A 56,974-nucleotide genomic window follows, 5' to 3' on the forward strand; every position below is an offset into this window, starting at 1 on the left:
ATGACTGATTTTAATTTTTTTAAGGCGGATAGAGTTTACAACGAATTATTTTATCAATTTCCAAAAGTCTTTATTGTTTCTGACGAATACAAAAAAATGAAAGATTCAACTAAGATTGCCTATATGCTTTTAAAAGCAAGATTAGAGATCGCAATCAGCAAACGGCAAATCGATGAAGAAGGTAATGTTTATTTTACTTATACGACAAATGAACTATGTAGCGTATTAAACTGCCAAAAACAAAAAGCGATAGCAATCAAAAAAGAGTTGGAATCCTTTGGTTTATTATTACAAAAGCAGATGGGATTTAACAAACAGTTAGGGAAAAATAATCCTAATAGACTATATCTAGCAGAATTAAAAGTCTCAGAAAATGATATCTACTTACTCGAAAAATTTGATAGAGAGAATAGGGAAAATGTTGATAAATCAGAGGGTATGAAAATCATACCCACCCTCGACGAAAAATCAGACGCTGAATCCCTTGGGGCTCAAGAGGGTATGAAAATCATACCGTGCCAAAACGTTGATAAATCAGAGGGTATGAAAATCATACCAGAACTTAATAATAATATATTAGACACTAATAGACACAATATAGACACTGAAAAAGACCGCCTACAAGATCAATTGTTGTTAGACAATTTTGAGACAATTATGACAAACGACAGCATTGCTACGTTTGTCCCTGAACGAGTATTAAATTTGATAAAAACATTTTCTTCAAGTTACAGTGAAGCTCAAAAAACCGTCCAGACTATTCATAATGCAAAGAAAAAAGCTGAAATAGAAAGTGGTATTTCGATAGTTTTTGAAGAACTCGATAGTTATTATGTCAATGCAGAACAAGAATTATACACGACACTGTTAAAAGCCTATCAAAAATTAAAAACCGAAAAAGTCGAAAATATCCAGAACCTGATTTTTGTCTATGTAAAAAATTGGTTTATCGAAAAACCAATAGCTGCTAAAGTATCAAGTGAAAAACGTTTGAATTCTGAAAGCTCCCCAAGCACTATTACGAAAGACTGGTTAGAGTGAAACTTTACTGACAAAGTGATTGTTGCTTCATGGAGTAACATTAAAGTTAAAAATTTTTTATTATTCTAATTATATTACGAATATTACAAAATAATAGCTATTTTAATAGAATTTATAAGTTAAAATATTATGATAAAAATCACAAACGTAGCCTTTTACGTCATAAGTGTTAAAAGAAATAATTAATTTCAAATATAAAAAAGGGAACGTATGTTTGCATACTCCTTTTTTTTGAGTTATAATAATACGCGAAGAGAGATAATTTCATTATTTAAACAAACTAAAAATCTTGATATTACTTCTTTTCAGGCAATACGAATATTATTCGCTTACATTTTTTTGTATAAATTTAGTTGTTTTAAATTTAATTGTCTGCTATGCCTGTGATGAATTGATTTTCGTTCTGCACTTTTGGACGATAAATTTGGACAATTGAAAATACAAAAAAAAAGAAAGGCGGTATGAACTCGGAAGGCTGGTAACCTTCGTCAGCGTTCATACACGGCATTAAGATTTGGCCCTTAATGCGTTAACCTTTCAGTGTTACGGTATTACCCGCAATGGATTTAGTATAACAGATATTCAAAAGTGATACCACTTTTTTTGGCTGTGTTAAGGTTAAAAATACGTGATATTACGATGAATCTATGCCTAAGCATAATGTTATAAAAATGTCCGTGTGGCTCTTTGCCGTATGACGAACGCTGAAATTAGAGGGAACGCATGTTTGGATGCGTTCCCTCTTTTTTGTTTGTCATGAACGAAAATCAATTCTCTATTTTTGAAAAATAACAAGAAAAACTTGTTAAAAATATTTAAAGAAATTGGGTGGTTTATTTTATGTCATATACAGGAATTTTGAGTCTCAAAGATATTTGTCACTACGGTAAACGGTGTACCGCTACAGAGAAAATCACGAAGAAACTATCAACTGGCCAAAGTAAAACCGTTGTGCAGTGTAAGAAATATATAATCCAGAAAGACAAAGTCTCAGAGGAAATGATTTATTACATTGGGAAACAAAAGCAAATAATTTTAAAAGATCCTATCCCCTTAAAAGAGCTATATCCAACAATCAAACATGTTTATGACCAAAACGGTGTACTGATTGGTCGAAGAAAAAATGGAGTCTTGCGTTGTACCGCAAAAGGGATGGGGCGTTTAATCAGCTGAATTGATCATTCTCATAACTTGTATTTTATCGTTTTTCGCTTGCTTGAAAATATTGTCGAGACTTCTAAAAGAACTTAGAATCATTAGAAAAATAAGGAGTAGACTTGATCTATCAACAATTTCCTTCGGGGAGTGACGGGGTAGATTTTTACGATTGGTAACGTAAAAAATTGGTCAATCGAGTAAATGCGCTTGTTTGGATAGTGGTGAAATGAATTTGTGTAAATAATATACACAGAGTAAACAAGAGGGAATTTAGAGGTTAGACAAGTTAGAATAGCGCCTAGATTAATCATGAGCAGCTACTAAGGGATCTAGGCTTTGACGCAAACTCATGGAATAAGGAGTAGGTCTTCTCGTAATGGGGAGGACGCACAAGAAATTGTGTCGTGTGCTGCAGTACATGTAGATACTTGCGAGGACGTTGGTCATTGGGTCAATCGAGCATTTACCGCTGTCTACTAGGGTTTCTCGTTTCGGACGCCATAAACGAGTCGATATTTTTTATGTATTTTTAAGTAAACGAAAAACGATAAAATATGAACGAGTCCTGAATAAAGTGAAAAAATTGATATAAAACATAGAGAAAATGAAATTTACGTAATGGAGGAATGACAAATGAAAAATTATGATCCGAATATACGATTGGGCACACATACTATTAAGGTTTCTTTCCAACGTTGGGATTACAAAGGTTTTGTGACGTTTAGAAGAGGCGGAAATTGTAAAGGATTAGATGTTTTAGCATTAAACGAGGATGATTTATACGATCAAACATTGACTGATAATCCAATTGGATTCGGCTTGCTACCTGAAGATGATGAAGGTAATGAATGGTTTAAAATGACGCTTATGAATGATAATGGAGACGAATTATCTGTTGAAGATACTTGGTCATATTTGAGTGATTATATTGTCAGCGTTGAAATCATTGAATTTGTAGCGGATAAAGAAGAATAAAAACTGGAGGAATAAATTATGAAATTTTTCGAAGTAAAATCACCATACTATTATGCGTTAATCGCAGCAAAGAATGAAGAAGAATGTGCAGAATTGTATGAACAAGTAGTAACAGATATCGAAAATCGTGAAGAATTTATTCGATGTTTGCATGAGTTAAATCGAAATGAAGCAATTCAAGAGGATGCGAAAAAAATTAGTGAAGAAACGTTACAACCAATCGGTATGGAGGAAGCTACAAAAGACATTTTTACAATTATTGATGAACAAAAATCTTGTGTATTAAGCATTGATTCTACATTGGTTTAATAGATCCAAGATTCTATAATTTTTTTCAAAGTAAAAAGAAATTAGGTAATGATTCTCAGACCAATTACTTAGGAAAATAACCATACAAATTAGATTTTACAGATAAAGGATTAGAAGGAATCACGGCGATTAATAAAAAGGTAGTATTACCTTAGGCATTGAGTAAGGAATTTATTTAGGAGGAAAATTAGATGGCGCGACCAGTTTTAGATGCGATGGATATGGATACTTTGACAAAAGGAAGGTATGTACAGCTGTTAGCTCGTGGTTATTCACCTAAAGATGTATTCAAAGCCCTATCTAAAGGAACAGATATGGAAAAAGAAAGATTACGAAAAGAATTCGACTATTGGAGAGAGCATAACGGAATAAAAGATTTAAAACCAGCACGTCCAGTTATTAGACGAAAAAAATTGAAGAAGTAAGACCAAAGCGTATGGCGTACATAGGCTTTTTTATTTTGATAAAAATAATGAAAGGAAGGAAAACTCATGAATTGTAAAGAAATCGAAAATAGAAAAAAAGTGTCGAAAGAAATGGAAGAAAAGTTACTAAAAACAATGAAACAAAAACACCTTAAAAGATTATCTGTCGCGCAATATATCAATGATATGCAGTTAACAGGAAAAGAGAAAGCTTGTTTGTTAGGTTCAATGAAAAACTTTGAACAGTTGAGACGAACTTATGTGAAAAAAAGTTCTAATTGTCAACTATTGTTAGAAGTCTCATGACATTCATTAATAGAATTCATTTTTAAAACTTTTTCTATGGAAATGAGAAAAAGTTTTTTTGTTTTGTCTGAAAGGAGGCAGATGGATGAAAAAATGGTTATTTGGTTTTTTAGGAGTCGCTTTAATCGTCTTTTGCAGTGTGTTTGGCTATGTTAGCTACCAAAAACATGAAGGAGAGGTGTTTAAGCAAAATATAGAAAAAAAGATGCCCATAGATCAAATCAATGAACATGCAAAGAGTTATAAGGAGGATGCAACGAACGTTAATAATGATATGTCTTTGGGACAAATGTTGTCCATACAAAAAGAAGCAATCGAAATGGGCGTCAATAAACAAGCCTTTGCACAAATTCAGATTCCTGCGCTTGGTTTAACATTGCCGATTTTTAAAGGTGCAAATCAATACACATTGAGTCTTGGTGCGGCTACTTATTTTTATGAGGATGCCGAAATGCGCAAAGGAAACTATGTTCTAGCAGGTCATAACATGGAAATTCCAGGTGTTTTATTTTCTGATATTCAAAAGTTGTCACTAGGGGAGGTGATGGACTTAGTTAGTAACGATGGCGTCTATCGTTACAAGGTAACGCGTAAATTTATCGTACCTGAGTACTTTAAATTAATCGATGGCGTTCCTGAAGAGAACTCTTTCTTGTCTTTACCAAAGAAAGGAGAGAAACCCTTATTAACGTTGTTTACTTGTGTTTATACGTCACAAGGAAAAGAAAGATACGTGGTACAGGGAGAGCTACAATAACAAGGTTTTAATCAACGTGAGTCGTTGAAATATGAAACGAGGAGAGTAAAAAATGGCAATAAATCGGTATGTAAAAAAAGCTGGAATGCTTGTTGGAATGTTAGGAATCATTGCAGGCTGCTTTCAGGGATATCGAGCATATGCAGAAGATGTCACGCAAAAAACGCCACCAGAGAAGGTCAATATCACGGTTCATAAATTAATGTATGATCAAGGAACGCAATTGAATGTTGATGTTGACGGGATCAAAAACGATGGTTATACGCACGATCAATATCCTACGGGTGTAACGAAATACAACAAGGCAGATTATGGTGATGTTGAGTTTACGTTAGGAAATATTACGGATCAAGTATTACCGAGGGAAGATTCTGATCTAACCAACGCGAAAGTGGACGAAATCGTTAAAGATGTAGAAGACAAGGGATCTAACAGTGAGTACGTCAAGAATGCAACCAACAAAATTACTTCAGCTGTAGATGAAAATGGTGAGATTACTTTTGCTGATCAACCAGCCTATGTCAACAATTCCAAAGGGAATGTATATGTGGTTTATGAAAGTAAATCCGCTGCTGGATTAGTCACACAAAAAGCAAAACCAATGGTTGTGATTGCGCCAATGACTGATAATACAGGTTCAGGTTTTTTAAAAGACATTCACTTATATCCTAAAAATATTGTTTCTAAGTTGAGTTTTGAATTAACGAAATTTGGTGACGATGGCACAGCTCAAAGCAAACAAACACCTTTAAAAGGGGCAAAATTTGAGTTATACAAGGGCGAACCTGGAAAAGGAACAAAATTAGGAGATCTTGTATCGGATGATCAAGGAAAGCTGACTGCTACTGATTTGACGTTAGGAAAATACTATTTTGTGGAAGTTCCTTCAGAAGTTGTAGTGGGATCAGATAAAGAACCAACAGCCGATCAATATTTATTAGGCGCAGACGCTCGCAACGATGCGCACAATAAATTAACCTTTGAAATTACGAATGATGGCGTGACAAGTGACTTAAAAGCTTCATACGTAAACTATAAAGCACCAGTGATCGATAAAACAGTAACAAATGGAACAGGACAAGAACATTCTTTCCAAATTGGTGACGCAGTAAATTATCAAGGAACGATTCATATCCCAACAGACATTGCAGGCGGAGCAGACGGTATCACAGTAAACGGAGTGAAAAGCGAAACTTCTCCTTACAGTGTATTTAAATGGGGGGATACAGCAGGACAAGGACTTTCTTATGTCGCTGCTAAAGCAAATATCAAAGTAACAAATAAAGATGGATCTGTGGTATTAAAAGAAAATACAGATTATAAAATCCAAAATTCAGAAAATGGCTTTGTGATCGATTTTATCGTGAATAATGGCCAAGTAAGTGATACTGTAGCAAGTTTACACGGACAAGATCTTCAAATGACTTATAACATGTATGTAAATGACAGCGCAGCTGTTGCCAATCCATTAACAAATAGCGTGGATTTCGTTTATAACAACAATCCATTTAATCAGGAAGAACACCACGAAAAAACGAAAGCTGACGTTGTGACTTATGGTGCAAAATTCTTAAAAGTCGATAGCGGACTATTTGGAACAGGAATCAAAGCAACACCGCTTGAAAGCGCAGAATTTGCTGCTAAAAACGCAGAAGGAAAATATTATGGTGGATTAGTTGATACGGATAAAAACGGTGTCAAAGAAGCAGTATGGGTAGACGATGTAGCAAATGCAGCGATCCTAAAATCAGATAAAGAAGGTCACTTTGAAATCACTGGTTTAACTGAAGGTGAATATTCACTGGAAGAAACAAAAGCGCCTGAAAACTATCAAAAATTAACGAAAGAGATCTCTTTCAAAGTAGACAAAGATTCATACAAAGAAGAAAACCGAATTACGATCAAAAACAATCAAAAAGCTTCCGTACCAATGACCGGTAGCAACGGTTTTCAAACGTATGTATTAATCTCTTGCTTGTTGCTAGGAGCAGGGGCACTTTCTGCAGTTGTTTACTTTAAGAAGAAAGCCTAGAAGGATCAAAACCAATGATTATCAGGAAGCCTAAGAAAAAGCGAATCATGGGTAAATGGATCATTGCTTTCTGGTTACTTTCAGCTGTAGGTGTCTTACTTTTGATGCCTGCTGAAGCGAGCGTGGCGAAATACCAACAAAATCAGCAGATTGCCGCAATCGATCGAACAGGAACGGCAGCAGAAACGGATTCTTCTTTGGATGTTGCTAAGATTGAGTTAGGCGATCCTGTTGGTATTCTTACAATTCCAAGTATTTCTTTAAAACTACCAATTTATGACGGAACGTCCGACAAAATTTTAGAAAATGGTGTAGGTATTACGGAAGGAACTGGTGATATTACAGGAGGAAACGGTAAAAATCCTTTAATCGCAGGTCATAGTGGACTTTATAAAGATAATCTTTTTGATGATTTACCTTCAGTAAAAAAGGGAGAAAAGTTTTATATCAAAGTTGATGGTGAGCAGCACGCTTATCAAATCGATCGGATTGAGGAAGTGCAAAAAGACGAACTACAAAGAAACTTTGTCACTTACTTAGAACCAAATCCCAATGAAGATCGAGTAACGCTAATGACATGTACGCCTAAGGGGATCAACACACACCGTTTTCTAGTGTATGGGAAGCGAGTAACCTTTACAAAATCAGAATTAAAAGATGAAGAAAATAAGCAACAAAAATTATCTTGGAAATGGCTTTTAGGAAGTACTGTTTTTCTTTCAGTCATGATCATTGGTTCGCTATTTGTTTATAAAAAGAAAAAATAAAGGAGGGTAACCAACATGAGAAATAGAAAATGGCTATTTGTTTGTGCAGCCGCTCTTTTTTCTTTCACTGCCTACACACAGTTGACGTTTGCAGACAGACAAGAAAGCACGGATAGCACAGAACAAACAATCCAAACGTCAGATAGCAGCACGATTCAAAGCAGCGATGAAACCGTCGATTCGTCAACAGTTGATTCTTCAGAAGAACTGAAAATTGCTGAAGACGATCAAATAGTCAAACAGACCATTCACGTTCAAAAAATTATTTCTTCCGAACAATTAGACAACCAGGGGCAAAAACTTGAAAAACAAGAAGGAGTAAATGGCGCGAAGTTTTCTGTTTATGATGTATCGGACATTTTACAAAAGATGGATGTTAAGGATCTCACTACTGACCAAATTGAATCCCAATTAAAAGATCGAGTGAAAAAACTATTCAGTGATCAATTGAAGCTAGTTTCTAATGGAGAAACAAAGACAATTGATCAACAAACAGGTGTCTTTGAATTCTCGATAGAAGTACAGGCAAATCAGAAACAAGCTTATTATATTGTCAATGAATCAAGTCCTGAAAACATTTCTAATAGCGAGGATATTTTGCTATTAACACCTGTTTCTGATAAAAACGATGAATTCTTAAAGGATGTGTGGATTTATCCTAAATCAGAAGCTTCGCAACCTAAAGAAGAAGTAAAAAAAATCGTTTCTACTGGTGTAAAGAAAAACTTCTTTGAGAATTGTTGGGATTTTGTTACTCACTTGTTTTCTAGAGATTAAGGAAGAAATAAGATGAAACTGATCAAATTATTATTATTCAATCTTTCTTGTTTAACCGCAGTCTTTTTGTACTGCGGTTTATTATTTTCTCAATTATCTATTTTACCAAGCTACCAACTATACCTAATGAGGATTTTAAACATACCAGCTGCTTCCATGCCGCTAGATATTATGGAAAAGCTCATTAGGAATCCATTATTTACTACGATCAATTTGATCGTTATTGTCGGAATTTCACTAGTCATTTATAAAAAAGAGGGGATGAAGGGATGAATTTTAAACACTCGTGGACAAGACGGTTAAAATATGTTTTTCCCATAATGATGATGTTAGGTACATTGTTTGGGTTAAAAACAGCCAATGTCTTTGCTGAAAAAGTTATTGTCGATCCGTCAAATCCAATCCAGAACGTAAAGAATAATTTTATTATTCCAAAAGATGTTCCTAATGCAAAAACAAATATTACTGTAAACGGAGCGTCAAAAGTTTACAAATATCATGTTGATGCCAACAAAGGTGGTTTTACAGACGACTACGTAGGATTAGTGGAGGGAAACAAAAATATACGCTATCCTTCTTTCCAAAAAGAATACGGTGAAACAAACCTTGTTTTAGAAGGCGTAACAACCAACACCAAAGTCAATATTGGCTATGGAAAAATCGGTACGTATAACGGGAAAAAAGTCAATATCAAGCTAGTTCTATCTAATATTCACTTATACTCGGATACGTTGCCGTGGAATCTACTAGATAACAACTATACAAAAACTCATTTTCGAGACGATGGCTATAAAAATACGAATGGTGCAATGAGTAAATCTAAAAAAAGAACAGTACTTTGGATCTCAGACAATCTTTTCTCAGGAATTGTTTACCATTCAACACAAATGAATGTGCAGCTAGTAGCCACATATGAGGACGGTAGCCCCGTTCAATTTTCAGGAGATACATTTATCAGTTTTAACTCTTTGAACCCTGCAGGAGGAAAAAGCACGGATCTTAAAGGAGAATATGCCCACTATGACAAAATGAATACGACAGATTGGTATGTCAGAAAAGATACGGTTCTTTCAGAATTTAAATCTTTCTACAACAATCTGAACGTGGTAGGTGGCCACTCAGGAGGAAGCTCTAAGCTGACACAAGCGGATAATGATTTCAATAATTTGCATGATAAATTAGGAGATCCGAAGTTTGGTCAAGGTACTGTGTCCTTTAAAATATCTGAAGCAAATCCGACGTTTGTGATTGGTTCTTCTAATGTTCAAACCTGGTTTACTTTATCTTCTGCGACAATCTTTAGTGTTGTTCCTGATCAACCTGAAAAAACAGGGGTTGATAAAAATGGAAATAACGTGAACGATAAAATGTTGCAAGTAGGAGACACGATTCAATATCGAATCAAACAGAAGGTGAATCGATTAGGAGTGGATTTACTAGCGGTTTACGATCGATTTGAGTTAATCGATAATTTACCAAAAGAAGTAAATTACGTCGATGCACACGTTGAAAGTGGTACAAATAAAAAATTCGATGTATCTGGTGAAGTGACCTATGACAAAACAAAACACCAGGTAAAATATGCAGCGAAAGCTGATACATTAAAAAATCGAATGAAGTATAACGGCGAAACTTACGAATTAGTGATCAATGTAAAAGTCAATGAATTGGCCAATCAAAATAGTGTAGCCAAAAATCAGGGAACGTCGATCATTAATAAAGTAGAAAAGGATACAAATATCATTACCGTTTATTTCCCTAAAATTCCAGTGAAAGAGGTACAACAAAATGGAAAAGATGTAAACGGACGAAATGACGGTAAGAAGGGTACGCCGACAGCTCCTTTAAACGCAGGATCTGAAGTACAATATCTAGTCACACAAAAATGGCACACAAAAGGCGTAGACGCTGCGTCAGATCACTACAAACAATTTAGTATTCAAGATCCAATTGAAGCTCGTTTGACATATAAAGAAGTTTCTGCGCAAGTAATAGATAAGAGTAAAGGAAAAGATATTACTTCTGAAGGCACACTAACTTATGATAGCAATTCAAGAACGCTGAAGTGGGAAGCTTCCGCTGACTTCTTAAGTAACAATCTTTTAGATGGACGAGAAATTCAGCTGATATTTACAGCTAAAACTCCATTACAATCAGAAAAAAATATTGATAACCAAGCCGTAGTAGCAGTAGATAATGTTTCTAATAAAACAAATGTTGTGACAATTGGGGTTGATCCTAACTTGCCACAGGTCATTGTTCCTAAAACAGGTTCTACACATTTAGTAACGATTTCAGCGGTCAGCTTACTATTACTTGTGTTAGCAACTTTTAGTTATGCGGTTCTGAGATACATTTAAAATAAAAAAACGAAAGAATGAATAAAATGAAAAAGTTAATAATAGTAGTTACTTCCTTGATTGCCATGATTGTTATTTTAGTCGGATGTAGTAATGAAAAAAATAAACAAACTAATCAAGATAATGGCGTATTGAAATCAGGAACTATGTGGAAAGAAGAAGTAGGTGGTCTTGTTTATAATTTGAAAATTATAGACGAGACTACCTGGGAATACTCTGAGAGTGTATGGCATCCAGATCCTGTACAAATAACAGTCAAGAGGCAAAAAGACTATAAAGGTTTAGAAAGATACAAAATAGTAGATTCAGCTAGTGTTAGGGAATTTATAAACAAATCTGATTCTTTATTTATTGTTGTTCCCTATGAGAAGAATGGCGTAAAAAAAATAATTTTTCTTGGATCTAGCAAGGATGAAAAGCGAACGAAAGAGAAATTGATTCACGATGGATCACAATCCAATAAATATAAGTTACAAAAGACTAGCGAGTGATTGCTAGTCTTTTTATTTGTCCTGAAGGAGGAATCACAGTGGCAAAAGCTAAAACGCCATTTGAAAAAGCCGCGTCTAAAATCTTAGAACGCCGCGGTGTATCTGAAACACAGTGGAAACAAGAAGTCCTTGAAAAAGCACAATTTGACCTATTACGGGGAAAAGACAAGGACTTAGAAGGATATATCTATCAACGTGAACGTGAAAAGCTTGTTTTCGATGAAATTATTAAACACTAAAAGGAGCGAACAATTTTATGTTTGAATCAATTACAATGAATTTTTTAACACAACCGAAAGTAGTAGCTGCGGTTGATATTTTTAGAGCATTACAAACTGCCGCAACTAGTTTAAAAAACAATCTGATGATTTTTGCTGCTGCTGCGGCCGTTGCTTCCATTGTTATTGGGGGTCTTTTCTTCCTATTTGGACGAAGAGGAGCTGAAAATGGGAAGATGCACGTAGGCTATGTATTGATGGGGGTAGGAGTTATTTTAGCAGCAGCTTCTATTGTGGTTTCGTTATTTGGATTGTTTGGACAAACACCTCAAGGATTATAAGAAAGTAAAAAAGTAGGAGTAAGAAGTAGTCGATACTTTTTACTCCTTTTTTATGAAAGGAGAATACTCATGTACTTTACGATTGCAGGCAATACCAAAACAGATAAAGAGTTAATAAAAAAAGCAACGAAGGAAGTAGGAAAGCGTACTTCTTTTTTACCGAAAACAATTAAATATTCTGTCATTGAAACGGAAGAACAGCTACATGTGTTAGGGAAAGTACTGGAACACGAAGGTCGATCTTCTGTTAAGTTGACTCTCACGTTACATGACACAGAAGGAAAAATAGAGAAAGCTGGTACAGAATACGTTTTTGGCCCACTGGATTATCAAATTTCAGAAGGTTTCTATTCTACATTGATGGATTTAATCCGCCTTGATGTGTTTAAAGAAACGGATGAAACTATGAGTGTGGAAGAGTCTTATCGAAACGAAAAACTTTTACAAGTTTTAGAAGAAGAGTTAGAGAGCGACCAAAGAAAAGTGAATCAAGGGAGTGAAGTCGAAGTAAATGAAGAAGTACCATGGGAACGACCAATATTTCCAAAGAAGGAGTCAAAAGAAAAAGAGACAGTCTATGTTGACGAACAAGCTGATATTCCGACTCAGAAATCGATATTTGAGGAAGAGAACGATGTGATGGGTCAATTGGAGGTAGATCCCTTTGAAGAAACAATGGAGGATGAAGAGACGGCCGAAGTAGAAGTTGATCCAGTTGAAGCTAATGAAGAGTCAACATGGACTGAAGGGGATTCTCAGGAATATATTGAACCACTTATCAGTGAAGAAGTAGAAAAAAACGAAATAGAGATACAAAAGGCAACTGTATTTGATTATATTTTGGATCAATATCCGCCAGAGCATGAATGGATGAAAGAAAAAAACAAATTATTTTTAAATGAGCTTTATTCGAAATATCAATTACCCCAAACCTATCAAGCATTTTTAGAGAGTAAAGAAGAATTAATCTCACAGGGTAAAGGCACACTTTTAGAACAGTTAGAGTCTGTCCAATCAACAAATTGGCATGAGCTTGCACAAGAAGATTTATTAGCCACCTTTGAAGAACGTCAACAAGAAACAGATCAAGAAATTAATGAGTATGCGACGGAACAGTCGTCTAATTGGGAGAAAGCAAAAGAGGAACTAAATAAAGAAGAACAGCGAGTGATTGAAGAAGAAGTACAAAAAATTAAAGAGCGATACGAAAAGAAACGCGACAATGCGTATTCCTTGTGTGTAGAAAAGATCAATAATTTTACTCAGACGAATCAAGAAGCGTTATCGAAAGAAAAAGAAAACTTGTTAAAAGAACGTATAAGAGAACGAAAAGAAGAATTTTATCAAGGTTTGCGTACAGATAAGCTAAAGATTAGCAAAGAATTAAATGAGCAACTGAATAAGCTCTATCAAATAACAAGTGAAGCTCTTATGGAAAAACACGAGCAGATCCAGCAAGAATTACAAGTACAAATTCCAAAATGGAAAAAAGAGTATAAAATTTACCAACAAGAATTGAAAGAACAAGAAGAAAAACAACGGCAAAAAGAAAAAGAGCGTGAACAATTAGAATTAAAAAAACGTGAACAGGATCTTGCGGAACAAAAAATGGCGATAGAAAAACAACGGTTAGAGCAAGAAAAGGAAAAAGAAGCAGCTGCTCGTAAGGAACGTCAAGAACAAATGGATACATTGCGACAAGCACAGTTAAATTATCTAGCACAACCTCAACCAGTAGCTGCTGTTCAAACGCCAGTGAACAACCAAGCAAATTTAACTCCTTCACCACAGCGTTCCTTTAGCGGATGGATGGTGGGATGTATTGCAAGTTTAAGCTTGCTTCTAGGTGGAGGAACAGTATTTGCTTTTAATCATATCAATCAATCTTCACAGGCTGATTCTGTGGCCACAACGACGTCAATCAAGGAAGAAGCCCAAGAACAAGCAAGAAAAGAGTATGAACAACAATTAGAAGAATTATTGAATCGTACCAATCAGTCAACAACAGAGTCAAGTATGGAAAATAGCAAAGAGAGTGATCCTAGTAAGGCTAAAGAAGGATCAAGCGATTCAACTGTACAATCAAACACTTCCGAAAGTTCAGAATCAAATGAGGTGAAATAATGCGTGTTAGAGAAACAACGAGACGAAAAGACAAACGATTCAATTTAGAAAAGAATAGGTATCTTTCTCATTTCTATCGCTATACTCCTTCAGGAGAAGAGCTACCAGAAAAACATGACAAACGTATTTCTCAAAAGATTTTTTATAGTGGCTTAGCTTATCTTCCTTTAAACTATGTTGTTACAAGAATACCAGAAGCATTTCATCGATTTGAGATTATTCCAGGAAGTTTACAAGGAGTGAATATTTTTCAGTTACAAGAAATGCCGCAGTTATTCCATTTTGATTCAACTGGTTTTTGGAATCCTTTGACCCCAACAACAAGTTTAGGCACACGTTTAGTTGTTTCTACGATTTGTGTTGTTCCAGCTGTACTTATGGGATTGAAAATGGACATGTGGTTTCGTCCTCTAGCAGATGGGCAAAAAGGAGATAACCGATTAAAAACGTTAAAGGAAATCCAACAAATTTATCCGCAAATACCAGAATCAAAGGGAGGTTTTCCTGGTTATGGCGGAATACCAATTACTCATTATAAAAAGTACTGGTATATTCAGACGGATACAGTAAATACTTGTATTGTTGGTACTTCCCGTTCAGGGAAAGGACAGATAGAAGTTTTAGCAACCATTGACAATTTGTCTCGTGCAGAAAGACAAAGTTCAATGGTTGTTAATGATCCAAAAACAGAATTATATGTTGCTAGTAAAGATGAACTAGAAGCTAGAGGGTATGATGTGTATGCATTTAATATCACCGATCCACTGCAATCAATGAGTGATAATCCATTGGCACTCATCGTGAAATACTGGAAGCGAGGAGACATAGACACAGCGACACAGTTAACCAATACTTTCACGAATACGATTTATTATGATGCCAACGCTTCAGACAATAAATACTTTAACGAAAATGCGCAAAAAGCTGTCAATGCGCTTATTTTTGCGTTATTGGAACAAGCGGATCAGACAGGGGATTACTCCAAATTAACACCGAATAATCTCGTCGAACTTCTTTCTGAGATTGGTGGTTTTAATTACCAAGATCCTGATAATGAATTCAAGCAGCTCAATGCTTTAGATGAATTTATGAATCAGTTACCACCTGGAAACATAGCAAAAAAACAATATGGGGCAACAAAAATTGGTTCTGATAAAGCGAAAGGCAACATTCTATCGACAGCGATCACAGGACTAAATCCATTTACACTGACGAAAATTGCGAAAATGACTTCTCAATCAACCATTGATTATAAGTCCATTGGTTTTCCGAAGTATTTGGATCTCAAACTACACGAGAGTCTGTTAAACCAGCGAATTGTTGTAGAGTTTTATCATCAAGGGAAAAAATTTCATGAGGAACGTGTCAAAGTAGGTTATAGAGGTTTTTGTGAAATCAACTTTGATTGTCATTTAGAGCAGGGAGATCATGTTTGCTTAAAATACGATCATCAAGGAAAAGAATATGTTGCTTGGTATGAGTTTTCTCAAAGAGTATTGAAAGACGAAGAGGGAAATATCGTTTATCGAAAAAAACGAGGAGAAACCCATTTACCAGAATTAGAAAAAGAAGCTGTTCTAACATTAGATGAGGATAAAAGTAACTTATTAGTAGAGTCTATTCGGATGCACTATACCGATAAACCAATGGCTATTTTTATGCTCACACCTGATTATGATCCATCTAACCATATCATTGTTAGTATTTTTCTTAGTCAGTTGTATAAAGAATTATCTACGCAATGTGTTAAGACTAAAGGAGATAAATGTCACCGTAGGATTCATTTTATTTTAGATGAATTTGGGAATATGCCACCAATGGATAATATGGAAGGAATCATGACAGTCACAGCTGGTAGAAACATGTTGTGGGATTTGTTTATCCAATCCTATCAGCAACTTTATGCGAAGTATGGGGAACAAAACGCAGCGATTATCAAAGAAAATTGTCAGACACATATTTATATTATGTCGACAGATGATAATACCATCGAAGAATTTTCTAAAAAAGTGGGGAATAAGACGGTTGAACAAGAGAACAGTACCATCAATTCATTAGGTATGAATACTCATATCAATCGCAATGTTGATTCAGATCGTATCTTAACTCCTGAAAGAATTTCTACTTTTTTAGAAGGTGAAACGATTGTACTCGCTCCTTTAAAACGACAAGATTTGAAAGGTCATAAAATACGGCCGTATCCTATTTTTAATCATGGGGAAACGAATCTTCCTTATGCTTATCAATATATTGAAGATTTCAATCCATCGTGGGATATCAATGATATAGACATACATTGTACACATGCGGACTTGGATCTTAAGGCTTTACAAATTGATTACGATTATTTTCTACCTGATATCTATGCACGTCGACTTTATCACAATATGCACGATCAAATAGAAGAGGAAGCTAAAGAAAACATTTTTATTAAAATCGTTCAATCTTTAGACAACTCAACGGCACAAAAGTTACTTATTCAATTTTATGAAGAGAAGCAAATAGATCGTTTGCAAGAATACCTTGAAAAATTGCGTCAAAATGAAGAAATTACAGAGGTTATAAGGAAACGACTTTTGCTAGAAGCTGAAAAGGCGGTGAAAGAATGATCATTGGAGGAATATTTTCCGGCATTGCCGACTGGTGGTCAGGCTTATTTGGAGATGGGGATGCAGATCCCAAAACCGTAACGAAAGTCTTACAAGATTATGGTAATTATCTGCAGTATCAAGATGTATTCAGTTGGATTTGTAATACTTTTTTATGGGGTTTGATTAAAGGGTTATATAATCTCAATACTTTACTAGAAAAAACAATTTATCAAAGCTTTGATTTAAAAGACTTATTGAACGCCGCTGGTGTTAATGAACTGTTTCAAAGTTTGATTAGTAAGGTATTGGCTCTTTTTTGTGTCGTCACATTAATTTATTTAGGCTTAAAATTTTTTATGAGTAAACATCCACCAAAAATCAAAAATATCTTGGTTAATCTATTTATGGCCATGATTTTGATTTTTGGTGGTAGTTCTTTAATCGATGAAGGGCTAAATATTAGTAAAAACTTTTACGGAGACGTGACTGCAGCAAATAAAGCAGATAAAACTGGTTCACCTGCTTTTCAAATTATTCAAAATAATGTGATTGATGTGAGTACGTTACTAGAAAATGATCCGAACAAAGTAGAACACATACCAACAGACAAAAGAAATGCTCTCACGGCGAAAAATTTTAAAACAGCGAATATCAATGGGATTATTACACCTGATCAAGCTAAGAAAATGTCTGAATCAAGTGATATTAGTACAGTACAAAAAGATCGGTTAAAGGCATTACAGTATCGACTAGAGTTAGACGATAATGGGAAAGAAATTCCTGTGCAAATCAGTGATGAAGGCTTAGCCAAATATGTTTATACTTCAGGGTATCGTCGATACATTAGTAGTCCAGGGATTATTTTAGCTGGTGAATCTTCTTTGGCGGTGGCCTATTTATTTATCTTGTTTACGATTGTTACTTGTATTATTGAGCTGGTATTTAAAAAATTCTATTTAGTGATTGCCGCGTCAACGGACTTTGAGACAGGACAACGGATGAAAAGTGCTATAGAAGATATTTCTCAATCCTTCTTGTTATTGGCATTTACAATTTTAGAATTACGAATCTATACATTAATGCTTTCAGGTATTGGTGATTTGCATGCGGCAGGAAAGATCAATGGATTCTTGTATGTTGTCGCTTTGATTGTACTAACCATTGCGCTATTCAAAGGCTCTCAATCAGTTACGAAAATTTTCGGCGTTGATACGAGTCTGAAAAACGGCAGCAATTCTCTTCTTAGCATGTTTGCCTTAGGAAATATTGCGAAAAATGTGGGTAGTGGGGCTAAAAACCTTGCAAGTGCTGGTAAGAGTGGTTTAAGCAATTTAAATGATATTCGTAAAAATGGATTTGGCAATCGAAAAGATGGTACTCCTGATAACGGGGAAGAACAACCAGACGATAAAGCTACAACAGTACCTAATAGTAAAAAGACAGTTTCCGAAATGTTCGGGAAAGCGAAGAATGGTGTTTCTAAAGCCGCAGAAGGTCTTGGTTACGTCAATGAACGTGGGTTAAAAGGAACAGCTGAAGATCTTACAGAAAAAGCCAAAGACACCTTAGAAGAAAAATTAGACGGCACGAGAGCCAAAGAATTGGCTGAAGCTGTGAAGAATCCGTCCGAAGCACTAGAAAAACAAAAAGAAAAAGCTTCAGAAGTCAAAGAAGGACTAAAAGATGCGTATGGTGAAGGACAAGTCAATGCAGCAGTGAAGGCAAATACAACAAGTGAAAAAGAAAATCAAGAAGGTGCAGCGATTCCTTCAGCCAAAGATCACCAAGATGAGTTACATTCTAACGAAAATTCGATCGGAGAAAAAGATTCAGAAGAAGGACAACATGGTCAGTTACCAAAAACCGATCCAGAACAATATCGTTATAAATCTAACATTAATTCTGAAAACGAAAAACGCATTTCAGATTTACCAAAACGAAATCAAGAAGTACAAACGGATGAGGATTCCATCGATCTGCCAAATGATAATGGCATCGAAGTTGGAACTGAAAAATCAACTAAAATTGGTTTGCCTAAGACACAAAATTTACCAATGAAAGATAGTCGTTTGAATCAATTCAAGGAGAATGATCAAAGCTTTGTTCACCAATCAACTGCAGGTAATGTTCAAATGAAACCAAGTCGTTTGCCTGAAAATGGAAATCTGACAACTGTTTCTTACAATTTATCTGAAAGTGGGGAGACAGGGAATGCGTCCGTTCAAAATGTTGTGACAAGAGAAGCTGCACCAGAACCTATTCAAAAAGTTCACACAGGTTACAAGCCAGCAAATGTGGCATTTACTGCACCAACAAAAATAAATGTGACACGAGAAACTAAAAACAGGAACAATGAATTGAAAGAACAACTATTGCGGGATATCAAACAGGATATCAAACCATAAAAGGCCTACAAGTTAGGCCTTTTTTCTATGTATGAAAAGGAGAAATCATTTATGGATAAATATATTAACATGAAAAATCCTCCAAGATTTAGTGGGGAATGGAAGTTTTTCGCCTTTTTCTTTTTAGATCTATTAACGCTTGGTGGTTGCTTTTTTTGGGCGAAAATAGTCAATAATCTTGTCCACTTACCACTCTTTTTTGCACTCTTGAATTATGGCTTATGGATTGCGATATCTCTAGTGATTGTTTGGCGACCCTATAATAACCCAGGTCAACGCCAGATTTTTGCGATTATCGAATCTATTTTTTTTACGGACAAGAACCATTACCATGCCCTAGATCCTAACCGAAATTATCATGGTACGTATAAGGAGGATGAATAAATGCGAGTCAAAGGACAAAACTCTGTTGATAAGAAATCCATTTTTCAGTTTGGAAAACCAGAAGAACGATCGATCTTGGATTTATTTCCTTATAAATCCTGTACAGAAGAGGGGGTCTTAGTTACTAAAGAAGATCATTTTCAACGTTATTATCGTGTAGTTTCCACTGACGTGGAGGGATTAAATGAACAAGAGAAACTGGAACGAATGAATCAGTTGACCACCGTCATGCGTACGTATGTGCCAACAATTAAGTTAGTTAGTTTGACCACAGAAACGGATCTAACGGAGCAAATCGTGCAAAAGCGGCAGTTATTAGAAAAGAATCGTATGGAACAATCCTTAGGAAGAAATCTACAGCGATTAAGAAAATATGAAAAGAAATTAGTAGAGGAAATCCAGGAATTGAAACGAGCAGAACAAGAACGTCCTGACTTAAGCTTCTTTTTCATCATTGAGGGAAAGACAATCAAGGATTTACAAACCAGAAACCGTCAATTAATGCGATCCAGTGGCATTTTAGGGTTAAAACCGCTCTACAAAAAAGAATTGATCAAGATTCTTTATCGAATGAACAATATGAATGATGAGTAGGAATGGAGAAGAGAGAATGAAATATCCGTTGATATGGTTAGAAAAAGATGTTCCGAAGGAAGAAATCACTAGAAAATTTCCTCACACGTTAAGCTTGGGTAAGTTGGGAAAAGGGCAATCTTTTAACCAAGTAAAGAATCAAACAAGAAGAGGTGATTGTACATGTTAGAAGCGATTAAAACAGCTTTTTCACCACAAAATGATCAAAAAGTACTTGATCCATTAAAGCAACTAGGAAATCGGGAAATAGAAATTTTAAAATCCAAAGGGTATGATTTAGATTTTTTAAAACAAGTGATGCCACAAGGTGGATTAAATTTCGATGAAGAGTATGTGACCTATGGAAATGGTTATTCACGGTGTGTGACAGTTTATCACTACACAAAAAATCCTACTCTTTTTTGGTTGGCTAATCTTATGAACAATCCTCATACAGTGGCCACACTCGATGTTAGCACAGATGAAAAGCAAAAAGTGATTGATCAAATAAACCGCGCCTTAGATGAATTAAATGATCGATCAGATAATGAACGAAAAGCGACTGACCGAAATAAAAGCGCAGAAGAATACCTAGAACTAGCGGAATATGCAAGAAAATTGACTTCTAATGGGGAAATTTCTAAACAAGTCAAAGTGAGAATACATGTTTACGGGAACACGATTCAAGAAGTAGATGAACGAGCGCAGGAACTGATCGAAAACCTCAAAGGAATGGATTATCGTGCGGTGACTTATCTGCATAAAACCAAACGAGATTGGCAATCGATGTTTACCATGTTCGATGAACAAGCTGAATGGTTCGGAAATATCAAAGGGCAATCACTACCATCGTTAAACATTGGCGGAGGTTTCCCGTTCCACCACCAAACGCTAAAAGATCCAGGAGGGACACAATATGGGGAAACCATGACAGGCGGCCCATTTGTCTGGAATGCGACGTATAAAAATAGTGTACGGTTGTCTACTAATACCTTGCTTCTAGGAATGATGGGAGCTGGTAAATCGACCGTTCTTAAAATGATTGCGGAAGCCCATTTAGCTGCAGGAGACTTTATTTGGGGCTTTGAAAAGGGAAAAGACTTTATTCCTTTCTTAAAGGAATATAACGGTATTATGGTGCGTTTAGACGGATCTGACGGAATGATCAATCCTTTAGAGATATTTGCCACACGGACGTATGATGAAGCATCCAGTTTATATGACGATGGATCAGTCAAAGATTTGAAGATCAATGAAGCAGCGTCCTATCAAACGCACTTAGACAAAGTGGTCTATCAGGTACAGTTAGTGAGTCCTCAGCTAAAAGGAACGATGAAAGCAGAATTTAAGACCTATTTAAATCGTTTTTATGAAGAGTACGGAACAGTACCACGCGGCTTTACTTCCTCAAATTCGCGTTCAAATACGGAGACGCAAGTCACAGGGAAAGATCCAGAAGCTTATCCGACGTTCAAAGAATTTTTAGACTTTTTAGGACAACTGGAATTACCAGGTGCTTCCCAAGAGAAAAAGAATCGAAAAGAAGAAATGGAATCCATCGTAGAATCCTTATGTGAGACGTATGGCATGATTTTTGATGGTCATAGTACGATTCGACACCTTGACCAACAACAGTTGGTCTTTTTTGACATTGACTCTATTACAGGCTTAGATCGAGGGGTACAACAATGTCAAATGTACATGGCTATGACGTTGATTTGGAATCAGGCATTGATTCAAGGAAGAAGACAACGACGTTTAATTAAAGAAAAACAAATGGAAGAACAAGACTTCAAACGCTTCTTGGCGATGATTGATGAGTGCCATAATGCGATTAATCCAGATTTTATTGAAACGGTAAATTATGTCACAAACTTTCAACGAGAAATGCGTAAAGTAGAAGCAATGACTGTTTTAGCTACACAATCCCCACAAGAAATGGTGCCAGAAAATATGTCTTCTGATAACTTCTCGAAACTGAAGAAAGTCTTTGAATTTTCTTCTACGAAGATCTTTATGCGTATGGATGAATCTATTTTACGTCATATAGAAGGATTAGTTGGTAAATCAATGACGAACTCAGAATTAGAATCCATTCCTCAACAAAATCAAGGAGACGCTGTGATCAATTTTGGCTCAAAAGAAACCATTCGTGTTCATTTTAGTCCGAACAAACGTCAATTAAAATTGTTTGATGGAGGAAAATAATGGAAAACCAAAATGAAAGTTTAATCAAGCAGTATGTTAAGCGTCGTGCAAAGCGACGCTTATTTTTGTGGTTGTTTGGGACTTCTGCAGGTTTGATTACTATTTTGATTACTGTGTTCGTGACCCTTTTTCTAATACTTGCGGCGGGTTCGATTGATAATTCTGATTCAGATTCAAGTAGTGGTGGCGAAGATTTTACAGGAGAATATTCGGAAGGATTACCCATTTATAAAGAAATCAAAGGAAGAGGCCCTTTTTCTGATGAGATTGCGCAATATGCTGTAGGTGCAGCAGTGAAATATAAATTATTACCAAGTGTGATTCTTTCGCAATACGGTTATGAATCAGCGTTTGGTACGTCGGCGTCCGCAAGAAATGATCTCAACTATTTTGGGATTACGTGGTTTGATGGGTGTCTGTTTCCTAAAGGAACTGCGCGAGGAATCGGTGGCATTGAAGGGGGCTGGTACATGAAGTTTCCCAACTCAAAAGCAGCCTTCTCCTATTACGGCTTTATGGTAGCCACACAATCAAATTTTAATGCATGTGTAGGAAATAAAAGCCCTGGCGCAAGCTTATTGATCTTAGGACGAGGGGGTTATGCCGCTGCAGGAATCACTGAAGATAGTCCTTATTATACAGGTTGTATGTCGATTATTACCTCAAATAAATTAACAGAATATGATGAATTTGCGATCAAACATTGGGGAGAAGGCGGAAATGACAACGGTACGATTACTGGTGAATGGACGAATCCTTTCCCTGGCAGCAGTTTAGATAAAAGTTCCTTCAGCGGTGGTCAATTATTTGGAACGAATCCAGGCGGTGAATTCCGTCCGAATGGTTTCCATGATGGATTAGACTTTGGTTCAGTTGATCATCCAGGAAGTGAGATTCATGCGGTTCATGGAGGAAAAGTCGTGTACGTTGGAAATCCTGGTATTTCAGGTTTGGGCGCGTGTGTGATCGTGATTAATTACGACGGCTTGAATATGGTATATCAAGAATTTGCAAATAGTACAGGAAATTCTCGTGTGAAAGTGGGAGATCAAGTGAAAGTTGGTCAAGTAATCGGGATACGAGATACAGCACACTTGCATTTAGGTTTCACTCGAATGGATTGGCGTCAAGCACAAGGACACGCATTCACAGATGATGGTACATGGATCGATCCATTACCATTTTTGAATAGCAGCAAAAAATAGATCAGGAGAAAAAATATGGAAAATAAAACGTTAAAAATCGTCTTAACAGCTGCACTCAGCATTAGCTTAATTGGCAATATCGCGCTCTTTTGGCAGCTGAAAGAGGAACAAGCGACAAATACCTATAAAATTGAAGAAGTGGCTAAAAACGCGTCTGAGAAGCTCAAAAAAAATTCCTCTGAGGCACAGGCGAAGATCGACAAGTTAAATCAAACCATCAATGAGAAAAACCAAGAAATCGATCAGCTGAAGCAACAAGACGGTACAAAAGCAAAAGAAGAAGTCACAGATGCCCAAAGAAAGACGGCAGAAGAGTTCGGTCAATTGGCCATTGATAAATCACTAAGCAGAAATGAATTAACGGAAAAACTAAAAGATGTCGCAACCCAAGAAGTGATCGACAAATTAAGTCCTGCAGATGATGATCACCAACATGATGATTATGGAAGTTACTCCTTTACATTAGGTGACGTGCAAACTTACGCTGAAACAAGCAGTGTAAAAGAGGAACAAAATTTTGTCGTATTTGTTGATTATACAATCGGCAATCCTCAATTCAAAGATGTCAAACCGCAAAAAATAAAAGGTGGATTAACTGTCACTGAAAAACAAGTAGATGGTCAATGGAAAGTCACAGACTTTAGTTATTTCACTCGTTAGGAGGAAGAAAATGAGTAAGAAAAAAGGAGCAAGACAACGTTTTAAAAAACGGAAAAGTTATCTTAGATGGCTGGGAATCTTTACGATTCTCGGCTTTTTGATTCTTGCTAGTCCGATTTATACGCATAAGAAGGTAAACATACCAGATGAGGTAAGCACGAACGCTTTTTTAAACACGAAAGAACTGACAATGGTATCAAAAGAAAAAGGAGCGAATCAGCAATTAGTTTTTGAATTTGCGATTGACGATGAGGATCAAGGCTTATTAAAAGAACTGGCTAATCTTGATTATCGCGTAGAAGTAAAGACAGCTAAAGGTGATTATCAAGCAATAAAAGCCAAATTGATCAAGGTGTCTGATGATTATTTTGTAGTGAAATTAGCACATGTACCAGAAGAATATATCGCCATGCGTTTAACCATTGTTCCTGAAAAAATTGATCCAAAAGTGGATATGCAAGAACCACAAGATCTGATTTATTACGTTCACGAAGATAAGGTTAAGGATCAAGTGAAAGATGATAATTATGAACAACATGCGATCAATTACAAAGTGAAAGGATACAAGAAAGAACAAAAAGCAGCACAAAAACAGATTGAATCCTTGCAAGCAACCATTGATTTGAATGAAGAATTAGTGAATAAACTAAAAGACCAATTGCCTTATCAAGTCGCAGATGATCAGGAAAATACTGAAAATAAGATTAATGGTTACCAGCAAGAAATTGAAACATCAAAAGCGCAAATGAAAGATCAAGAAGAGATCATTCAAAAACTTCAAGAAAAAATTGATCGTATTAGACAAGAAAATATTTAGAAGAACAGGTGGAGTGTAAGAAATGAAGCGAGCGAATTTGGTCGGCAAAGATACTTTCGCTGAGCAGAAAGTATTGATTAAAGCCTATCTTAAAGTTGTAAAAGCCAAAGAAATAAGTCAAGAAGTGAAGCTATCTAACACGACAATATCTGAGTTGAAGAATGGTAGAAAGAATTTAGATACCTTAAAATTCAGATCATTTGAAGCTTTGTATTTAGCTGCTAAAAAATACTTTACAGCTGATAGCAAATAAAAACACAGGAGGATTTTATGTGAAAAAAGTATATCAAAAATGTTTATGGATCAGCTATATCACCTTAGGTATAGCTGCTTTTTTATTTAGTTTAGCTGTTATCGTCGGTACAATTTTTCTTTGGTTTACCAATGAAGATTTATCATTTAATTGGTTCATGAGTCTACTATCGTTTATTATGTTGATCTTTTTATGTTTAGAAATACGCGAATTCATGCCTTCTCATTGGCAAGATAAGAGGAAAGAGTTTAGGGAAGAAATCGAAATGAAATCGGACGACTGGATTGAACACACCTGGTTTCCTCTGAAAAGAAACAGCAAACGAAAGGAATTTTGGGTGCTGCAATTATGGCCAATAGGAAAACTTTTTAGTTACATGGCTTCACTTATGGTTACTTTAATCGGTTATTTGGTGGTGGCCTATTACTTGTTAAGTGAGCCAAAACAGATTGCGGCGTCAATTATATTCACGGTAGTAATAACATTAATGTGTGTCATGTGCTTTTCTATTTTTAGTTACTTACTCGTTCAATTTGTCAGGAAAAATTTAACAATGAGTAATCTTTTCAAAAGTTTATTGGACTTACTTATCTTAGGCAGTATGTTAACGACTCTAGCAGATTGGTCCGAGCAATCTGGAAGAACGGTAGAGGGGATAAAGAACTTCTTAACGACGATCGATCAATTTATAAATCGATATATGTATTTGTTTGAAGTAGGATTTATTCTCGCTTTGTTTGGTTATGTATTCATGAAACTTATTAAAAGATCAATCGAAAAAGAAATGGTTATTGATCTAATTCCGAAGCTGAGTGGCTATGAGTATTACGTTGATTTTGGAAAGTATGAGGAGCTGATCCATACGGATGTTGTTCATACGAGTATTCAAGAAGCGACCGTTAAGGGCATCAGATCTATTTTAAAAGATGGACAGGAGACGAAAACAATCGACCGAAGAAAAGAGGTCTACAATTTTTATAAAGTTGAAGCAAGTCTACGATATGGCATTGGGAAATTGTGGTTAGATGGGAGTAATATTCAACAAAACCAACCATATGTTTTAGGAAAAGTGGTGATTTAGAACTTCCTATGAAAGATGAATAAATAAGGAGAATCCTTTGAAAATGATTCTTCTTTACAGAATTGTGCTTATAGTTGGCACGGAATTAAAAATCTTAAAGAAGGAGCAGTTATTCAAAGTGAAAGAAAATCAGGATCAATTACTATGTAGTAAAGCGGGTATGGTGAACATTGAATACCGAACAGAATATTTAGAATTAATGGATCAAACTGATTTTTTGTCGATTCGAGAGCAACAAGAGCAAGAAAAATTAATGGCTACTTATAGCCAATTGATTGATGAGTGGGAACAGTTCAAGGAATCTAAAATATAAAATTCCATTTAAACACCTTATTTTTTAAAGAGCATAAGGAAACGTGGGAACACTTTTTAAAAAAAGCGTTCCAATAGGCTGTGCCTATTACGTTTCTCAAAAATAAATGTGGGAACAAAATATTTAAAAATAGGATAGTGAAAGGATAGTGAAGGATAGTAAAAGGAGGGTAGTAGGATAGCAAAAAGGGTAGGCTCCTTTTCGCTATCCTTTTTAAATTGGAGGAATTAATATGGAAGTAAGAATAAGAAATGTGGATGAGAAAATCGTAAGAGAAATTGATCGAAGATGTGACGAACTAAGTAACCGTACGGGTCATAAATGGAGTCGTAACGATTATTTAAAATTACTAATAGAAAATGATTTTGATCGTCCTTTGATGGAATATAAAAAAGAAAAGTTTGATCAGTTATTAGAAAAGTTTTCAGAAATTCAAAGCTATAACACAAAGATATTAGAAGAATATGTTAGCCAAAACAATCGTATTTTAGAAATCTTGATCGAGCAAAATAGAGGAAGTGAACTTTGATATGGCAAAGGTTATAGACAAACACATTTACTTTCACCAAACACATATCGATGTGTTGGATGAGATTATTTCTACTCATGCAGAAGTTAAAAACTATAGTGAAGCCGTTCGGTTTCTATGTATGAATTATGATCCAGAAATGGAGAAAAAAGTAAATTCCAATCAAGCAAAGTTGAATGGAATGAGTAAAGAAATTTCTATTTTAACCGAAATGGTTTCAGAGTTTGCAGATCTTCATTTGAAAGATACAGGAATACTAATTGGTACAAATTCAACGGTTTACCAAGAAGCAAAAGAACGTGTGGAAGGAAAAATTAAATCTAATCAAACCAAAAAATATTCCCCTCAGTTGAAGAAACCTGTGAATGAATCTGTTCATGCCAGAGTAGATCCATTTGATCCAACGAAGATTCTAAAAAGATAAAAAGTAGAAGGGGAACGTGATGAATAAATCGCCTGCAGTCATTCTTACTTGTCAATTTACCTTGCCCAATAAAAAATCTTTTTCAACATACATTGATTATATGACAAGAGAAAAAGCGCTGGAAGAAATGGAACGACGTACGCCTGAAGAAGAACAGGAACTGCAACGAATCAAGAATGCTTTAGAGGATTTTTATATTCCTGAAGGAGAAACTTTTTCGGAGAGTAAGACGGATAAAGAATTCAGTGAAACGTCGAATGAAGCTCAATCTTTGATGGGAAATGGGATCAATTTTGACAAGTTAGAGGAACAAGATTTTACCAAATATCTTTCTTATATGACCCGTCACTATGCGTTAGAACAAAAGAAAGAACTTACGCAAAGTGAACAAAAAGAATACCAACGCTTGAACCAAGCAATAAAAAAATATCAAACAGAGCCACACAAAAAAGCTTTAGGAAATCTTCCTGGAGTTTTTTCTATGGCTTCAGACGAAGTGAAAGGAAGTGATCTGAAGGAGATTAAGCAAATCTTCCAAAGAGGACAACAAAAAGGCTCAATCATTTATCAAGATGTTGTCTCTCATGATAATTCTTATCTTGAAAAAATAGGATTGTACGATACCAAAACAGATACTTTAGATGAAGAAGGGTTAAAAGCAGCTGGAAGAAAAATGATGGAGACATTATTCGAGAAAGAGCAACTGAATGAAACAGGCTACTGGATGGCAACGATTCACCGCAATACTAAACATATCCATATTCATTTTGCAGTTGTTGAAAAAGAAAATACGCGTAAACCTTACACTGAGGTTGAAAATGGTGTGAGTTATATCGTACCGAAAGGTAAGAGAAGACAAGCAACATTAGACGCAATGAAGACCAATTATGTACATGAGTTAGAACGTTTTTCTTATGAAAAGGATCGAATGATTGGTATGGAGAAACGAAATTTATTGACACGAAAAAGTGATTTGCGTAACAGCTTAACAAAAGTGGTAAAAGAGCCAGTACGTTATGATCGACACGCAATGAACTTATTAAATGAAGTATATAGAACCTTACCTGAAAAACGTTCGGAATGGAATTATGGGGATGAAAATCGAACTAAACTTTCACCATACACAAGAGAGAAACTCGACGAGTTAACCCAATATGTGTTAACAAAAGAACCTGAATATCAAGAATATATACAGATTTCAAAAGCATTGAAAGAAGAAGCAGAAAGTCTTTATGGGGAAAGCAAGAGAGAATCAAAGGATACAGAGAAAAACGCTCTCTTTGATTTAAAAAAGCGCACAGGAAATGCCATCCTAACAGAGCTGAAGAAACAGGATAGTCAAATAAAACCATTAATAGAAAGTGTTGATCAGATGCAATCTATTTACAATGAACGATCCTTTCGAACGCTTAAACAATTGCCAACGAATGAATACAAATATAGTTACGAAGAATTCATGAAGCGCAGGAAACAATTCCAACAAAGAGTTGTCACGCAGCGGAGTTTACGTCAATTAAATCGAACGATTAATGCCCATGAAGAAAAATACCACGCAAGTAAAGCATACGAAGAGCAACAACGAAGAATTCAAATGGAACAAGAAAGACAGTAGGAGGAAGAGAAATGAAACGATATTTGAATCAATGGAAAGTCATAGAAGGATCACTAAAAAAAGAACGAATCGAACAACTTCCCGATTGTTTGGAAAAAGAGCATTTGTTCCAGATAAGAGAAATGTTGAGAAACGAACAGTTTGATCCAAATCAATTTTTAGTCGTTGAGTACCCAGCTACTGGTGTGTATTGTTGTAATCATGTGAATGGTGAAAAATATTTTATCATTCAAGAATATGAGGGCAAGTTAGCACCTTATTATACTACTTGGGAAATGAATGAAGAGGGAATCAATAACTTTCCATGTAAAAGCATTGAAGAGTCCATTTCACTCACAGAGTGTTAGTTGTTAAGTGAATAAAAGAAGTAAAAGAGTCCTGAACGTGATTGTCCAGGACTCTTTTTTTCAATGAATTGTTTTCCGCCAATTTATTGAGTGGTGCGATTTCCGACTACATTATATCAAAAGAAAGGAGGAAGAAGAAATGGTTTATTCAACTATTGGAGTTGTTGTTGAAAAAAGCAGAGACAATCTCGTTTTTGTGACAGAAATTCAAACAGGCAGATCTTTTGTCGTCACAGACAAAGCGGCAAAAGCTTATCAAAGTGGCGATATTTTAACGTTAAATCTGACTACGAAGACGTTCGTCGATGCGACAGAAGATTATCCATTTGTTTAGGAGGAAACGGACATGGCAGAAGAAAAAGAACCACTAGACAATAGTCGTTTGGGAAAATCCAAAAGAAAATTAGTACGATTGCAAAATGAATTAAACGAACAAATTGAAAAGATGTTTGAACACCAGAGAAAGACCAACGGTCAACCAATGAACGATAAGAGAAATGGGCATTCTTGGTTTAGGCAACAAGAGCGAATCGAAAATAAAGTGCATAGTCTGAGAGAAGAGATCAAGCAACAAGAAAAACAAGTAGAAAAACTTGAAAGACAAGAAGAGATAAAGGAAATGGGCTATAACAAGTACGGCGGACTGGATATGACGATCGAGAATATTCCAAGAATCAAAGAAGAAATCGAACGCTTTGAAAAAGGTGAATCGACTTTTTCAGCCGCTACGATCCGAAAATACCAACGGAAATTGGAAACATTAGAACAGCTGAAAGAAAGATCGGAAAAAGGAAAAGAAAACCTTCTTCCTGAAGTACAAGCAATCATTGACAGCGGACGAGTGACGCAATGGAAAAAAAATCCGACCATTTATTTTCTGAAAGGCTATCGAAAAGTCACTTTAGAACTGAATGAAAACGGGGAATTTGAGGAATCTAAAAAATACCAAGCCACGTCGGAAGAGGAAAAAGCAGCTGTTCGTGAATTACTTGAAGAGGCTGTACCAACTGATTCTTTGAAGGAGAAAGAAAACGATCATTTTTATCGAGTAGAATTCAACGAAAATGATCCAGAAAAAGGATTGAAAAGTTATGGTGGGGAGATCGTAACATTCGAATTGATCGATCAACTCAAAACGTTGGATAACCAATACGCCGCAGAAGCAGGTTATTATAAATTCTATTTTGAAGAAGTGAAGAACGGAGAAGTAGTCGATCAGATCCGAATGGATCTAGGGGATGGCGTCAACAGTAATCAACCCATCTATTTAGAGTTAGCAAAATTGTGCGAACAAGTACCTGAGAAGGAACAAAAACAATCGGTCAAAAATGAACCTGTTTCGAAAGAACAAATGCAGTCGAAAGAAACAAAAACAAAACAAAAGGGCTATCAAAAACGAACGGCAGAAGAGATTAAACAAGAAGTTAAATCCCTTTCGCAACAGGCACTGGATGCGGTGAAAAAGCATACTCATTCTCCTGAAGACGTCAAAGAACTTTTGAACTTTATGTCTCGTTTTCCAGAACGATCCTTTAGAAATCAATTATTGATTGAGGAACAATTTCCAGGTGCAACGGCTTGTTTAGGTCGTGCCGCGTTGAAAAAAGAAGGAATCTATATCAAAAAAGGGGAACAAGGGAACAAGATCTTTGTCAGAAAAACGGTCAAAGGATTTTATGAGAAAGGACGTGGCTTTGTTCGAGAAATAGAAGCTACACCAGAAGATAAAAAACGAATCGAAAGTGGTCAAATCGAAGTGATCAAAAAAACTTACTACACGATTGAAAAAGTGTTTGATATCACACAAACACAGTTAAAACCTGAAGACTATCCGAAAATCTTTCCGAACCGTGTCTTTGATTTTCAATTGGATAAAAAAGGACAGTCAGAACTTCAAGCTGGGATTCAAGCGGTAGCCAACAATATTGGAATACAAATTCGAGATATGACAGAAAGTGAAGTCTATCAAAGAGAATTAGGACAAGCACGTGGGGCGTATGTTCGTAACGAATTTACTGGCGAAGAAGAAATCGTCATGAATACTCGAAATACTCCTACGCAGCATTTAGCTACAAGTATTCATGAATTAGCCCATGCAAGAATGCACAAATTTTCAGAATTAGATACCGCAACTAAAGAATTGCAGGCAGAAATGACTTCTTATATTGTGTGCAAACATTTTGGAATGGACACGTCGGAGAAAGCTATTCCTTATATTGCAGCATGGACGAAGAATGGTCAGACGTTGGATGATAAGGAAGCTGCGGAACGTGGGAAAATCATGAATGATGTCAGCCGTGTCGCAAATGAATTCATTCAAACCATTTCTAATGAAATCAATCAATACAGAGAAAGAGAACCAGAGATCCAACCAGCAGAAGTGAAGCAGGAGCATAAAAATACTGTAGAAACGGCAGAACAAAAGAATATTGTTCCTGTTGGTTCACTTTGGATCGACAAGAAAGACGGGAAAGTAATGGAAGAAGATACGGGTCGAACGTTACATTTGAAGGATGCGGCGTTTATTGAAGATCCGCAGCATAATCAAGTAATTTTAAAAGGAAAAAGTTATGGAAAAGAGATCCAAACGGCGTTACCTTCAGAAGAATTTGCGCTAGGAAATCCATTCCGATTTTCACTTGAGACAGTGTCAGAAGTGGCAAAACGAAAAAATGAAATCTATTATGAACAACAATTGTCACAAAAAGAACGTGTATAAAACAAGTAAAAAAGACTATCTGAAAAACGGATAGTCTTTTTTCTTTTGGGAGGTTTTAAAATGACCGAGAAAAAAATGAGTCTTATTGATCGATGTAAACAGATCGATATAGTGGATTTTGCTCGAAACAATGGAATGGCTGTAGTCAATAAAGGACGAGACTATCGCTTAGAAGACCATGATTCATTTGTTTTTGATCGAAGAAAACAACGTTTTTATTGGAACAGTCAAAATATTAGTGGCGACATTATTGAATTAGCTAAACTTTTTTTCATAGACAAAGAGATCCAAGACCCTAAGCAACAATTTAAAGCAGCCACTGATTTTATTCTAAAGAATGAAGACAAAACAGAACGAGTGGAAAATCTTCATTTTGAGACAGAAAAGTACAAAGATCACCCCGTTGATTATCAACCACTCACAGAAAAAGGAAGGAATTATCTGAAGGAAGAACGAAAACTACCAGAGTGGCTGATTGATTATGCAGAAAAAGAAGGGTTGATTGCTGAACTAAAGCCGAAACATGAACGGCAAAATTTTTTAGTTGGAGACGACCGTTTAGATCATGCGGTTGCTTTTTTATGGAAAGATCCACAGACAGGAGAGACAGTAGGGGCAAGTTATCAAGGAACGATCGTCGATTTTAATCGTTTCGGTAAACGGGGAACGTATAAACACATTGACAAGAATCCTACGCCAAATCACGGATTTAATTTAAAAATAGGCGATCCGAAGCATTTAAAATTCTTTGAAAGTAGTATTGATCTGTTAAGTTACGCTGCATTGAATCGGGAGAAACTACAAGATGCCTGGTTAGTTTCGATGGACGGGTTAAAACATCATGTAATCAGTCATTACGTTGAAGAGTCGATTTCTGAATTAAGTCGAAAACAAACATTTCCTCAATCGATTGAAGTATGTGTGGACAATGATCGTGCAGGACATATTTTTTATGAAAAAGAACAGATGAAGGGAATCGTTGATCCTTTTACCAATAAGAAAATCCGTTGTGAGCGAGGAATTCCAAATGATTGGCAAGTACCTAAAGAATACAAAGCTACTTATGAAGCAGTCGCAAAAGAAATGAGTGTTGAACCTGAAGCAATTATGGCCATACACAAAACTGAAACTAATTTACAGCTGACAAATCAATTGGTGTCTGCTCATGATGTTCAATCTACGTTTGGAAAGATGTTGGCGAAGGGCGAACCAGTAGAAACAATTGATTTGAAAGAAGCATGTACCACGGTCGCGAAGGAACTGAAAGTATGTGAACGCGCAGATGGAACATACAACTTTGATCGTTTTTATAGTAGAAAAGCCAACATAAAAGACGTTAATGCAGGAATCCTTCTTTCCTATAAAGCAGAACAATACTACAAAGGCTATAAAAAGCATGAACATGAATTTGTACCTGAAGTGAAAAAGGATTGGAATGATCAATTGAAGCATGAGATCCAGCAACAAGAAATCAGAAAGCAAAAACGTGCGATGTTGTTTCAACAAGGCAGACAACAAGAAAGGGAGTGAAGTCGTCACTATGAAAACCGTCATTTTAGCAGAAAAACCGTCACAAGCGAAGGCTTATGCCGATAGCTTTTCTAAAGCTACCCGAAAAGATGGGTATTTTGAGATCCAAGATCGATTGTTTACAGGAGAAACTGTGATCACGTATGGTTTTGGTCATTTAGTCGAGTTAGATTCGCCCGATATGTACGATGAAAAATGGAAACAATGGGCATTAGAACATTTGCCTATTTTCCCCAATCAATACCACTATCATGTTCCTAAAGATAAGAAAAAGCAGTTTAGTGTCGTCAAACGACAGCTGCAGTCAGCTGATACGATTGTGATCGCGACTGATAGCGATCGTGAAGGGGAGCTGATTGCCTGGTCAATCATTCAACAAGCAGGCGCCAATCAAGGAAAAACCTTTAAAAGACTTTGGATCAACTCCTTAGAAAAAGAAGCCATTTATCAGGGATTCCAACAGTTACGAGACGCAGAAGAGACCTATCCAAAATTTGAAGAAGCACAAGCACGTCAGATCGCCGATTGGTTAATTGGGATGAACGGTAGCCCACTGTATAGTTTACTCTTGCAGCAAAAAGGCATACCAGGAAGTTTTTCTTTAGGTAGAGTCCAAACCCCAACACTCTATATGATTTATCAATTGCAGGAAAAGATTAGAAACTTCCAAAAAGAACCATATTTTGAAGGAAAAGCCCAAGTAATCGCTCAAAATGGCGCATTTGATGCGAAGCTTGATCCAAATGAAACCCAAGCGACACAAGAAGCATTTGAAGCCTATTTAAAAGAAAAAGGTGTTCAATTAGGAAAACAGCCAGGTACGATCCTTCAAGTCGAAACAGAGAAAAAAAGTGCGGCTAGCCCACGTCTTTTTTCTTTATCGAGCCTTCAGTCTAAAATGAATCAACTCATGAAAGCTAGTGCCAAAGATACTTTGGAAGCCATGCAAGGGTTGTATGAAGGAAAATATCTAAGCTATCCGCGAACGGATACCCCTTATATTACGGAAGGGGAATATGCGTATCTGTTGGATCACTTAGACGAATACAAGCATTTTTTAAAAGCCGAAGCGATTCCGACTCCTATTCATACACCGAATAGTCGGTATGTGAATAATAAGAAAGTCCAGGAACATTACGCGATCATTCCTACAAAAACGGTTATGACAGCAGCGGCTTTTGAACAACTAAGTCCACTGCAGCAGGCTATTTATGAACAAGTGTTAAAAACAACGGTGGCCATGTTTGCGGAAAAGTATACCTATGAAGAAACAACGATCTTGACGCAAGTTCAGCAGCTTCAGTTAAAGGCAATCGGAAAGGTGCCGCTAGATCTAGGTTGGAAGAAGTTATTTGGAAAAGAGAGCGACGGAAAAGAGAAGGAAGAAGAGCCGCTACTTCCTAAAGTGACAAAAGGAGAAATGGTGACGGTGGATCTACAAGTTCTTGAAAAAGAAACCAAGCCACCACAACCTTATACCGAAGGTACGTTGATCACTGCAATGAAAACAGCTGGGAAAACCGTGGATAGTGAAGAAGCGCAATCCATATTGAAAGAAGTGGAAGGAATCGGTACAGAAGCGACACGGGCGAATATTATTGAAACCTTGAAACAAAAGGAATATATCAAGGTAGAGAAAAATAAGCTCGTGGTGACGAATAAAGGGATTTTGCTTTGCCAAGCCGTGGAAAAAGAGCCGCTGCTTACGAGCGCCGAAATGACCGCCAAATGGGAAAGCTACTTGTTAAAGATCGGTGAACGAAAAGGAACACAAACCACTTTTCTAGCCAATATCCAAAAATTTGTCTCTCACTTATTGGAAGTCGTACCAGGGCAAATCCAATCCACTGATTTTGGATCGACGTTACAAGAAGTGAAAGCAGCCAGTGAAAAGCAAGAAGCCGCGCGTCATTTAGGAATTTGTCCAAAATGCCAGGAACAAGAAGTCTTGCTCTATCAAAAGGTGGCAGCTTGTACGTCTGAAGCCTGTGATTTTAAATTATGGACAACGATTGCCAAAAAGAAACTCACAGCGACACAGCTGAAGGAGATCATTCAAAATAGCCGAACAAGCCAACCAGTGAAAGGGTTAAAAGGTCAGAAGGGTTCATTTGAAGCAACGATTGTTTTAAAAGAAGACTTCACTACAGGCTTTGAATTTTCTGAAAAGAAAAAAACGAACTTCAAGAAAAGAACACGCCGCACTGCAAAATAATGGAGGGTTAATCTTATGCGTAATACCACACACAAACAACAAGAAATCGAAAATCAAAAAGCCAAAATTCGTTCAGAACAGGAAAAAATGCGTGCCAGCAAACGAAGACTGCAGCAATTGAAGAACCAGCAGAGGATTCAAAAAGAAATCGAATTAGATCGATAAAATCTTCCTAACTATTGTATACGTATAAACTTATGTTATACTGTTTTTATAAGTTTATACGTATACAAAGGAGGGAGAAAATGACAAAAGCAATGGTATACAAGCTGCTAGAAGAATTTAATGGAACTTTGGCTTTGAAGGATGCCAAAAAAGCGGGCATTTCTCCTGTAACGATCAAACGTATGGTAGATCGAGGGGAGCTGGATCGAGAGTATCCAGGTTTTTTCACCTTACCTGGTCAATTTCCTGATGAATTGTTTATGGCGCAAAAAAAATATGAACGCGGCATTATTTCACATATTACCGCGTTAGATTTGTATGATTTAACAGATATGATCCCTAGACAGATCGATCTGACTGTACCTTACGGTTATCACGTTTCTGAAAAAGGATTGAAGGAATTCGCAGTTGAGCTACACTATACAAAAGCGGAATGGTATGAATTAGGTAAGATTGAAATAAAAAGTCGCTATGGGAATCCTATTATAGCTTATGATACAGAAAGAACTTTATGTGACATTTGGAATCCCTGGTATACCGTTGAGGATGAAATCAAAGTAAAAGCAATCAAAAACTATATGGAGTCGGACAGAAAAAATCTTAGAAAATTGAATGAGTATCGACGAATTTTACCAACAGACAAAACGATGCGTTCTTATATTATGGCTTTAAATTAAAGGAGAAGATACATGACACCTACGCAGTTAAAAGCAAAAGTGAAGAATATTTCTAGAGAAAAAGAAGTTGATCCGCAGCTTGTTTTAAGACATTTTATGATGGAAAAATTCTTGGAAAAAATCTCAGAGTCTCCTTATCGTGAAAATTTTGTGTTAAAAGGCGGCTTCTTGATTGGCTCAAAGTATGGCATTGAAAATCGCACAACCAAAGATATTGATACGACTTTACGGGAAATGAAAGTAACCAAAGAAACATTAACAACGGTTCTAAACGAAATTTTTTCAACGCCGACGAAAGAAGGCATTCAATTTGAGATTCAAGGAATGAAAGAAACGAGAGAAACCGATTACTATCCAGGATTTAGCTTACGTGTGCTGGCACATTTGGAAAACATGCGGCCAGATTTTAAGGTAGATGTGACTACAGGTGACTCGATCTATCCTGCAACGATCACTCACAGTCATAAATTGATGTTTGAGGATCGAACGATTCCTTTGGAATCCTATCCTACAGAACAAATTATTGCTGAAAAATTAAGTGCAACCTTTGATTTTTTAACAGATAATTCGAGAGGAAAAGATTTTTATGATCTCTATACTATTCCTAAAATGGAGAAGATCGATGAGAAGACCTTGAAAGATAGTGTGAGAAATACATTTACACGTCGAGGAAAAACTGATCCGTTAAAGATATACTATGAAAAGGATATGGATGTACTGAAAAATAGTCACGAGCTAAAAGATACCTGGAAGAAATATCAAAAAAGCAATCCTTATGCTGCATCGATCACGTACGATGAGACAATGGATTCGATTAGTAATTTGATGGAAAAAGTGATTCACGTCGAAGAAAAAGAGCAAAAACTAGCTTATCAAAGACACCAACAGATGAATAGAGAAATGGAGAGATAAAGATGATTAATAATGTGACATTAGTAGGACGCTTAACCAAAGATCCTGATTTACGTTATACCGCAAGTGGTACTGCAGTAGCGACTTTTACCCTAGCCGTCAACCGAAATTTCACGAATCAAAACGGCAATCGAGAAGCCGATTTTATTAACTGCGTGATTTGGCGCAAACCAGCAGAAACAATGGCGACATTAGCTAAAAAAGGTAGCTTGATTGGTGTAGTTGGGCGGATTCAAACGCGGACTTACGACAACCAGCAAGGACAACGTGTATATGTGACTGAAGTTGTAGCAGATAACTTTCAACTATTAGAAAGTAAAGCAGCGACAGAGAGCCGTGCGCACGCTGATCAATCGTCCACCAGTCCAAGCACCGCCACCTTCGAACAACGGGATACAGCGACGCCTAACAACAATGGATTGAACGCTTCACAGAATCCATTTGGTGGACAATCAATCGATATTAGCGATGATGATCTACCGTTTTAGTTTGAGAAAGAAGGAGTAAGCATGGCAAAAAAAATTAGTCTGACGATGGATCTATTGATACCCGTAATTGCATTTATAGACGGGATTTCTTTGGGCGTCACTGAAAATCCTTTGGTAAATAGAATTGCGAAAGGATCACTATTTCTTGTATTCGTGTATCTTGTCTGTTCTTATCTTTTAAAAAGAGCAGGAAAGGATAATTCCTTTTGGCGATTGACTAAAGTCACAGTAGCAGCGACAGCTGTTATACTTACGGCTATTCTACCGCTTTATATGTAGAGTTAACGGGAAATCGTTGAACTTCTTGCGAAATATTGCTATAATGAACATGAAAAAGAGGAGTTGCGCTAACAACCCCTCATTAACAGCACCGATTAAAGAACGGTGGCAGAATATTAGTTATTTGGAAATAACCGCTGACCTGCTAAAGTAGACGGTTATTTCTTTTTGTCATTTTTAAGCATATTTACAATCAAACTAATCAAAGCAATGGTAAACATACCAAAACCAAGAATGGTTTGAATTGTCTCATATGCGGACAAAAGGCTTACTCCTTTCATAGATTTTAGCACTTACATTCATAAGCACCACCACCTTTCCAGAAGTCGCCACCGTCTTCAAACTTTACTGTCTTGACTATTATAGCATATCTAAAATCGAATAAAAATTCTCAATTTTAACTGTTTTTGCTATAATTTTAGCGAGGTGATCGTGATGAACAAATATGTTGGTTTGCTTGATAAAATCCGAGTAATAAAAACACAACCATTATTGGTTCGCTTTACTTTACAAACAATTCATGAATCGATTAATTGTGTAGTTGCAGATATTGAAATTATCGATAAATTGTTAATTATGGATGATGGAAAATACAATATTGCCGTCACAGGTCATTTCAATAAACGGAATCAATTAGTCATTGAATCGATGCAAATTAGAAACCCTGATCATTTTACGCGATCAATGGGCATATAAATAAAAGAAGAGCTGCAATCCTAATGTAGGACTGCAGCTCTTTTTGTTTTACATAGAAACAGGAAGAAAGGGAAAGGCCTGTTTAGGAAGGCACAAGTGCCTTCTCAATTGAAAAACCTTTCTCTCACTCCAACCGCCACCGCCGTTCGAGAAGAAAGGAAGTGAACGTTGCACGTTCACTAAGATAAGGGGTCTTGCTTTGTAAGACAAAATAGGAAAAGCTTCCTCTCACCAAAAGGTTCGTTCCTGTTCGCTATCTCTTTATTGATTTGCCAGACCGGCAACAAGTTGCCTTTTATCACCAAAAAGCGACAAGGACAAGGGTAAATGGCACGCTGCGCGCCCTTGTCCTTGTCGCTTTTCGTTGATTCATTCTGGCCAACAAATCAATAAAGAAAGAACTAACGAAAGGAAGTAAAACCTTTCCTAAGAGGAGGCAGAATCAATCATGCGAAAGAAATTTGATTATTTGGGTGTTCCCTTCAGCGAATTATTCCCAAACTATCATGCACCACATACTGTCGAATGCGATTGCGGAGAAAGAGCGAAATGTATCAAAAGCTATTGTTTGTATCAATGTCCAACATGCGGGAAAAAATATACCTTGTCTTATGGCGATTATATTTTGATTGAGGAGAAAGGAAAGAAACGCTGATGAAAACACAACACAAATTATTGACTGTAGAAAGAAGTCGTTCAAATTTTGGTGGACAAAGAAGTCATTTCTGAAAAAGTAGCAGAAGCTTTACTTATTCCGCGGTACTGGACGATAGAAACCCCTTTAGTAGAGGATGCACCGACTATGCTATTTGAAGACCTAGTGAAGATTGCAGGATGTGAACTGCATTATCAAGAAAACTTGGAAACTTATGAAAACGAATATTGGTTAACCAAATTAGAGAACTAAAAAGGAGAAAAAAATATGGCTCAAAATTACTATGACGAATTTGTCAAATTACCTTTGGATAAAATGGCACAAAAAATGGAGGATATGACGTTCCTATACAACGAAACACGTGTTCCAAAAAAACATTATAAAGAAAAATTGTCGGTAGCTGTGGAAGAAATGATTGAATCAGGTGTCGAAATGAATCTTATTGCGACGTACTATCGAACACTGGAAGAACTGAAAAAGCAAAATGCAAAATGGTTTTTCCAAGCCTTACTATGCTTGGAAGTAGGTGTCAAACCAAGCACTATTAAACCTTCTGAATACCAAGCTTTAGAACTAACGTATGGAAATTTATCGAAACGAAAAAAGCCAAGACTGTTTCAAGTGAATGGTTAGATTATTTTGAAAATATCAATAAGTATGGCGCATATTACACCATGAAAAAGGAAGACAACGAAAATGAATAAGGTGATTTATCAACTAACAACGGATTCCATATCAACGATTTGAAAGAAAAAAAGGTCAATAATCATTTATACCGAAAAGTGAGAATGTGTGAAATAAGGACAAAAAAAGCCTAGTAACTAAGGGAATGGTTCTTATTTCGCACCAACCGCCCCCGCCGCTTAGGTGGTGCGAAATAAACGGGCAAAGCCCGATAACTTAAGAGAAAGAAGGTGATCCATTTGAACAAGATTATTCCCTTATTGTTAGTACTGTTTGTTGGCGAAATACTTATGCGAGATAGTGCAGCTGTACAGTTAAACCTCGCTGTATTTTTGGTAATACTGGTGTTTTGTTTGATCTTTTGGCGGTTTGTATTAGTCCTCGTGAGTCTACTATTCAAGATGATTGCAGCCATATTTTTCATGGGGTTATTTCGATGAAAGGAGAGAGTACCAATGCCAATTGCAATAGGAAATAAACGGTTACCCGTGACATTAGATGAAAAGAGACAAAAAGAATTGCAGCAACTAAAGCAGAAGTACGGCAAAAGTGAATCCAGGATTATGTGTATTGCGTTAGATTTATTGATTGCCAAGAAAAAGCAGGATTTGAGGTACCAGCACTAAGAAAGTGACGTCACTTTTTATACTAAAACCTAAAAGTGATATCACTTTTAGACAATGGAAAAGGTGGAAATAAGATGAAGAAAAAACAAACTAAACTATCGTTAGCAGATATTTTAACACAGTTAACCGCAACTGAAGATGGTGTTGTAGAATTTGAACGATCTGAAATTTCGGTAGTAGATGATCGTTACTTTAAAATGCCTTACTTTTTTGACCAAGCAAAGGTCATTTGCCTTTGTGGCTACGATGGGGTACGTGATTACTTTGGAATTAGAATTACTGAAGAAAAAGTCGTTTGGGTAAACAATCATACAGAATTAGGTGCGCTAGCCTTTGAAGGAACTGTATTGGACAATATCTCTATTGTATTCGAGAAAGAAAGCTTTACGCTTGAATGCGATAAGTTAACCCGATATATCGATCCAAAATTCTATGAGGATAAAAACCTGGCATGGGAACTGGCTTTATAGACAGAGTGCTAGTGCAAGTAAAGGAAGAAAGGAAGATCACCATGAAATACAATTTATTAGACCATAAGCGAATGTGGGTAGAGAAATTAGAGGAAGACTTAGAACAGTTGGAATTGTTAGGTCATAATAAGACTTCAACGGTGTATAAAGAAGGACTAAAACGAACGAAAAAAGCACAAAAAGAACTAGCAACACTGGAAAGTAGCGTTCAGAAAAAAGAAGTAGACTTAACACACACTTACCTTTAGGAGTAGAAAATGGCAGACAAGAGAAAAGAAAAGATTCAAAAATTACTGGCGCTTGCGGCGGATGTAAATGATGAGGAATCAATGAGCGCATTAGCCAAAGCCCAGCAATTGATGATGGACTATGATCTTACTGAAGATGAGATTTTCAATTATCATGAGCAGCAACGGATAGAAGCAGTAGAAACGCACGTGATCTATCGTGGACGTCCGCAAAAATGGCTGTATCGTTTATTTAGAAATTAAGATAAAAAAGGCTAGTTAACAGGTTTGTTGACTGGCCTTTTTTGATATGTTTGTACATGTTTTATTGTGTTTTAATTTTTCTCTTTTTTATAGCAAGCTCCTTTTATAATAAATATTCCGAAAAGTGAAGACCATTTTTTATTTATATTATTTGTCAAATTAAGCGAGACAAAACTTTCCATTTACGTAACTCAAAAAAACTTCTAATGGTGTTTGGTAATTTAGTGATTTTCTAGGGATATGGTTTCTTTTGGACGCAACGGATGAGATGAATCCTTGATTGACTTGGTTGAAGTCCATTTCTTTTGGTAGTCCATCTTTTCGGAGGAGTCCGTTTGAATGTTCATTTAATCCCCGTTGGGAAGGCGTTCCTGGGTCTGCGAAATAAATATCAATATCATTCGTATTCCTAATACTTTTCCAATTAGAGAATTCTTTTCCACAATCAAAGGTAATTGATTTGAAAAGATTTTTGGGTACGGATTGAAGCCATTCATTAATCGAATTTTCAATATCAACTGCCTTACGGCCTTCTGGTTTCAAGGCGATAATGGCTTTTGAAAGTCGCTCAACGAGTGTGATGACGGCACTTTTATGGTGGATGCCGACAATCGTATCACCCTCTAAATGTCCAAATTCTTCTTCGAAAACGACATAATCTTTTTTACGTTCAGAAATATTTCTTTTGAATGCCTGTTTTACACGTTTTTCCTTATAACCATTTGGTTTTCGTTTTCCTTGCATCGGTAAATGTAAAACATTGAATTCTCCCGTCTTAAACCGGCGATAGAGGGTACTTACTGAACAAGAGAAGGTTCGCTCTGCACGGCCAATAATGACGTCTGGGGTCCAACCTTCAGTTGATCTTTTTGCAATGTATTCTTTTTCCTCAGCAGGAAAAATGATTTCGGTTCTCCCACAACGTCGCTTATTTTCTTTGTATTGTTCAAAGTATTCAAGTGCTGTTCCACCACATTTGAGAAAGTTATAGACATTGTAAATTGTTTGGCGTCCACGTTTAAGCTGCTTCGCAACGATAACAACCGGAGTTTCTTGATGAAAATATGCTTCTATCATTACAAGCTCGTTTGGTGTAAGATGGGTATAAGTCATTTATGTTCACTCTCCTTGTATGCTTTAGCGGGTATTACAATTTGAGTGTAACATAAATGGCTTTTTTATTTGTCTCGCTTAATTATACAAACGGCGAGGCATAGAAATCGGTTACATCGCTTCTGAAAAGGATCGGATCATCGACTATTTAGCCGATAAAGATTACGATTTAAAATTACTCAGTGTGCATCATAATGGTCAATTTGATTATTTAGATGACGAAGTCAAAGATATGGATCCTGCTATTGTGATTCCTCAGTATTTTGCACAACTTTCAGAAGCACTAGTTGTTATAGAAGCAGATGTCTTTGCTCATTTTGACTATGGTTTTCGGGTATTTGGTCTATCCGTTGCTGAATTTAAACAATATGAAGCGCAGTTTTTACCGATTCTAGATCAAGTAATCAAAAATAAATTGGCATTCGAATTAAATGCTAAGAGCGCTTACTTGTATGACAATTTAGCGTTATATGAATATGTCATCGATTTATATCTTTCACGTGGTGGTACCTTGTTTAGTGTTGGATCAGATGGGCATTACCTTGAACATTTCCGTTTCCATTTCGATGATCTTTTTGCTCTGTTAAAAGCAAAAGATGTGACGGAATTAGCGATTTATCAAAAAGGAAAGCGAATTATGGTTCCATTACCAGTCTAAAAAACGTCCTCAGCATCAAAAGTGAGGACGTTTTTTTAGATTTCTTTTTCTAAAATCGGACAAATACGATCTTGTTTTCCTAAAGGAAAATGTTTGATCCCGATTTTTTTAAATCCATGACGTTCATAAAAACGAATACCTGCATGATTTTTTTCATAAACAGTCAAACGTAAATAACGTTTATGTTTCGTTTTAGCATAACGATTCGCTTCATCGAGTAACCGTTGCCCTAACCCTTTGTTTTGATAATCTTTGAGCAGATAGAGCCGTTGAATCTCTATAGCATCTTTTTCATCATTGACTTTCATATAACCAATGAGTATTTGATGATCCTTAATACCAATAAATTTACTGGTTGACTGTGCCAATTCTACTGCCAATATTTCAGTTGTCAATTGTGTCTGTAAATATCCTTGCATATCAAGTGGATCTGCGCCATCGATAAACGATTCATAAAAACTGACAACACTTACAACTTGTAAAGCATCTAGATCATCATAATCTAAATACGCTAGTGTGATTTGATTGTTCATCTAACTCCTCCTTTTGACATAGTATACTATAAATCACCCGTGGGGCTAGTTAATTTTAATATCCTAAAGAATATCTCAAAGTTCCTTCAAAACGTCGTTGTGCTCGACTTAATAGAACACTGTAAGCCAGTAATATGCTTTCAAATCTACTCTCTAGCACTTTAACAGAACGTGAGTTGAAATTTTGACAACCTAATTTTTCTAAGGAAGAAAAAACAGTCTCAACTGTTTTTCTTTGTTTTCCAAGTAAGCTGTGGTCTAGTTTTTCTGATTTATCCATGTTTTTACGTGGCGGAACGGATATAGTAATGCCCTTAAGGGCAAGCTTTTCATGGATTTTATGGCTAATATATCCTTTGTCCCCTAGGATATTGGGAAGATTCGCTTCTTCCGATAAAGTCTCTAACACTTTCACGTCATGGACACCTGGATTCGTGATTGAGTAAGTAATCGGAAAGCCAGTTTTAGTAACGATTATATGAATTTTAAGACCATAAAAATAAGATTTTTTTGTTGAGTTATAGCCAACTTTGGCTATTTGATTCAATAGTTTTGCTTGTCTATTTCTAACTGGTTTACATAATGGACTAGGAAAACTATCTATAATTCCGACTAGTTCACCTTTGGTGAGCTTCTTGATGAAAAAGTATCGAATAATCTTGATAGTGTAAGCTAAGTTTAAACTTAAGCGAGTGAATCGACTCCTACTAGGAAAGTCACCATTAGGAAATAAGACGGAACAAACCGCTCTATACGTGGCTCTTTGGCTAGTATAGCCATTAATTATGCCCCATATAACACAAGCAATAATCACTGTATCGCGTTGCTTCAGTTGATCAGTATTTCTTCGGTTTTTAATCTTATCTGGTACACAATTGTGGTATATGTTAGAAACAGTTCTCATAATTTCCTTGAATGTTATAAAAGTATCTGTATAATGTTCAGTATATTTTGATGAACGCATATGTAGTCCTCATTTCTTGGGAGTTTTGAGACTACTATATGCGTTTTTTTGTTGATTTACCAACATGTTTAGACATTTTCCTCTAGGAAAAAATTAACTAGCACCACGGGTTAAATTAGCTTCTTTTGCGTTAACTCAGATAATACTATTCATTTTTAATTAAAAAATATAAGGCATAGACATGGCACCATAACCAATATCATATTTTCTCAACTCTTTAGCACTCAATTTTGTGTAATCTTCTTTGATAAATTCCATTAAGCACTTAATTTCATTGATATTTATGCGTTCCTCAGCTTTTAATTTAGATAAATGTTTGTACACTGATATAATAATTTCAGGATATGGTTTATCCTCTCGTATTTTCTTAGCATCTTGAAGAAATCCTTCTTTTACTTCTACATTATTATATGACTTTGAATTATATGCATTCGCAATTAAGTCAAAAAGTTTTTCTTTTTTATCTTCCACCGACTCCACCTAGCACTTTCGTAAAACCATTAACGTAAGCTTTTACTCCTCTATCAACAATCTCAGAGCGAGCTCTACTCCAATCTACCCAACATTTTTGAGTATTACAATAAACACCATTTCCATAATAAGTTGCAGCATCTACTGTAATTCCTAAAGTAGATACACTCAATAAAACAATTCCTAAAATCAAAAAATACTAACAAATTTTTCTTCATATAATTGCCTCTCTTTTTTATAAAACAATTATATGTAATTTTCAGAACATTTTTGCAAAATTTTCATAAATAGTATCTTTAGTGTCATAATCGTCACCAATATTCTGTAAGATCAATCAAATTTTATCTCACTAATAATAATAGTCTTAATAACGCGAATTGTAAAATTAAGTTAGAAAAATAAAAAGGCATTTATGGTACACTCAAATTGTATTTCCGACGAAAGAAAACAAAGGAGTGTAACCATAAATGACCTACAAACATCTTACCATAGACGAACTGACAATGATAGAATCATATTATCTTCAACATAATAAGCCGGTTGAAATCGCTAACCGAATGGGACGTGCTATACAAACTATTTATAATATAGTCAATAAGTTCAAGCAAGGCAAGACTGCTCTTGATTATTGGCACCAGTATAAAGAAAATAAGAAAAAATGTGGTAGAAAAGTCATTCAATTACCTGCTCATGAAGTAGATTACATTAAAGAGAAAGTCACTCTTGGTTGGACGCCTGACGTCATTATCGGGCGAAAAGAAAGGCCTGTTTCATGCGGTATGAGAACACTTTATCGTTTATTTTCTAAAGGAATATTTGATATTGACACACTACCGATGAAAGTTAAAAGAAAACCCAATGGCCATCAGGAAAAACGGGGAAAACAACAGTATCAGCGCTCAATCCATGATCGACCTGATAATTATCCTGATTTCAATTCTGAGTTTGGTCACCTTGAAGGTGATACGATCGTTGGCATTCATCATAAAAGTGCCGTCATTACTTTAGTTGAAAGATTATCTAAAGTCATTATCACGATTAAACCCAACGGCCGTAAGGCATTAGATATTGAAACTGCCCTTAATCAATGGTTTTCTCGCTTCCCTAAAAACTTCTTTAAATCTATTACGTTTGACTGTGGAAAAGAATTTTCTAACTGGAAAGCCATTAGTAACCAACATGATATTGATATATATTTTGCGGACCCTGGAACACCTTCTCAACGCCCATTAAACGAGAATTCTAACGGGATTCTGCGTCGTAATGGACTGCCGAAATCAATGGATTTTAGAGAAGTGAATCAGACATTTATTTCCAGTGTCAGCAATCAACGTAATCATATTCCAAGAAAATCATTGAATTACAGAACACCAATCGAAATATTTTTGAGCTATGTACAAGAAGCATTTTATTCTAGCTTAATTTGACAAATCATAAAAGTCTTTGCCAGTTGATCTAACGTGCAATCATTTTGGGACTGCTCGCATACCAAGAACGGACAATGTAGAATTTTTTGATCCCAATTACCGTTATTCTTTCAAAGAATGGCAAGATTGGTCTTTCAAACAAACAGATAATAAGGGCTTTACTCGTTCAAGTCTAACGTTTTTAAGCGGTACAAAAGGCAAAAAACAAGTAGATGAACCCTGGTTTAATCTCTTATTGCACGAAACGAAATTTTTAGGAGAAAAGGGTTTAGTAGGGCGCAATAGCGTTATGTTTACCCTCTCTTTAGCCTACTTTAGTTCAGGCTATTCGATCGAAACGTGCGAATATAATATGTTTGAGTTTAATAATCGATTAGATCAACCTTTAGAAGAAAAAGAAGTAATCAAAATTGTTAGAAGTGCCTATTCAGAAAACTATCAAGGGGCTAATAGGGAATACATTACCATTCTTTGCAAAGCTTGGGTATCAAGTGATTTAACCAGTAAAGATTTATTTGTCCGTCAAGGGTGGTTTAAATTCAAGAAAAAAAGAAGCGAACGTCAACGTGTTCATTTGTCAGAATGGAAAGAAGATTTAATGGCTTATATTAGCGAAAAAAGCGATGTATACAAGCCTTATTTAGCGACGACCAAAAAAGAGATTAGAGAAGCGCTAGGCATTCCTGAGCGGACATTAGATAAATTGCTGAAGGTACTGAAAGCGAACCAGGAAATTTTCTTTAAGATTAAATCAGGAAGAAATGGTGGTATTCAACTTGCTAGTGTTAAATCATTGTTGCTATCGATCATTAAAGTAAAAAAAGAAGAAAAAGAAAGCTATATAAAGGCGCTGACAAATTCTTTTGACTTAGAGCATACATTCATTCAAGAGACTTTAAACAAGCTAGCAGAACGCCCCAAAACGGACACACAACTCGATTTGTTTAGCTACGATACAGGCTGAAAATAAAACCCGCACTATGCCATTACATTTATATCTATGATACGTGTTTGAAAGAGAAGACGAAAACGGAGATAAAAAATATTATATCGGTACATTTCAAAGCGATAAGTTGAAACGACTCACTCCATATAAAGATGATAAAGAGGAATTGGCTCAACAGCTTAAAAAACAGCAAGACCAACATAGAGAACAAAAGCAAGAACAAACAATAGCTTTACAAAGAGAAGAAGAAAAATAAAGGAGAATGAGCTATGAATTTTCTACAAAATAATTTCCAAACTTTATATTTAGGTGCAGCTGCAGGAGATATTCAAGGAAGAATTTCCGGAGCATTAACAACAGTTCAATCCGTATTGACAGGTATACAAGATCGTCAAAAAGCATTTAGATGAAGCGGAAACAATCGTGATTGCGACCGACAGCGACCGAGAAGGTGAAGCAATCGCCCGCTTGATTATCAACCTTTCGGGAAATAGCCGGAAAACCATTAAACGTTTATGGATCAACTCGCTTGAAACTAGCGAAATCAAAAAAGGATTTCAAAATCTGAAGGACGGACAGTCGTTTTATTCCACTTACAAAGAAGCAGAAACCCGACAAATCGCTGATTGGCTGGTAGGAATCAATCTCACCCGTCTTTACACGCTTTATATGCAGAAAAACGGCATGAGAGGCATGTTTAGCGTTGGACGCGTCCAAACCCCGACTTTGTTCTTGATTTACCAACGCAACGAAGAAATCAAACATTTCGTCAGCAAGCTATTTTATGAGTTGTATGCCACTTTCACACACTCGAATGGTAAGTACAAAGGGAAATACAAAGAGCGGTTTGATACACTCGAAAACCTTGACGGGTTCAAAGAAACCAATCAGCTAGAGCAAGCGGAGAATGCCGAAGTAACAAATGTCAAAGTGGAAGAAAAACGGCAGTATGCGCCGAAACTCTTTAGCTTGTCTGATTTACAATCTTTCGCGAACAAACGCTTTAAGTACAGTGCCGACAAAACGCTTTCGATCGCTCAAAAACTCTATGAAAAAAAGGTGCTTTCTTATCCAAGAAGCGATACCAATTATATTGGTCGCCCCGAATTTGACTACCTGAAAAGCAACCTCAGTCGGTATCTCGAACTAGCAGGAGTGGGCATTTCCGAACCGCAGCTAAACGAAAATAAACGGTATGTAGATGGAAGCAAAGTACAAGAACACTATGCGATTATTCCAACGAAGACATTGCCGAAGCTCAGTGATATAACGAAAGACGAAAAAAACATTTATCTTCTGGTCTTGTATCGTACCCTCGCAATTTTTGAAAAGCCGTATATCTATGACGAAACCACCATTGATACAGCGATCAATCAGGTTCTGTTCCAATCAAAAGGGAAGACAGAAAAAGAGCGTGGATGGAAACGACTATATAAACAGGAAGAAAAAGACAAGGACGACCCACTTTTACCAGAAGTAACCGTCAATGATTCAGTGGCTTTCGCCCTTGAAACAAAGGAAGGGAAAACCCAACCACCCAATTACTATACAGAGGGCACACTGCTAACCGCCATGAAACATGTCGGACGGGCAATGGACGATAAAGACAGCAAAGACATTCTTAAAGAAACCGAAGGGATTGGAACCGAGGCCACTAGAGCCAGTATCATTGAAACATTGAAGAAACAGGACTACATCACGATCAGTAAGAGTAAAATCTATGTGACAGAAAAAGGCGAATTGTTGTGCCGCATAATTGCAGAGGACGAAATCGCCAATGCCGGCATGACTGCCCAATGGGAACGCTATTTGAAAAAGATCCGAAGCCAACAAGGCACACAAGAAGCTTTTTTAGGCAGTATCGAGCGGTTTGTGCAGCACCTCATTGAAAAGTGCCACAAAACTTCCAAGACAAAAAAGAAAACATTGCAGATGTAGCCGGTCATATGGAACAAGAAAATGTGATGGGTACGTGTCCGAAATGTCAAAACAGCGTAGTAAACAAAGGAAAATTTTATGGCTGTTCGGGCTACAAAGACGGTTGCAAATTTACGCTTCCTAAAAGATGGAGCCAAAAAGCACTCACAAAGAAAAATGTCCAAGATTTATTAAGCAAAAGAGAAACGAGTTTAATCAAAGGGTTCAAAAGTAAAAAAGGAAGCAATTTCTCGGCAAAGTTAACACTGAATGACGAAATGAAATTAGCTTTTGAATTTCCAAAAAAATAAAAACACAAGATCTAGACCTTGCCCCTTTTGGAAAAAAGGGGCAAGCCCCCAAAATCGTCTCAGTCACCCAGTTGTAATAGCCTAAAACTGAATAACACTTAAATAAGTCAAGGAACGGGTAAGTATTTTTTGGCAGACCACCAAAAAATCTCCACCCTCACAGTCCTTGACTTCTTTATTTTTGGCTGTGGGCTGTCGTCGCCGACAGTCAAACCAGTTGTAAAAAATATTTGCTATCTTGCCTGTCGCTAAAATAGTGTACCGCCAAAAAACGCTTGAAAGGAATTTTTCTTTTGCTCGCTTGTTGCTTTGTAAGAATAAGTAGCTATTCTGCAAATAACCCTAATATTTCGTATTTCTCTAAAAAACCAGTGTTTGAGAGGGAAGTTCTACGCTCATTTCAGATTGATCTATGGGTAACTTATCCATGAAAATGCCTGTAAACCGCTCTTTTTTCAGTTTTTTTAAAGAGAGAGAAAATAAAAATAAAATACCAACTTTTTACGTATATTAATAACGAAGGACTTAAATATAGGATGATCAAAGGAGGCGTTCTTATGTATGAAGACGAATGGAGAGAATACTATGCAACCAAAAATGAGAGCATACATATTACGAGAAACAAACTCATTTTCCAATGCAATGAAGGAATCGCTCTGTCTACTCATAAAACGGAAATTGAAAGAATCATGCATGCATTGGCACTTAAACTCTTATTACTGGAGTTAAATTCATATGATTTTTAATCTGCAAAAAAGTTTATAGCACCGTCGCTTATACCAGAAAATATAACAAACGCCGCATTGTTTTTTTGTGCACTTTAATAATCTATTCAACTAAGGAATTAAGCTGGCTGTCAAGAGAGTAATATCGTATTGAATCTCAGGTGGAAATTTTCTGCGGTATCTTTTTTGACTGAAATGACATTAGTGTCTTTTGGGGATTGTGTATGTAAGTATTTTTAAAATCATTTTAACAAGTTTTGGACAAAAATTCTCATGAAAAAACAGAATTTAAATAGCATGATAAATTAGAGAAGATAGTTTAATGTGCTTATAGGAACACCCCACTTTTACAGTCACAATCAATAGCCTTGCTACTTTCTTTCGAAATTGATAAGAGTCTAAAGGATTGACAACGCTTGATAGTGAGCATAAACTTAGTGTACGCTAGTTAGTTTACAAGTGTAAACTAAAAAAGTATGATGTGTCGTCTCTGAAATTCTCCCTGATTCAAGTCATAACCAGAGTACATATCGGTTATTTTTTGATTCCATATTTTTTCCTTTAGGTGCTGAGGATTAAGGGGTACCAATTGTAATTGCGCGTTATATGGTCTTTGTTTAGAATCGCTCTCCAAAAAGCCAATTTTTTTGCATAGAATTTTTAGATGTGGTACCATTAATTAGAATTATTATAAATAATAAGTAGGTATCATTGTTTCAGTACAAAGACTAGGAGGAATGGAAGATGGAAATAGACTACAAGGATCATGGGAAGAAGCCGTATATCATTAATATTGAAGACGCCACCACAGGAAATGATAATTACCGGACGACCATTTGGACAGGCAGTAAACTGCAAGTCACCGTAATGTCCATTCAACCGGGCGATGACATCGGTTTGGAAGTGCACGAAGGCATTGACCAATTTATCCGTATTGAAGAAGGAGAAGGCGTGTGTAAAATGGGGCCTTCTAAAGATAACTTACATGTTCAACAAAAAGTGATGGATGATGACGCCGTATTTGTTCCGGCGGACATGTGGCACAACATCGAAAACACCGGTGATAAGCCGCTCAGACTGTATACCATTTATGCTGGTCCAGATCACCTTGAAGGAACGGTTCACCCTACTCATGAAGACGCCAAAAACGATCCAAACGAACACTGAGGTACACTAGGATGAAACAAAAGACCTGCACCCGTATGGATGGTCCACTGGTGCAGGTCTTTTTTATAAAGGAGAGAAGTGGTATGAGTGATTCATTGTTTCAATTAGAGAAGGTTGGTTTTCAGGCAAACGGAAACCAAATCCTTCAAGATATCTCTTTTACAGTAAACAAAGGGGAAGTGATTGTTTTTTCTGGTCCTTCTGGAAGTGGAAAAAGTACCCTTTTGAAATTAATTGGTACGCTGCTTTCCCCAACTTCCGGAAAAATTTATTATCGAGGTACGGATCTGCAAAAAATCGATCCTGTGGAGTATAGAAAAGAAGTCTCTTATTTCTTTCAAAACGCTTCTCTATTCGATGAGACAGTTCAAGAGAACTTGTCTTTTCCTGCCCGCATAAGAGAAGAAGGATTTGATCGAGAACGTGCAAAAAAATTGTTAAAACGAGTTCAAATACCTGAAACTTACTTATCGAAAGAGGTCAAGGAACTATCAGGAGGGGAAAAACAACGGGTTGCATTGGTCCGAAATTTGATGTATCAACCGAAAGTGTTGCTCCTGGATGAAGTTACCAGTTCATTGGACCAAGAAAACAGAGCGATTGTCCTTGATTTAGTCCGAGACATGATGAAAGACCAACAAACTACGGTGTTGGCCGTCACTCACAACCAGGAAGAAATCGACCAAGCTTCTCGTCTGATTACTATCAAAGGTGGAAAAATGGAGGAATCGAAATGACAAACAATTTGGAAATCAGTAATCTTTCTTTGCTTTTATCTTCTGTCCTCTTGATAGTTGCCTTGTTGATTGATTACAAAGAGAAATTGGGATTAGGAAACGACATTTTTATTGCGGGAATTCGCGCTGTCGTTCAATTATTCCTTATTGGATATGTATTGAGCTACGTATTACGAGTGGATAACAACTTTCTCACTTTAGCGATGGTTTTGTTCATTGTGTTCAACGCTTCTTATAACGCCCATACACGCAGTGAGGGGATCAACCGCTCTTTTAAAATTTCAACGACGGCTATTGGAGTAGGAACAGCCTTGTCCTTACTCATTCTTGTTTTTTCAGGAGTCATTGACTGGACCCCTTCCCAAATCGTTCCAATTACAGGCATGATTGCCAGCAACGCCATGACTGCGATTGGAGTGACCTATCGGTCTTTGAATTCAAAATTTACGGACCAACGCCAACAGGTATTGGAAAAATTGGCATTGGGAGCCAATAAAAAACAAGCGTCCATGAGTATTGTAAGAGAAAGCGTCAAAACGGGCATGGCTCCTTCTATTGACCGAACAAAAACGGTTGGACTTGTCAGCCTACCAGGTATGATGTCAGGGTTGATTTTTGCGGGAATTGATCCTGTTCAAGCGATTCGTTACCAAATTGTTGTGATGTTTATGTTGATTTCAGTTACTGCGATTTCTTCATTTATTGCTAGTTATATGGCTTACCGTGAGTTTTATAACAATCGCAGTCAATTAATTATATGATTTGGGATGATACACTACTCTTAAAACCAGTGGTTACAATTTTATGTAGTTAAAAGAAGACCTCACGAGAATAATTGCAAAAAGAACTTCATTTTTTAAGGAAGAAGGATATTTTTGTCATCGAATCTTTGGAACGACTAGGGCGAAACTATGATGAAATTTTTTATATAGTGCAGCAACTGGATTAAAAGGATATCGGACTGATTGTTTTGAACATGCCTATCCTCAACCAATGAGAACTTTCGACGAAATCATGTTCTAGAAAGAAATTTCTATCCAATAAGAATTCCAAATCATGGACACTATTATCAAAGAAGCTTTAATAGATAAAATATTCAAAGCAGATTCTAAAAAAGTCGATTCCACAAAATATACATGAAATGAAAAATGGAGGAATATAAGTGAACTTTATGTATGAAGTTAAAACAACTAAATCATTCCAAGCGGCAACAGAAGCACTCATTGAGAAACTCAAAGAAAGAGAATTTGGTGTATTGTATCAAGTTAATTTTAAAGAAAAAATTAAATCTAAAGGGTTAGATTTCCCTACAAATTTTGAGGTATTAGAAGTATGTAATCCAAAACAAGCAAAAGAAGTATTGGAAAAACGTATTGAAGTTGGCTACTTTTTACCGTGTAAGGTAGTTGTTTATGAAAAAGAAGCCGATGTGTATATTGGACTACTAAAACCAACAGTATTAATTGACTTTATCAAAGATGATAATTTGACAATGATTGCTAGAGAAGTTGAATCAACATTAAAAGAAGTAGTGGACGCTGCTAAATAAATATAAAAAAGACTTTCTCATGAACTAAAATGGACCCCTATAGAGTACACTAAAAAAAGTGTCCTCTATAGTTTTTTTTGCCCATAGGGAGGAAGGTCATGTAACTTTATCCACTAGCTCTTAATACAAGATTCGGAAATACCGACATATTATGGTCGTTTTTATTCTTTTTGAAAAATGCTTTACAAAAAATATGCATGGGGGTATATAAATGAAAAATATCATTTTATTAAGTATAAAAGGTTATCAAAAAGGAATTTCGCCGTTGTTTCCACCGAGTTGCCGTTATTATCCCACCTGCTCGCACTATGCTTGGATAGGCTACAATTAACTAGACAGAAAAATTAAGGTGTGTAGACTAGAAGAAAACATACCAGGAGGAATTTTTATGTCTAAGAGAACACGAAGAACTTTTTCACAAGAATTCAAGCAACAAATCGTCAATCTTTACTTAGCTGGAAAGCCACGTGTAGAAATCATTCGAGAATATGAACTAACGGCTTCAGCATTTGACAAATGGGTAAAGCAATCTAAAACGAGTGGTTCATTCAAAGAAAAAGATAATCTTACGCCTGAACAAAAAGAATTGTTAGAACTACGTAAAAGAAACCAGCAATTAGAAATGGAAAATGATATTTTAAAGCAAGCAGCGCTGATATTCGGACGAAGAGACAAGTAATCGATGCGAATAAGCATCTTTACCCTATATCAGCGATGTGCAGAATATTAGGTCTATCACGTCAGTCCTATTATTATCAATCAAAACCAAAGAAAGACGAATCAGAACTTGAAGAAGTAGTCGCTGAAGAATTTATCCGCAGCCGAAAGGCCTACGGCTCAAGAAAAATAAAAAAAGCCTTATCAAAACGAGGCATTCAGATCAGCCGACGAAAAATTAGTAGAATCATGAAAAATAGAGGATTAAAATCGAGCTATACTGTTGCTTATTTTAAAGTACATCATTCTACTTGCAATGAAGCCAAAACGACAAACGTATTGAATCGTAAATTCTTAAGAGACAACCCATTAGAAGCGATCGTAACAGACTTGACTTATGTACGAGTCGGGAAAAAATGGAATTATGTCTGTTTCATTTTGGATCTGTTCAATCGAGAAATTCTCGGCTATTCTTGTGGAGAACATAAAGATGCCGTTCTAGTAAAAAAAGCATTTAGCCGTATCAAACAACCTCTGACAGAGGTTGAGATTTTTCATACTGATCGTGGAAAAGAGTTTGATAACCAAGCTATTGATGAATTATTAACAACTTTTGACATCAATCGATCATTGAGTCATAAAGGCTGTCCTTTTGATAATGCCGTAGCTGAATCAACTTATAAGTCGTTGAAAGTAGAATTTGTCTATCAATACACATTTGAAACCTTACAACAATTGGATTTGGAGTTATTTGACTATGTCAATTGGTGGAACCACCTTCGGTTGCACGGTACACTTGGCTACGAGACACCGGTTGGTTACCGTAACCAGAGATTGGCGCAGCGAATCCTTGATAATGAGCTCGGATGTGCTAACGCTAGCGAGGCAGTCTAACTTTAACTGTTAGCTCCTGCCGAAGATCGTCACATCCGAGGAGGCTCATTGTCAAGGACAATCGGAATAGCATACGGAAAGAAGTTCTGCATCTTATAAAATTTGTCAAAAAAACTGTTGCCATTCCAGTATTTTCTAGAAATGTAATTATTCTATTAAACATTCCAGCATATCCAAGTATATAGAAAATTTACGTTTTCTGTATAGTTGGATTTGAATTATAGCTATTTGTAATTTACTTCAATTATTTCGCTATAGCAGCTAATAACACTATAAAGACACATACAGCAACTCCTTAAATGGGTTTCGTATGTGTCTTTATAGTGTTGATCACTTCATATTTTAGTTGGTCAAAATCCTTATCATATGTAGCAATATATACCACTAAATTTACAGCATCTTTTTGATCAATAGCTAAAAGCTGTCCATTGATTTTCAAAAAGACAAAAGTAGCTAAGAAAGCAGTACGTTTATTTGCATTATGAAAAGGATGTTTCTTTATCAATTGTATAAGTAGGATAGCTGCTTTTTCATAAATCGAAGGATAAACCTCTTCACCAAAAGCTGAGGCTCGAAGTTGTCCTACACACATTTCTAAAGCATTCGCGTCCTTTACACCAATGGGTTCATTAGGAGAGTATTTTTTTATTTGGATCACATTCATTTTTATAACATCTTTGGCTTCTAGGTAATGAACACTCATTTATCGACAAGCTCTCTAAAAGTAGTATCATATTCAGTTAATGCTTGAGATATTGCTACATCGATCTCATCAGATAAGGTTTGTTTTTTTGTAATTGCTGCTCGAAGTTTTT

At 36.2% G+C, this 56,974-nt stretch carries 66 protein-coding genes and 5 pseudogenes (1 of these 71 cut by a window edge); 62 read left to right on the plus strand and 9 right to left on the minus strand.

The window, feature by feature from the left end; genetic code table 11:
- The 40 genes from IGL31_RS13130 to IGL31_RS13325 all read left to right on the plus strand — a co-directional run bounded on the left by IGL31_RS13130 (position 1) and on the right by IGL31_RS13325 (position 38,468).
- Positions 1-1,041: a replication initiator protein A gene (locus tag IGL31_RS13130; protein ID WP_002322487.1), complete on the plus strand. Its 1,041-nt coding sequence runs from the start codon at positions 1-3 to the stop codon at positions 1,039-1,041.
- 840 nt (positions 1,042-1,881) lie between these two features.
- Positions 1,882-2,214 carry a type IV conjugative transfer system protein TraE gene (gene traE / locus IGL31_RS13135; RefSeq protein WP_002322486.1) on the plus strand — a complete coding sequence of 111 codons (333 nt, stop codon included), beginning with the start codon at positions 1,882-1,884 and terminating at the stop codon, positions 2,212-2,214.
- 618 nt (positions 2,215-2,832) lie between these two features.
- On the plus strand, positions 2,833-3,174 hold the full coding sequence (locus tag IGL31_RS13140) for a DUF5406 family protein (protein ID WP_002311521.1): 342 nt from the start codon (positions 2,833-2,835) through the stop codon (positions 3,172-3,174).
- Positions 3,175-3,192: 18 nt separating this feature from the next.
- Positions 3,193-3,483 carry a hypothetical protein gene (locus tag IGL31_RS13145; protein WP_002311523.1) on the plus strand — a complete coding sequence of 97 codons (291 nt, stop codon included), beginning with the start codon at positions 3,193-3,195 and terminating at the stop codon, positions 3,481-3,483.
- 191 nt (positions 3,484-3,674) lie between these two features.
- Positions 3,675-3,908: a hypothetical protein gene (locus IGL31_RS13150; RefSeq protein WP_002311524.1), complete on the plus strand. Its 234-nt coding sequence runs from the start codon at positions 3,675-3,677 to the stop codon at positions 3,906-3,908.
- Between the two features lie 66 nt (positions 3,909-3,974).
- Entirely contained in the window at positions 3,975-4,214 is a 240-nt protein-coding gene (locus IGL31_RS13155) for a hypothetical protein (protein ID WP_002313093.1), read from the plus strand.
- Between the two features lie 85 nt (positions 4,215-4,299).
- Positions 4,300-4,971, plus strand: coding sequence for a class A sortase (locus IGL31_RS13160; protein ID WP_002313095.1), 672 nt, complete (start codon positions 4,300-4,302; stop codon positions 4,969-4,971).
- Between the two features lie 52 nt (positions 4,972-5,023).
- On the plus strand, positions 5,024-7,003 hold the full coding sequence (locus tag IGL31_RS13165) for a pilin N-terminal domain-containing protein (protein WP_002322484.1): 1,980 nt from the start codon (positions 5,024-5,026) through the stop codon (positions 7,001-7,003).
- A gap of 14 nt (positions 7,004-7,017) precedes the next feature.
- A complete protein-coding gene (locus IGL31_RS13170; RefSeq protein ID WP_002313097.1) occupies positions 7,018-7,770 on the plus strand; it encodes a class C sortase in 753 nt (250 codons plus the stop codon).
- Between the two features lie 15 nt (positions 7,771-7,785).
- Positions 7,786-8,547: a pilin N-terminal domain-containing protein gene (locus IGL31_RS13175; protein WP_086300303.1), complete on the plus strand. Its 762-nt coding sequence runs from the start codon at positions 7,786-7,788 to the stop codon at positions 8,545-8,547.
- Positions 8,548-8,559: 12 nt separating this feature from the next.
- Positions 8,560-8,820 (plus strand): hypothetical protein, encoded by a 261-nt coding sequence (locus IGL31_RS13180; RefSeq protein WP_002293489.1) that lies wholly within the window; start codon positions 8,560-8,562, stop codon positions 8,818-8,820.
- Entirely contained in the window at positions 8,817-10,907 is a 2,091-nt protein-coding gene (locus IGL31_RS13185) for an isopeptide-forming domain-containing fimbrial protein (RefSeq protein ID WP_002313101.1), read from the plus strand. The genes IGL31_RS13180 and IGL31_RS13185 overlap by 4 nt, the downstream gene beginning before the upstream one ends.
- Positions 10,908-10,933: 26 nt before the next feature.
- Complete coding sequence (locus IGL31_RS13190; RefSeq protein WP_025477173.1) at positions 10,934-11,398, plus strand: hypothetical protein; 465 nt, start codon at positions 10,934-10,936, stop codon at positions 11,396-11,398.
- The gene (locus tag IGL31_RS13195; RefSeq protein ID WP_002305229.1) at positions 11,395-11,637 is read left to right on the plus strand and encodes a DUF5415 family protein; all 243 of its coding nucleotides are present in this window, start codon (positions 11,395-11,397) and stop codon (positions 11,635-11,637) included. Before IGL31_RS13190 ends, IGL31_RS13195 begins: the two co-directional genes overlap by 4 nt.
- Before the next feature lie 17 nt (positions 11,638-11,654).
- Positions 11,655-11,957 carry a hypothetical protein gene (locus IGL31_RS13200; protein ID WP_002295662.1) on the plus strand — a complete coding sequence of 101 codons (303 nt, stop codon included), beginning with the start codon at positions 11,655-11,657 and terminating at the stop codon, positions 11,955-11,957.
- Between the two features lie 69 nt (positions 11,958-12,026).
- On the plus strand, positions 12,027-14,081 hold the full coding sequence (locus IGL31_RS13205; RefSeq protein WP_002313103.1) for a hypothetical protein: 2,055 nt from the start codon (positions 12,027-12,029) through the stop codon (positions 14,079-14,081).
- The gene (locus tag IGL31_RS13210) at positions 14,081-16,690 is read left to right on the plus strand and encodes a VirD4-like conjugal transfer protein, CD1115 family (protein WP_002313104.1); all 2,610 of its coding nucleotides are present in this window, start codon (positions 14,081-14,083) and stop codon (positions 16,688-16,690) included. Before IGL31_RS13205 ends, IGL31_RS13210 begins: the two co-directional genes overlap by 1 nt.
- Complete coding sequence (locus tag IGL31_RS13215) at positions 16,687-19,077, plus strand: pLS20_p028 family conjugation system transmembrane protein (RefSeq protein ID WP_086300302.1); 2,391 nt, start codon at positions 16,687-16,689, stop codon at positions 19,075-19,077. Before IGL31_RS13210 ends, IGL31_RS13215 begins: the two co-directional genes overlap by 4 nt.
- 51 nt (positions 19,078-19,128) lie before the next feature.
- Positions 19,129-19,461 (plus strand): hypothetical protein, encoded by a 333-nt coding sequence (locus IGL31_RS13220; RefSeq protein ID WP_086300301.1) that lies wholly within the window; start codon positions 19,129-19,131, stop codon positions 19,459-19,461.
- Positions 19,462-20,055 (plus strand): hypothetical protein, encoded by a 594-nt coding sequence (locus IGL31_RS13225; RefSeq protein WP_086300300.1) that lies wholly within the window; start codon positions 19,462-19,464, stop codon positions 20,053-20,055.
- A gap of 162 nt (positions 20,056-20,217) precedes the next feature.
- The gene (locus IGL31_RS13230; RefSeq protein ID WP_086300299.1) at positions 20,218-22,242 is read left to right on the plus strand and encodes a VirB4 family type IV secretion system protein; all 2,025 of its coding nucleotides are present in this window, start codon (positions 20,218-20,220) and stop codon (positions 22,240-22,242) included.
- Complete coding sequence (locus IGL31_RS13235) at positions 22,242-23,447, plus strand: glucosaminidase domain-containing protein (RefSeq protein WP_086300298.1); 1,206 nt, start codon at positions 22,242-22,244, stop codon at positions 23,445-23,447. The genes IGL31_RS13230 and IGL31_RS13235 overlap by 1 nt, the downstream gene beginning before the upstream one ends.
- A 15-nt stretch (positions 23,448-23,462) precedes the next feature.
- The gene (locus IGL31_RS13240; protein WP_002321287.1) at positions 23,463-24,107 is read left to right on the plus strand and encodes a hypothetical protein; all 645 of its coding nucleotides are present in this window, start codon (positions 23,463-23,465) and stop codon (positions 24,105-24,107) included.
- 10 nt (positions 24,108-24,117) lie between these two features.
- Positions 24,118-24,924: a hypothetical protein gene (locus IGL31_RS13245; RefSeq protein WP_002335356.1), complete on the plus strand. Its 807-nt coding sequence runs from the start codon at positions 24,118-24,120 to the stop codon at positions 24,922-24,924.
- A gap of 22 nt (positions 24,925-24,946) precedes the next feature.
- A complete protein-coding gene (locus IGL31_RS13250) occupies positions 24,947-25,177 on the plus strand; it encodes a hypothetical protein (RefSeq protein ID WP_002316063.1) in 231 nt (76 codons plus the stop codon).
- Between the two features lie 19 nt (positions 25,178-25,196).
- Complete coding sequence (locus tag IGL31_RS13255; protein ID WP_002335355.1) at positions 25,197-26,258, plus strand: hypothetical protein; 1,062 nt, start codon at positions 25,197-25,199, stop codon at positions 26,256-26,258.
- A gap of 43 nt (positions 26,259-26,301) precedes the next feature.
- On the plus strand, positions 26,302-26,571 hold the full coding sequence (locus IGL31_RS13260) for a hypothetical protein (protein WP_002335354.1): 270 nt from the start codon (positions 26,302-26,304) through the stop codon (positions 26,569-26,571).
- 232 nt (positions 26,572-26,803) lie between these two features.
- Positions 26,804-27,100, plus strand: coding sequence for a hypothetical protein (locus IGL31_RS13265; RefSeq protein WP_002299246.1), 297 nt, complete (start codon positions 26,804-26,806; stop codon positions 27,098-27,100).
- Between the two features lies 1 nt (position 27,101).
- The gene (locus tag IGL31_RS13270) at positions 27,102-27,524 is read left to right on the plus strand and encodes a hypothetical protein (RefSeq protein WP_002310988.1); all 423 of its coding nucleotides are present in this window, start codon (positions 27,102-27,104) and stop codon (positions 27,522-27,524) included.
- A 19-nt stretch (positions 27,525-27,543) separates the two neighbouring features.
- Positions 27,544-29,136 (plus strand): MobP2 family relaxase, encoded by a 1,593-nt coding sequence (gene mobP2, locus IGL31_RS13275; RefSeq protein ID WP_002335353.1) that lies wholly within the window; start codon positions 27,544-27,546, stop codon positions 29,134-29,136.
- 11 nt (positions 29,137-29,147) lie between these two features.
- Positions 29,148-29,483 carry a hypothetical protein gene (locus IGL31_RS13280; RefSeq protein ID WP_002295640.1) on the plus strand — a complete coding sequence of 112 codons (336 nt, stop codon included), beginning with the start codon at positions 29,148-29,150 and terminating at the stop codon, positions 29,481-29,483.
- Positions 29,484-29,622: 139 nt separating this feature from the next.
- The gene (locus IGL31_RS13285) at positions 29,623-29,817 is read left to right on the plus strand and encodes a hypothetical protein (protein WP_086300297.1); all 195 of its coding nucleotides are present in this window, start codon (positions 29,623-29,625) and stop codon (positions 29,815-29,817) included.
- A 12-nt stretch (positions 29,818-29,829) separates the two neighbouring features.
- A complete protein-coding gene (locus IGL31_RS13290; RefSeq protein WP_002335352.1) occupies positions 29,830-32,202 on the plus strand; it encodes an ArdC-like ssDNA-binding domain-containing protein in 2,373 nt (790 codons plus the stop codon).
- 60 nt (positions 32,203-32,262) lie between these two features.
- Positions 32,263-33,732 (plus strand): toprim domain-containing protein, encoded by a 1,470-nt coding sequence (locus tag IGL31_RS13295; RefSeq protein WP_002335351.1) that lies wholly within the window; start codon positions 32,263-32,265, stop codon positions 33,730-33,732.
- Positions 33,733-33,742: 10 nt separating this feature from the next.
- Positions 33,743-35,947: a type IA DNA topoisomerase gene (locus tag IGL31_RS13300; RefSeq protein ID WP_002295634.1), complete on the plus strand. Its 2,205-nt coding sequence runs from the start codon at positions 33,743-33,745 to the stop codon at positions 35,945-35,947.
- Between the two features lie 15 nt (positions 35,948-35,962).
- A complete protein-coding gene (locus tag IGL31_RS13305; RefSeq protein ID WP_002295632.1) occupies positions 35,963-36,112 on the plus strand; it encodes a hypothetical protein in 150 nt (49 codons plus the stop codon).
- Between the two features lie 80 nt (positions 36,113-36,192).
- Complete coding sequence (locus IGL31_RS13310) at positions 36,193-36,789, plus strand: type IV toxin-antitoxin system AbiEi family antitoxin domain-containing protein (RefSeq protein ID WP_002295629.1); 597 nt, start codon at positions 36,193-36,195, stop codon at positions 36,787-36,789.
- A gap of 12 nt (positions 36,790-36,801) precedes the next feature.
- On the plus strand, positions 36,802-37,701 hold the full coding sequence (locus IGL31_RS13315) for a nucleotidyl transferase AbiEii/AbiGii toxin family protein (RefSeq protein WP_002328352.1): 900 nt from the start codon (positions 36,802-36,804) through the stop codon (positions 37,699-37,701).
- A 2-nt stretch (positions 37,702-37,703) separates the two neighbouring features.
- The gene (gene ssb / locus IGL31_RS13320; protein WP_002295626.1) at positions 37,704-38,189 is read left to right on the plus strand and encodes a single-stranded DNA-binding protein; all 486 of its coding nucleotides are present in this window, start codon (positions 37,704-37,706) and stop codon (positions 38,187-38,189) included.
- A gap of 21 nt (positions 38,190-38,210) precedes the next feature.
- Positions 38,211-38,468 (plus strand): hypothetical protein, encoded by a 258-nt coding sequence (locus IGL31_RS13325; protein WP_002295625.1) that lies wholly within the window; start codon positions 38,211-38,213, stop codon positions 38,466-38,468.
- 158 nt (positions 38,469-38,626) lie between these two features.
- On the opposite strand, the gene IGL31_RS13330 is transcribed toward IGL31_RS13325, so the two are convergent.
- Positions 38,627-38,749: a putative holin-like toxin gene (locus tag IGL31_RS13330; RefSeq protein ID WP_002295624.1), complete on the minus strand. Its 123-nt coding sequence runs from the start codon at positions 38,747-38,749 to the stop codon at positions 38,627-38,629.
- A 154-nt stretch (positions 38,750-38,903) separates the two neighbouring features.
- Here IGL31_RS13330 and IGL31_RS13335 point away from each other — a divergent pair, with 154 nt between their 5' ends.
- The 4 genes and pseudogenes from IGL31_RS13335 to IGL31_RS13350 all read left to right on the plus strand — a co-directional run bounded on the left by IGL31_RS13335 (position 38,904) and on the right by IGL31_RS13350 (position 40,523).
- Positions 38,904-39,164, plus strand: a complete 261-nt coding sequence (locus tag IGL31_RS13335) for a hypothetical protein (protein WP_002295623.1) — start codon at positions 38,904-38,906, stop codon at positions 39,162-39,164.
- A gap of 448 nt (positions 39,165-39,612) precedes the next feature.
- Positions 39,613-39,819 carry a hypothetical protein gene (locus tag IGL31_RS13340; protein ID WP_002295619.1) on the plus strand — a complete coding sequence of 69 codons (207 nt, stop codon included), beginning with the start codon at positions 39,613-39,615 and terminating at the stop codon, positions 39,817-39,819.
- Positions 39,819-40,071: pseudogene (locus IGL31_RS13345) on the plus strand (hypothetical protein). The gene IGL31_RS13340 and the pseudogene IGL31_RS13345 overlap by 1 nt, the downstream one beginning before the upstream one ends.
- A 15-nt stretch (positions 40,072-40,086) precedes the next feature.
- Positions 40,087-40,523 (plus strand): annotated as a pseudogene (locus IGL31_RS13350) (hypothetical protein).
- A gap of 110 nt (positions 40,524-40,633) precedes the next feature.
- On the opposite strand, the gene IGL31_RS13355 reads toward IGL31_RS13350, so the two are convergent.
- Entirely contained in the window at positions 40,634-40,861 is a 228-nt protein-coding gene (locus IGL31_RS13355) for a hypothetical protein (protein WP_306173746.1), read from the minus strand.
- A gap of 97 nt (positions 40,862-40,958) precedes the next feature.
- Between IGL31_RS13355 and IGL31_RS13360 the strand changes: the two genes are divergently transcribed.
- The 4 genes and pseudogenes from IGL31_RS13360 to IGL31_RS13375 all read left to right on the plus strand — a co-directional run.
- Positions 40,959-41,129: a hypothetical protein gene (locus tag IGL31_RS13360; protein ID WP_002293544.1), complete on the plus strand. Its 171-nt coding sequence runs from the start codon at positions 40,959-40,961 to the stop codon at positions 41,127-41,129.
- A 74-nt stretch (positions 41,130-41,203) separates the two neighbouring features.
- The gene (locus IGL31_RS13365) at positions 41,204-41,599 is read left to right on the plus strand and encodes a hypothetical protein (protein ID WP_002335347.1); all 396 of its coding nucleotides are present in this window, start codon (positions 41,204-41,206) and stop codon (positions 41,597-41,599) included.
- A 41-nt stretch (positions 41,600-41,640) separates the two neighbouring features.
- The gene (locus tag IGL31_RS13370) at positions 41,641-41,847 is read left to right on the plus strand and encodes a hypothetical protein (protein WP_002293548.1); all 207 of its coding nucleotides are present in this window, start codon (positions 41,641-41,643) and stop codon (positions 41,845-41,847) included.
- A 9-nt stretch (positions 41,848-41,856) separates the two neighbouring features.
- Positions 41,857-42,078, plus strand: a pseudogene (locus IGL31_RS13375) (DUF2786 domain-containing protein); the annotation flags it as partial.
- 171 nt (positions 42,079-42,249) lie between these two features.
- On the opposite strand, the gene IGL31_RS13380 reads toward IGL31_RS13375, so the two are convergent.
- Positions 42,250-43,203: an IS30 family transposase gene (locus tag IGL31_RS13380; protein WP_428870098.1), complete on the minus strand. Its 954-nt coding sequence runs from the start codon at positions 43,201-43,203 to the stop codon at positions 42,250-42,252.
- 100 nt (positions 43,204-43,303) lie between these two features.
- On the opposite strand from IGL31_RS13380, the gene IGL31_RS13385 reads away from it, so the two are divergent.
- Positions 43,304-43,861: a hypothetical protein gene (locus IGL31_RS13385; RefSeq protein WP_086300294.1), complete on the plus strand. Its 558-nt coding sequence runs from the start codon at positions 43,304-43,306 to the stop codon at positions 43,859-43,861.
- 35 nt (positions 43,862-43,896) lie between these two features.
- Here IGL31_RS13385 and IGL31_RS13390 read toward each other — a convergent pair whose 3' ends face one another.
- From IGL31_RS13390 to IGL31_RS13405, 4 genes are all read right to left on the minus strand, one after another.
- Positions 43,897-44,394 (minus strand): GNAT family N-acetyltransferase, encoded by a 498-nt coding sequence (locus tag IGL31_RS13390; RefSeq protein ID WP_002308046.1) that lies wholly within the window; start codon positions 44,392-44,394, stop codon positions 43,897-43,899.
- Between the two features lie 55 nt (positions 44,395-44,449).
- Positions 44,450-45,358 (minus strand): IS982-like element ISEfm1 family transposase, encoded by a 909-nt coding sequence (locus IGL31_RS13395; protein ID WP_086300293.1) that lies wholly within the window; start codon positions 45,356-45,358, stop codon positions 44,450-44,452.
- Between the two features lie 159 nt (positions 45,359-45,517).
- The gene (locus IGL31_RS13400) at positions 45,518-45,829 is read right to left on the minus strand and encodes a hypothetical protein (RefSeq protein WP_002293551.1); all 312 of its coding nucleotides are present in this window, start codon (positions 45,827-45,829) and stop codon (positions 45,518-45,520) included.
- Positions 45,819-46,022 (minus strand): leucocin A/sakacin P family class II bacteriocin, encoded by a 204-nt coding sequence (locus IGL31_RS13405; protein WP_002307514.1) that lies wholly within the window; start codon positions 46,020-46,022, stop codon positions 45,819-45,821. The genes IGL31_RS13400 and IGL31_RS13405 overlap by 11 nt, the downstream gene beginning before the upstream one ends.
- Positions 46,023-46,296: 274 nt before the next feature.
- Here IGL31_RS13405 and IGL31_RS13410 point away from each other — a divergent pair, with 274 nt between their 5' ends.
- The 13 genes and pseudogenes from IGL31_RS13410 to IGL31_RS13470 all read left to right on the plus strand — a co-directional run bounded on the left by IGL31_RS13410 (position 46,297) and on the right by IGL31_RS13470 (position 56,159).
- On the plus strand, positions 46,297-47,256 hold the full coding sequence (locus IGL31_RS13410; protein WP_086300292.1) for an IS30-like element IS6770 family transposase: 960 nt from the start codon (positions 46,297-46,299) through the stop codon (positions 47,254-47,256).
- Positions 47,257-47,266: 10 nt separating this feature from the next.
- Positions 47,267-48,220, plus strand: a pseudogene (locus IGL31_RS13415) (primase C-terminal domain-containing protein); the annotation flags it as partial.
- 43 nt (positions 48,221-48,263) lie between these two features.
- Complete coding sequence (locus tag IGL31_RS13420) at positions 48,264-48,458, plus strand: hypothetical protein (RefSeq protein ID WP_002307508.1); 195 nt, start codon at positions 48,264-48,266, stop codon at positions 48,456-48,458.
- Between the two features lie 13 nt (positions 48,459-48,471).
- Positions 48,472-48,612: a hypothetical protein gene (locus IGL31_RS13425; RefSeq protein ID WP_002316998.1), complete on the plus strand. Its 141-nt coding sequence runs from the start codon at positions 48,472-48,474 to the stop codon at positions 48,610-48,612.
- Between the two features lie 13 nt (positions 48,613-48,625).
- Positions 48,626-50,140 carry a DNA topoisomerase gene (locus tag IGL31_RS13430; RefSeq protein ID WP_252702753.1) on the plus strand — a complete coding sequence of 505 codons (1,515 nt, stop codon included), beginning with the start codon at positions 48,626-48,628 and terminating at the stop codon, positions 50,138-50,140.
- Positions 50,141-50,148: 8 nt separating this feature from the next.
- Entirely contained in the window at positions 50,149-50,430 is a 282-nt protein-coding gene (locus IGL31_RS13435; RefSeq protein WP_025480082.1) for a topoisomerase C-terminal repeat-containing protein, read from the plus strand.
- Between the two features lie 557 nt (positions 50,431-50,987).
- Entirely contained in the window at positions 50,988-51,176 is a 189-nt protein-coding gene (locus IGL31_RS13440) for a hypothetical protein (RefSeq protein ID WP_002311028.1), read from the plus strand.
- Positions 51,177-51,899: 723 nt separating this feature from the next.
- On the plus strand, positions 51,900-52,322 hold the full coding sequence (locus tag IGL31_RS13445; protein ID WP_002307506.1) for a cupin domain-containing protein: 423 nt from the start codon (positions 51,900-51,902) through the stop codon (positions 52,320-52,322).
- Positions 52,323-52,405: 83 nt separating this feature from the next.
- Positions 52,406-53,059: an ABC transporter ATP-binding protein gene (locus IGL31_RS13450; RefSeq protein WP_086300291.1), complete on the plus strand. Its 654-nt coding sequence runs from the start codon at positions 52,406-52,408 to the stop codon at positions 53,057-53,059.
- Positions 53,056-53,820: an ABC transporter permease gene (locus IGL31_RS13455; protein ID WP_002311027.1), complete on the plus strand. Its 765-nt coding sequence runs from the start codon at positions 53,056-53,058 to the stop codon at positions 53,818-53,820. The genes IGL31_RS13450 and IGL31_RS13455 overlap by 4 nt, the downstream gene beginning before the upstream one ends.
- Positions 53,821-54,230: 410 nt before the next feature.
- On the plus strand, positions 54,231-54,608 hold the full coding sequence (locus IGL31_RS13460) for a DUF302 domain-containing protein (RefSeq protein WP_154731875.1): 378 nt from the start codon (positions 54,231-54,233) through the stop codon (positions 54,606-54,608).
- A 211-nt stretch (positions 54,609-54,819) separates the two neighbouring features.
- Positions 54,820-54,921: pseudogene (gene yidD / locus IGL31_RS13465) on the plus strand (membrane protein insertion efficiency factor YidD); the annotation flags it as partial.
- 75 nt (positions 54,922-54,996) lie between these two features.
- A protein-coding gene (locus IGL31_RS13470) for an IS3 family transposase (protein WP_086956687.1) occupies positions 54,997-56,159 on the plus strand; the annotation gives its coding sequence in 2 pieces (ribosomal slippage) (positions 54,997-55,273 and positions 55,273-56,159; 1,164 coding nt in all).
- 295 nt (positions 56,160-56,454) lie between these two features.
- Here the strand turns inward: IGL31_RS13470 and IGL31_RS13475 are convergent.
- Both IGL31_RS13475 and IGL31_RS13480 read right to left on the minus strand, forming a co-directional pair.
- Positions 56,455-56,862: a type II toxin-antitoxin system death-on-curing family toxin gene (locus tag IGL31_RS13475; protein WP_002307501.1), complete on the minus strand. Its 408-nt coding sequence runs from the start codon at positions 56,860-56,862 to the stop codon at positions 56,455-56,457.
- On the minus strand, positions 56,859-56,974 hold the 3' portion of the coding sequence (locus IGL31_RS13480; RefSeq protein WP_002295764.1) for an addiction module antitoxin. 118 nt of this gene lie beyond the right edge of the window; the window shows 116 of its 234 coding nt (coding positions 119-234); its start codon lies beyond the right edge, outside the window; it ends in the stop codon at positions 56,859-56,861. Before IGL31_RS13480 ends, IGL31_RS13475 begins: the two co-directional genes overlap by 4 nt.

This window comes from Enterococcus sp. MSG3290 (assembly GCF_050555565.1).
Classification (GTDB): domain Bacteria; phylum Bacillota; class Bacilli; order Lactobacillales; family Enterococcaceae; genus Enterococcus_B; species Enterococcus_B faecium.

Coding starts and splice junctions, on each gene's coding strand:
- IGL31_RS13130 (WP_002322487.1), top strand. CDS start 1: ATGACTGATTTTAATTTTTTTAAGGCGGATAGAGTTTACAACGAATTA.
- traE (WP_002322486.1), top strand. CDS start 1,882: ATGTCATATACAGGAATTTTGAGTCTCAAAGATATTTGTCACTACGGT.
- IGL31_RS13140 (WP_002311521.1), top strand. CDS start 2,833: ATGAAAAATTATGATCCGAATATACGATTGGGCACACATACTATTAAG.
- IGL31_RS13145 (WP_002311523.1), top strand. CDS start 3,193: ATGAAATTTTTCGAAGTAAAATCACCATACTATTATGCGTTAATCGCA.
- IGL31_RS13150 (WP_002311524.1), top strand. CDS start 3,675: ATGGCGCGACCAGTTTTAGATGCGATGGATATGGATACTTTGACAAAA.
- IGL31_RS13155 (WP_002313093.1), top strand. CDS start 3,975: ATGAATTGTAAAGAAATCGAAAATAGAAAAAAAGTGTCGAAAGAAATG.
- IGL31_RS13160 (WP_002313095.1), top strand. CDS start 4,300: ATGAAAAAATGGTTATTTGGTTTTTTAGGAGTCGCTTTAATCGTCTTT.
- IGL31_RS13165 (WP_002322484.1), top strand. CDS start 5,024: ATGGCAATAAATCGGTATGTAAAAAAAGCTGGAATGCTTGTTGGAATG.
- IGL31_RS13170 (WP_002313097.1), top strand. CDS start 7,018: ATGATTATCAGGAAGCCTAAGAAAAAGCGAATCATGGGTAAATGGATC.
- IGL31_RS13175 (WP_086300303.1), top strand. CDS start 7,786: ATGAGAAATAGAAAATGGCTATTTGTTTGTGCAGCCGCTCTTTTTTCT.
- IGL31_RS13180 (WP_002293489.1), top strand. CDS start 8,560: ATGAAACTGATCAAATTATTATTATTCAATCTTTCTTGTTTAACCGCA.
- IGL31_RS13185 (WP_002313101.1), top strand. CDS start 8,817: ATGAATTTTAAACACTCGTGGACAAGACGGTTAAAATATGTTTTTCCC.
- IGL31_RS13190 (WP_025477173.1), top strand. CDS start 10,934: ATGAAAAAGTTAATAATAGTAGTTACTTCCTTGATTGCCATGATTGTT.
- IGL31_RS13200 (WP_002295662.1), top strand. CDS start 11,655: ATGTTTGAATCAATTACAATGAATTTTTTAACACAACCGAAAGTAGTA.
- IGL31_RS13205 (WP_002313103.1), top strand. CDS start 12,027: ATGTACTTTACGATTGCAGGCAATACCAAAACAGATAAAGAGTTAATA.
- IGL31_RS13210 (WP_002313104.1), top strand. CDS start 14,081: ATGCGTGTTAGAGAAACAACGAGACGAAAAGACAAACGATTCAATTTA.
- IGL31_RS13215 (WP_086300302.1), top strand. CDS start 16,687: ATGATCATTGGAGGAATATTTTCCGGCATTGCCGACTGGTGGTCAGGC.
- IGL31_RS13220 (WP_086300301.1), top strand. CDS start 19,129: ATGGATAAATATATTAACATGAAAAATCCTCCAAGATTTAGTGGGGAA.
- IGL31_RS13225 (WP_086300300.1), top strand. CDS start 19,462: ATGCGAGTCAAAGGACAAAACTCTGTTGATAAGAAATCCATTTTTCAG.
- IGL31_RS13230 (WP_086300299.1), top strand. CDS start 20,218: ATGTTAGAAGCGATTAAAACAGCTTTTTCACCACAAAATGATCAAAAA.
- IGL31_RS13235 (WP_086300298.1), top strand. CDS start 22,242: ATGGAAAACCAAAATGAAAGTTTAATCAAGCAGTATGTTAAGCGTCGT.
- IGL31_RS13240 (WP_002321287.1), top strand. CDS start 23,463: ATGGAAAATAAAACGTTAAAAATCGTCTTAACAGCTGCACTCAGCATT.
- IGL31_RS13245 (WP_002335356.1), top strand. CDS start 24,118: ATGAGTAAGAAAAAAGGAGCAAGACAACGTTTTAAAAAACGGAAAAGT.
- IGL31_RS13250 (WP_002316063.1), top strand. CDS start 24,947: ATGAAGCGAGCGAATTTGGTCGGCAAAGATACTTTCGCTGAGCAGAAA.
- IGL31_RS13260 (WP_002335354.1), top strand. CDS start 26,302: ATGATTCTTCTTTACAGAATTGTGCTTATAGTTGGCACGGAATTAAAA.
- IGL31_RS13265 (WP_002299246.1), top strand. CDS start 26,804: ATGGAAGTAAGAATAAGAAATGTGGATGAGAAAATCGTAAGAGAAATT.
- IGL31_RS13270 (WP_002310988.1), top strand. CDS start 27,102: ATGGCAAAGGTTATAGACAAACACATTTACTTTCACCAAACACATATC.
- mobP2 (WP_002335353.1), top strand. CDS start 27,544: ATGAATAAATCGCCTGCAGTCATTCTTACTTGTCAATTTACCTTGCCC.
- IGL31_RS13280 (WP_002295640.1), top strand. CDS start 29,148: ATGAAACGATATTTGAATCAATGGAAAGTCATAGAAGGATCACTAAAA.
- IGL31_RS13285 (WP_086300297.1), top strand. CDS start 29,623: ATGGTTTATTCAACTATTGGAGTTGTTGTTGAAAAAAGCAGAGACAAT.
- IGL31_RS13290 (WP_002335352.1), top strand. CDS start 29,830: ATGGCAGAAGAAAAAGAACCACTAGACAATAGTCGTTTGGGAAAATCC.
- IGL31_RS13295 (WP_002335351.1), top strand. CDS start 32,263: ATGACCGAGAAAAAAATGAGTCTTATTGATCGATGTAAACAGATCGAT.
- IGL31_RS13300 (WP_002295634.1), top strand. CDS start 33,743: ATGAAAACCGTCATTTTAGCAGAAAAACCGTCACAAGCGAAGGCTTAT.
- IGL31_RS13305 (WP_002295632.1), top strand. CDS start 35,963: ATGCGTAATACCACACACAAACAACAAGAAATCGAAAATCAAAAAGCC.
- IGL31_RS13310 (WP_002295629.1), top strand. CDS start 36,193: ATGACAAAAGCAATGGTATACAAGCTGCTAGAAGAATTTAATGGAACT.
- IGL31_RS13315 (WP_002328352.1), top strand. CDS start 36,802: ATGACACCTACGCAGTTAAAAGCAAAAGTGAAGAATATTTCTAGAGAA.
- ssb (WP_002295626.1), top strand. CDS start 37,704: ATGATTAATAATGTGACATTAGTAGGACGCTTAACCAAAGATCCTGAT.
- IGL31_RS13325 (WP_002295625.1), top strand. CDS start 38,211: ATGGCAAAAAAAATTAGTCTGACGATGGATCTATTGATACCCGTAATT.
- IGL31_RS13330 (WP_002295624.1), bottom strand. CDS start 38,749: ATGAAAGGAGTAAGCCTTTTGTCCGCATATGAGACAATTCAAACCATT.
- IGL31_RS13335 (WP_002295623.1), top strand. CDS start 38,904: ATGAACAAATATGTTGGTTTGCTTGATAAAATCCGAGTAATAAAAACA.
- IGL31_RS13340 (WP_002295619.1), top strand. CDS start 39,613: ATGCGAAAGAAATTTGATTATTTGGGTGTTCCCTTCAGCGAATTATTC.
- IGL31_RS13360 (WP_002293544.1), top strand. CDS start 40,959: ATGCCAATTGCAATAGGAAATAAACGGTTACCCGTGACATTAGATGAA.
- IGL31_RS13365 (WP_002335347.1), top strand. CDS start 41,204: ATGAAGAAAAAACAAACTAAACTATCGTTAGCAGATATTTTAACACAG.
- IGL31_RS13370 (WP_002293548.1), top strand. CDS start 41,641: ATGAAATACAATTTATTAGACCATAAGCGAATGTGGGTAGAGAAATTA.
- IGL31_RS13380 (WP_428870098.1), bottom strand. CDS start 43,203: ATGACTTATACCCATCTTACACCAAACGAGCTTGTAATGATAGAAGCA.
- IGL31_RS13390 (WP_002308046.1), bottom strand. CDS start 44,394: ATGAACAATCAAATCACACTAGCGTATTTAGATTATGATGATCTAGAT.
- IGL31_RS13395 (WP_086300293.1), bottom strand. CDS start 45,358: ATGCGTTCATCAAAATATACTGAACATTATACAGATACTTTTATAACA.
- IGL31_RS13410 (WP_086300292.1), top strand. CDS start 46,297: ATGACCTACAAACATCTTACCATAGACGAACTGACAATGATAGAATCA.
- IGL31_RS13425 (WP_002316998.1), top strand. CDS start 48,472: ATGAATTTTCTACAAAATAATTTCCAAACTTTATATTTAGGTGCAGCT.
- IGL31_RS13435 (WP_025480082.1), top strand. CDS start 50,149: ATGGAACAAGAAAATGTGATGGGTACGTGTCCGAAATGTCAAAACAGC.
- IGL31_RS13440 (WP_002311028.1), top strand. CDS start 50,988: ATGTATGAAGACGAATGGAGAGAATACTATGCAACCAAAAATGAGAGC.
- IGL31_RS13445 (WP_002307506.1), top strand. CDS start 51,900: ATGGAAATAGACTACAAGGATCATGGGAAGAAGCCGTATATCATTAAT.
- IGL31_RS13450 (WP_086300291.1), top strand. CDS start 52,406: ATGAGTGATTCATTGTTTCAATTAGAGAAGGTTGGTTTTCAGGCAAAC.
- IGL31_RS13455 (WP_002311027.1), top strand. CDS start 53,056: ATGACAAACAATTTGGAAATCAGTAATCTTTCTTTGCTTTTATCTTCT.
- IGL31_RS13460 (WP_154731875.1), top strand. CDS start 54,231: ATGTATGAAGTTAAAACAACTAAATCATTCCAAGCGGCAACAGAAGCA.
- IGL31_RS13475 (WP_002307501.1), bottom strand. CDS start 56,862: ATGAGTGTTCATTACCTAGAAGCCAAAGATGTTATAAAAATGAATGTG.